54 protein-coding genes (2 of these 54 only partly in view) are annotated in these 55,380 nt (G+C 65.0%); 29 read left to right on the top strand and 25 right to left on the bottom strand.

All coding sequences use genetic code 11. From position 1 onward, the window contains the following. On the top strand, positions 1–382 hold the 3' end of the coding sequence (locus ACFDR6_RS14580; protein ID WP_375858708.1) for an MFS transporter. Its footprint begins 839 nt before the window's first position; 382 of the gene's 1,221 nt are visible here — the last part of the coding sequence; its start codon lies off the left edge, out of view; the stop codon is at positions 380–382. Positions 383–714: 332 nt separating this feature from the next. Here ACFDR6_RS14580 and ACFDR6_RS14575 read toward each other — a convergent pair whose 3' ends face one another. Further along, positions 715–927 (bottom strand): hypothetical protein, encoded by a 213-nt coding sequence (locus ACFDR6_RS14575; RefSeq protein WP_375858707.1) that lies wholly within the window; start codon positions 925–927, stop codon positions 715–717. Between the two features lie 184 nt (positions 928–1,111). On the opposite strand from ACFDR6_RS14575, the gene ACFDR6_RS14570 reads away from it, so the two are divergent. Then, positions 1,112–2,266, top strand: a complete 1,155-nt coding sequence (locus ACFDR6_RS14570) for an acyl-CoA dehydrogenase family protein (protein ID WP_375858706.1) — start codon at positions 1,112–1,114, stop codon at positions 2,264–2,266. A 222-nt stretch (positions 2,267–2,488) separates the two neighbouring features. On the opposite strand, the gene ACFDR6_RS14565 is transcribed toward ACFDR6_RS14570, so the two are convergent. Continuing rightward, positions 2,489–4,651, bottom strand: a complete 2,163-nt coding sequence (locus tag ACFDR6_RS14565; protein ID WP_375858705.1) for a putative bifunctional diguanylate cyclase/phosphodiesterase — start codon at positions 4,649–4,651, stop codon at positions 2,489–2,491. Between the two features lie 458 nt (positions 4,652–5,109). On the opposite strand from ACFDR6_RS14565, the gene mepA reads away from it, so the two are divergent. From mepA to modC, 4 genes are all read left to right on the top strand, one after another. After that, positions 5,110–6,054, top strand: coding sequence for a penicillin-insensitive murein endopeptidase (mepA, locus tag ACFDR6_RS14560; protein WP_375858704.1), 945 nt, complete (start codon positions 5,110–5,112; stop codon positions 6,052–6,054). Positions 6,055–6,389: 335 nt separating this feature from the next. Beyond that, complete coding sequence (modA, locus tag ACFDR6_RS14555; protein WP_375858703.1) at positions 6,390–7,175, top strand: molybdate ABC transporter substrate-binding protein; 786 nt, start codon at positions 6,390–6,392, stop codon at positions 7,173–7,175. 13 nt (positions 7,176–7,188) lie between these two features. Further along, on the top strand, positions 7,189–7,884 hold the full coding sequence (gene modB, locus ACFDR6_RS14550; RefSeq protein ID WP_375858702.1) for a molybdate ABC transporter permease subunit: 696 nt from the start codon (positions 7,189–7,191) through the stop codon (positions 7,882–7,884). A 2-nt stretch (positions 7,885–7,886) separates the two neighbouring features. Next, positions 7,887–8,549, top strand: a complete 663-nt coding sequence (gene modC, locus ACFDR6_RS14545) for a molybdenum ABC transporter ATP-binding protein (protein ID WP_375858701.1) — start codon at positions 7,887–7,889, stop codon at positions 8,547–8,549. A 73-nt stretch (positions 8,550–8,622) separates the two neighbouring features. On the opposite strand, the gene ACFDR6_RS14540 is transcribed toward modC, so the two are convergent. Continuing rightward, a complete protein-coding gene (locus ACFDR6_RS14540) occupies positions 8,623–10,416 on the bottom strand; it encodes a potassium/proton antiporter (protein WP_375858700.1) in 1,794 nt (597 codons plus the stop codon). 208 nt (positions 10,417–10,624) lie between these two features. Between ACFDR6_RS14540 and ACFDR6_RS14535 the strand changes: the two genes are divergently transcribed. The 3 genes from ACFDR6_RS14535 (at position 10,625) to radC (ending at position 13,740) form a co-directional block, all read left to right on the top strand. Then, complete coding sequence (locus ACFDR6_RS14535; protein ID WP_212079654.1) at positions 10,625–11,941, top strand: mechanosensitive ion channel family protein; 1,317 nt, start codon at positions 10,625–10,627, stop codon at positions 11,939–11,941. A gap of 176 nt (positions 11,942–12,117) precedes the next feature. After that, positions 12,118–12,936, top strand: coding sequence for a type I methionyl aminopeptidase (gene map, locus ACFDR6_RS14530; protein ID WP_212079653.1), 819 nt, complete (start codon positions 12,118–12,120; stop codon positions 12,934–12,936). Positions 12,937–13,026: 90 nt separating this feature from the next. Further along, positions 13,027–13,740, top strand: coding sequence for a RadC family protein (gene radC / locus ACFDR6_RS14525; RefSeq protein ID WP_375858699.1), 714 nt, complete (start codon positions 13,027–13,029; stop codon positions 13,738–13,740). A gap of 6 nt (positions 13,741–13,746) precedes the next feature. Here the strand turns inward: radC and ACFDR6_RS14520 are convergent, their stop codons facing one another. From ACFDR6_RS14520 to ACFDR6_RS14490, 7 genes are all read right to left on the bottom strand, one after another. After that, positions 13,747–14,556, bottom strand: coding sequence for a tetratricopeptide repeat protein (locus ACFDR6_RS14520; RefSeq protein ID WP_375858698.1), 810 nt, complete (start codon positions 14,554–14,556; stop codon positions 13,747–13,749). 75 nt (positions 14,557–14,631) lie between these two features. Next, positions 14,632–15,006: a hypothetical protein gene (locus ACFDR6_RS14515; protein ID WP_212079650.1), complete on the bottom strand. Its 375-nt coding sequence runs from the start codon at positions 15,004–15,006 to the stop codon at positions 14,632–14,634. Between the two features lie 101 nt (positions 15,007–15,107). Next, entirely contained in the window at positions 15,108–15,800 is a 693-nt protein-coding gene (locus ACFDR6_RS14510; protein ID WP_212079649.1) for an AprI/Inh family metalloprotease inhibitor, read from the bottom strand. Next, entirely contained in the window at positions 15,800–16,789 is a 990-nt protein-coding gene (locus ACFDR6_RS14505; protein WP_375858697.1) for a 2-hydroxyacid dehydrogenase, read from the bottom strand. Before ACFDR6_RS14505 ends, ACFDR6_RS14510 begins: the two co-directional genes overlap by 1 nt. Further along, positions 16,789–17,607 (bottom strand): ABC transporter permease, encoded by an 819-nt coding sequence (locus ACFDR6_RS14500; RefSeq protein WP_375858696.1) that lies wholly within the window; start codon positions 17,605–17,607, stop codon positions 16,789–16,791. Before ACFDR6_RS14500 ends, ACFDR6_RS14505 begins: the two co-directional genes overlap by 1 nt. Continuing rightward, positions 17,604–18,419, bottom strand: coding sequence for an ABC transporter ATP-binding protein (locus ACFDR6_RS14495; protein WP_375859118.1), 816 nt, complete (start codon positions 18,417–18,419; stop codon positions 17,604–17,606). Before ACFDR6_RS14495 ends, ACFDR6_RS14500 begins: the two co-directional genes overlap by 4 nt. A 98-nt stretch (positions 18,420–18,517) precedes the next feature. Then, entirely contained in the window at positions 18,518–19,540 is a 1,023-nt protein-coding gene (locus tag ACFDR6_RS14490; protein WP_375858695.1) for an ABC transporter substrate-binding protein, read from the bottom strand. 154 nt (positions 19,541–19,694) lie between these two features. Between ACFDR6_RS14490 and ACFDR6_RS14485 the strand changes: the two genes are divergently transcribed. The 3 genes from ACFDR6_RS14485 to ACFDR6_RS14475 all read left to right on the top strand — a co-directional run bounded on the left by ACFDR6_RS14485 (position 19,695) and on the right by ACFDR6_RS14475 (position 23,282). Next, positions 19,695–20,501 carry a creatininase family protein gene (locus ACFDR6_RS14485; RefSeq protein WP_212079645.1) on the top strand — a complete coding sequence of 269 codons (807 nt, stop codon included), beginning with the start codon at positions 19,695–19,697 and terminating at the stop codon, positions 20,499–20,501. Between the two features lie 140 nt (positions 20,502–20,641). After that, entirely contained in the window at positions 20,642–20,905 is a 264-nt protein-coding gene (locus tag ACFDR6_RS14480) for a hypothetical protein (RefSeq protein WP_212079644.1), read from the top strand. A 370-nt stretch (positions 20,906–21,275) separates the two neighbouring features. Beyond that, on the top strand, positions 21,276–23,282 hold the full coding sequence (locus tag ACFDR6_RS14475) for a carbohydrate porin (RefSeq protein ID WP_375858694.1): 2,007 nt from the start codon (positions 21,276–21,278) through the stop codon (positions 23,280–23,282). A 30-nt stretch (positions 23,283–23,312) separates the two neighbouring features. Here the strand turns inward: ACFDR6_RS14475 and ACFDR6_RS14470 are convergent, their stop codons facing one another. After that, positions 23,313–25,388 (bottom strand): methyl-accepting chemotaxis protein, encoded by a 2,076-nt coding sequence (locus ACFDR6_RS14470; protein WP_375858693.1) that lies wholly within the window; start codon positions 25,386–25,388, stop codon positions 23,313–23,315. Between the two features lie 238 nt (positions 25,389–25,626). Between ACFDR6_RS14470 and ACFDR6_RS14465 the strand changes: the two genes are divergently transcribed. Further along, positions 25,627–26,922 carry a hemolysin family protein gene (locus ACFDR6_RS14465; RefSeq protein ID WP_375858692.1) on the top strand — a complete coding sequence of 432 codons (1,296 nt, stop codon included), beginning with the start codon at positions 25,627–25,629 and terminating at the stop codon, positions 26,920–26,922. Between the two features lie 115 nt (positions 26,923–27,037). On the opposite strand, the gene ACFDR6_RS14460 is transcribed toward ACFDR6_RS14465, so the two are convergent. The 3 genes from ACFDR6_RS14460 to ACFDR6_RS14450 all read right to left on the bottom strand — a co-directional run bounded on the left by ACFDR6_RS14460 (position 27,038) and on the right by ACFDR6_RS14450 (position 30,279). Beyond that, positions 27,038–27,277: a PilZ domain-containing protein gene (locus ACFDR6_RS14460; protein WP_212079640.1), complete on the bottom strand. Its 240-nt coding sequence runs from the start codon at positions 27,275–27,277 to the stop codon at positions 27,038–27,040. An 83-nt stretch (positions 27,278–27,360) separates the two neighbouring features. Next, positions 27,361–29,064 (bottom strand): FMN-binding glutamate synthase family protein, encoded by a 1,704-nt coding sequence (locus ACFDR6_RS14455; protein ID WP_375858691.1) that lies wholly within the window; start codon positions 29,062–29,064, stop codon positions 27,361–27,363. 441 nt (positions 29,065–29,505) lie between these two features. After that, positions 29,506–30,279, bottom strand: a complete 774-nt coding sequence (locus ACFDR6_RS14450; RefSeq protein WP_375858690.1) for a ferredoxin--NADP reductase — start codon at positions 30,277–30,279, stop codon at positions 29,506–29,508. Between the two features lie 372 nt (positions 30,280–30,651). On the opposite strand from ACFDR6_RS14450, the gene ACFDR6_RS14445 reads away from it, so the two are divergent. The 6 genes from ACFDR6_RS14445 to ACFDR6_RS14420 all read left to right on the top strand — a co-directional run bounded on the left by ACFDR6_RS14445 (position 30,652) and on the right by ACFDR6_RS14420 (position 36,898). Beyond that, the gene (locus ACFDR6_RS14445; RefSeq protein ID WP_375858689.1) at positions 30,652–31,455 is read left to right on the top strand and encodes an ATP-grasp domain-containing protein; all 804 of its coding nucleotides are present in this window, start codon (positions 30,652–30,654) and stop codon (positions 31,453–31,455) included. A gap of 185 nt (positions 31,456–31,640) precedes the next feature. Further along, the gene (locus tag ACFDR6_RS14440) at positions 31,641–32,642 is read left to right on the top strand and encodes an NADP-dependent oxidoreductase (protein ID WP_212079636.1); all 1,002 of its coding nucleotides are present in this window, start codon (positions 31,641–31,643) and stop codon (positions 32,640–32,642) included. Between the two features lie 145 nt (positions 32,643–32,787). Then, positions 32,788–33,612, top strand: a complete 825-nt coding sequence (locus tag ACFDR6_RS14435) for a cysteine rich repeat-containing protein (RefSeq protein WP_375858688.1) — start codon at positions 32,788–32,790, stop codon at positions 33,610–33,612. Between the two features lie 129 nt (positions 33,613–33,741). After that, a complete protein-coding gene (locus ACFDR6_RS14430; RefSeq protein ID WP_212079634.1) occupies positions 33,742–33,957 on the top strand; it encodes a hypothetical protein in 216 nt (71 codons plus the stop codon). 191 nt (positions 33,958–34,148) lie between these two features. Further along, positions 34,149–35,288: an FAD-dependent monooxygenase gene (locus ACFDR6_RS14425; protein ID WP_317242090.1), complete on the top strand. Its 1,140-nt coding sequence runs from the start codon at positions 34,149–34,151 to the stop codon at positions 35,286–35,288. Then, the gene (locus tag ACFDR6_RS14420; RefSeq protein ID WP_375858687.1) at positions 35,285–36,898 is read left to right on the top strand and encodes a benzoate-CoA ligase family protein; all 1,614 of its coding nucleotides are present in this window, start codon (positions 35,285–35,287) and stop codon (positions 36,896–36,898) included. Before ACFDR6_RS14425 ends, ACFDR6_RS14420 begins: the two co-directional genes overlap by 4 nt. Positions 36,899–37,090: 192 nt before the next feature. Here the strand turns inward: ACFDR6_RS14420 and ACFDR6_RS14415 are convergent, their stop codons facing one another. Together ACFDR6_RS14415 and maiA are read right to left on the bottom strand one after the other, a co-directional pair. Next, positions 37,091–37,603: a MarR family winged helix-turn-helix transcriptional regulator gene (locus ACFDR6_RS14415; RefSeq protein WP_212079631.1), complete on the bottom strand. Its 513-nt coding sequence runs from the start codon at positions 37,601–37,603 to the stop codon at positions 37,091–37,093. Beyond that, positions 37,593–38,225: a maleylacetoacetate isomerase gene (gene maiA, locus ACFDR6_RS14410; protein WP_212080757.1), complete on the bottom strand. Its 633-nt coding sequence runs from the start codon at positions 38,223–38,225 to the stop codon at positions 37,593–37,595. Before maiA ends, ACFDR6_RS14415 begins: the two co-directional genes overlap by 11 nt. Positions 38,226–38,367: 142 nt before the next feature. On the opposite strand from maiA, the gene gtdA reads away from it, so the two are divergent. Continuing rightward, entirely contained in the window at positions 38,368–39,408 is a 1,041-nt protein-coding gene (gtdA, locus tag ACFDR6_RS14405; protein WP_375858686.1) for a gentisate 1,2-dioxygenase, read from the top strand. Positions 39,409–39,518: 110 nt separating this feature from the next. Here the strand turns inward: gtdA and ACFDR6_RS14400 are convergent, their stop codons facing one another. The 4 genes from ACFDR6_RS14400 to ACFDR6_RS14385 form a co-directional block, all read right to left on the bottom strand. Next, entirely contained in the window at positions 39,519–40,337 is an 819-nt protein-coding gene (locus ACFDR6_RS14400; RefSeq protein WP_212079629.1) for an ABC transporter permease, read from the bottom strand. Continuing rightward, a complete protein-coding gene (locus tag ACFDR6_RS14395) occupies positions 40,330–41,103 on the bottom strand; it encodes an ABC transporter ATP-binding protein (protein ID WP_375858685.1) in 774 nt (257 codons plus the stop codon). The genes ACFDR6_RS14400 and ACFDR6_RS14395 overlap by 8 nt, the downstream gene beginning before the upstream one ends. A gap of 187 nt (positions 41,104–41,290) precedes the next feature. Next, positions 41,291–42,295, bottom strand: coding sequence for an ABC transporter substrate-binding protein (locus tag ACFDR6_RS14390; RefSeq protein ID WP_212079627.1), 1,005 nt, complete (start codon positions 42,293–42,295; stop codon positions 41,291–41,293). Between the two features lie 35 nt (positions 42,296–42,330). After that, positions 42,331–43,695 (bottom strand): FAD-dependent oxidoreductase, encoded by a 1,365-nt coding sequence (locus ACFDR6_RS14385; protein WP_375858684.1) that lies wholly within the window; start codon positions 43,693–43,695, stop codon positions 42,331–42,333. A gap of 111 nt (positions 43,696–43,806) precedes the next feature. On the opposite strand from ACFDR6_RS14385, the gene ACFDR6_RS14380 reads away from it, so the two are divergent. Together ACFDR6_RS14380 and ACFDR6_RS14375 are read left to right on the top strand one after the other, a co-directional pair. Continuing rightward, positions 43,807–44,691: a LysR family transcriptional regulator gene (locus ACFDR6_RS14380; protein WP_212079625.1), complete on the top strand. Its 885-nt coding sequence runs from the start codon at positions 43,807–43,809 to the stop codon at positions 44,689–44,691. Between the two features lie 78 nt (positions 44,692–44,769). Beyond that, entirely contained in the window at positions 44,770–45,027 is a 258-nt protein-coding gene (locus ACFDR6_RS14375) for a hypothetical protein (protein ID WP_249152857.1), read from the top strand. 15 nt (positions 45,028–45,042) lie between these two features. Here the strand turns inward: ACFDR6_RS14375 and ACFDR6_RS14370 are convergent, their stop codons facing one another. Next, positions 45,043–45,840: an enoyl-CoA hydratase-related protein gene (locus ACFDR6_RS14370; protein ID WP_375858683.1), complete on the bottom strand. Its 798-nt coding sequence runs from the start codon at positions 45,838–45,840 to the stop codon at positions 45,043–45,045. Between the two features lie 153 nt (positions 45,841–45,993). Here ACFDR6_RS14370 and ACFDR6_RS14365 point away from each other — a divergent pair, with 153 nt between their 5' ends. Then, positions 45,994–46,968 carry a ketopantoate reductase family protein gene (locus ACFDR6_RS14365; protein WP_375858682.1) on the top strand — a complete coding sequence of 325 codons (975 nt, stop codon included), beginning with the start codon at positions 45,994–45,996 and terminating at the stop codon, positions 46,966–46,968. 3 nt (positions 46,969–46,971) lie between these two features. Here the strand turns inward: ACFDR6_RS14365 and ACFDR6_RS14360 are convergent, their stop codons facing one another. From ACFDR6_RS14360 to ACFDR6_RS14350, 3 genes are all read right to left on the bottom strand, one after another. Beyond that, on the bottom strand, positions 46,972–47,589 hold the full coding sequence (locus tag ACFDR6_RS14360; RefSeq protein ID WP_375859117.1) for an alpha/beta hydrolase family protein: 618 nt from the start codon (positions 47,587–47,589) through the stop codon (positions 46,972–46,974). A 171-nt stretch (positions 47,590–47,760) separates the two neighbouring features. Then, positions 47,761–49,317, bottom strand: coding sequence for an acyl-CoA synthetase (locus ACFDR6_RS14355; RefSeq protein WP_375858681.1), 1,557 nt, complete (start codon positions 49,315–49,317; stop codon positions 47,761–47,763). After that, a complete protein-coding gene (locus ACFDR6_RS14350) occupies positions 49,314–50,054 on the bottom strand; it encodes a TetR/AcrR family transcriptional regulator (protein WP_375858680.1) in 741 nt (246 codons plus the stop codon). The genes ACFDR6_RS14355 and ACFDR6_RS14350 overlap by 4 nt, the downstream gene beginning before the upstream one ends. A gap of 88 nt (positions 50,055–50,142) precedes the next feature. Here ACFDR6_RS14350 and ACFDR6_RS14345 point away from each other — a divergent pair, with 88 nt between their 5' ends. The 5 genes from ACFDR6_RS14345 to ACFDR6_RS14325 are packed head-to-tail and all read left to right on the top strand — an operon-like array spanning position 50,143 to position 54,206. Then, positions 50,143–51,324, top strand: a complete 1,182-nt coding sequence (locus ACFDR6_RS14345) for a lipid-transfer protein (RefSeq protein WP_375858679.1) — start codon at positions 50,143–50,145, stop codon at positions 51,322–51,324. An 8-nt stretch (positions 51,325–51,332) separates the two neighbouring features. Beyond that, on the top strand, positions 51,333–51,791 hold the full coding sequence (locus ACFDR6_RS14340; protein ID WP_375858678.1) for a MaoC family dehydratase N-terminal domain-containing protein: 459 nt from the start codon (positions 51,333–51,335) through the stop codon (positions 51,789–51,791). Next, positions 51,788–52,198 (top strand): MaoC family dehydratase, encoded by a 411-nt coding sequence (locus tag ACFDR6_RS14335; RefSeq protein ID WP_375858677.1) that lies wholly within the window; start codon positions 51,788–51,790, stop codon positions 52,196–52,198. Before ACFDR6_RS14340 ends, ACFDR6_RS14335 begins: the two co-directional genes overlap by 4 nt. A 21-nt stretch (positions 52,199–52,219) precedes the next feature. After that, entirely contained in the window at positions 52,220–53,047 is an 828-nt protein-coding gene (locus ACFDR6_RS14330; RefSeq protein ID WP_317242075.1) for an SDR family NAD(P)-dependent oxidoreductase, read from the top strand. Positions 53,048–53,060: 13 nt separating this feature from the next. Then, complete coding sequence (locus tag ACFDR6_RS14325; RefSeq protein ID WP_317242074.1) at positions 53,061–54,206, top strand: acyl-CoA dehydrogenase family protein; 1,146 nt, start codon at positions 53,061–53,063, stop codon at positions 54,204–54,206. A 1-nt stretch (position 54,207) separates the two neighbouring features. On the opposite strand, the gene ACFDR6_RS14320 is transcribed toward ACFDR6_RS14325, so the two are convergent. Continuing rightward, positions 54,208–55,188 (bottom strand): helix-turn-helix domain-containing protein, encoded by a 981-nt coding sequence (locus ACFDR6_RS14320; RefSeq protein WP_375858676.1) that lies wholly within the window; start codon positions 55,186–55,188, stop codon positions 54,208–54,210. Positions 55,189–55,308: 120 nt separating this feature from the next. On the opposite strand from ACFDR6_RS14320, the gene ACFDR6_RS14315 reads away from it, so the two are divergent. Continuing rightward, positions 55,309–55,380: the start of an alpha/beta hydrolase gene (locus ACFDR6_RS14315; protein ID WP_375858675.1), read on the top strand. It continues 654 nt past the right edge of the window; the window shows 72 of its 726 coding nt (coding positions 1–72); the start codon lies at positions 55,309–55,311; its stop codon lies beyond the right edge, outside the window.

The following is a 55,380-nucleotide window of genomic DNA, read 5'->3' as shown; positions in this document are numbered from 1 at the left end:
AAAGCCCGTCCTCGTCGGCGGGCTGTTCGTGCAGGCGATGTGCATCGCGACTTATCTCGCGGTGGCGCAGCTCGGCGAATTCTACGCGCTCTCGGTGGTGTTCGGCCTCGCCTATGGCGGGGTGATGCCGCTCTATGCGGTGCTGGTCCGCGAATTCTTCGGCGCGCGCATCATGGGCACCGTGTTCGGCGCAGTCTCGGCCTTCGCCAGCCTCGGCATGGCGCTCGGGCCGTGGGCCGGCGGGCTCGTGTTCGACAGTTTCCAGCAATACACCTGGCTGCACGCCGGCTCCTTCGCGATCGGGCTCGCCGCCGTCGCGGTGGCGCTGAGCTTTCCGACCAGACGCAGGCAGGAGCTCGACCTCGGCCGCGCTGCCGCTTGAAGAGCCCAAAGCCTAGCTCCGTGCGATCCCCTTCCTTGATCGAGAGTTCATTTCGAAAAGGCCAATACGAGCGTCCGGTGAATTCTGATGTGCCCATTGTAATAGGGTGCCTGATGTCCCAAGCAAGCAAACGATACCCGTTTCTTGTCGCCGTCTTGAATGTAGCTATAGAAAATTCCGATCGAGAACAGAAAATTGAACAGACTTTCTATCGTGTAGTGCTTCTTCAATTCCTTATCCAAGGTCGTGTGTAACGGCTTCAGCTTGTCCATAAATTTTGCCGCCGCCATCCCGATAGTACTTGAAAAGATCCTCGTTCTCGAATTTGCGATTTACGGCTTCAGCAGAGTATCGTTGCGCTTCTTTATCAACTGCTCTGGATTCACTCGAACACTGCCGATGCGGCTCTTGAGATTTACATCGACGTTGGCCGAACTCACGATGTCGCCGATCTCATCGCAAACTTTCCGCACAATGTCCGCCGGCGTAGAATTTCTTATACGGCCGATCAGAGAAACTCCCTCTTTACCGAAAGTCTCCTTCAAACTCTCTTCTTCGGCTCTACGTGCAATGCACAAAGAGGGTCGGCGCATTTGATTGCCAATTTGCTCCCCGATACGGATTGAGAAGGCATCGCTCCGTCAGGATCGATGTGACCTTGATCCACTCCGCCAAATAGATCACCATCTTCGCCTCACCGCTCACGACAGAAGGGGCGAGGACACGCGAATGTCGGAACTGGCCGGATCTGGTCTCGTCGCACGTGCCCGCGCCGTCGCGCCACTGATCGCGCGCGAAGCCGACGAGATCGAGCGGACGCGGCGGCTGACGCCTGTTGTCGTCGCCGCACTGATCGAGAACGGGCTCTATCGCGCGCTGCTGCCGCAGAGCCTCGACGGCACTGAAGCGTCCGTCGAAGCGTTCATGCAGGTGCTGGAAGAGATCGCGAAGGCGGACGCCTCGACCGCCTGGTGCCTCGGCCAGTGCGCGGTCTGCGCGACGATCGCGGCCTCGCTCGACCACGATACCGCCCGGGAGATCTTCAACACGCCGCCGGGCATTCTCGCCTGGGGCGCCATCGCGCATGAGGCGCGCAGCGTCGAGGGCGGCTATCGCGTCACCGCGCGCTGGGATTTCGCTTCGGGGTCGCGGCAGGCGAGCTGGCTGGGCGCGCATGTGCGCATCGTCAATGGCGACGGCACGCCGCGGACAAACGCCGACGGCTCGCCGGAGGTGCGCACCATCCTGTTTCCCGCCGCGAGTGCGACGTTGCACGACGTCTGGCAGGCGATCGGGCTCGCCGGCACCGGCACGGACTCCTATGAAGTGAACGACCTCTTCATCCCCGAGCGTTTTACAGCGTTCCGTGACGCGCCATCGACGTTGCAGGAGAAAGGCCCGCTTTACAGGATCGGCACCGGCTCGACCTTCAGCCTCGGCTTTGCGGCGGTCTCGCTCGGCGTGGCGCGGGCAACGCTCGATGCCGCCGTCGCGCTGGCGCGTGGAAAGCGCCCATCGCTCGCCGCCAGCGCGATGCGCGACAACCCATCGGTCCAGGGCGTGATCGGCCGCACCGAGGGGGATTTGCGTGCGGCGCGCGCCTATCTCTACGCGACCGCGCATGCGATGTGGCGCGACCTCTGCGTAACAGGCGAATTCAGCGCGGCGCATCGCAGTGCAGTCCGCCTGGCCTCAACATGGACCATCCATCAATCAACAGGCGTGGTCGATACCGCCTATCACATGGCCGGCGCGACGGCAGTGTTCCGCAGCAATCCGTTCGAGCGCCGGTTTCGCGACATGCACGCGATCGCCCAGCAGATCCAGGCGCGGGATAGCCATTACGAGGATGTGGGGAAAGCGATTCTGGCGAGAGAGCGCTAATCGCTTCCACGCTGACGGTGCGCTCCCTCCCCGCTTGCGGGGGAAGGTTGGGGAGAGCGTCTCTCCGCAACGGGACAATCCCTCAGAGGAAAGACCCCTCACCCGCGCCTTCGGCGCGACCTCTCCCGCAAGCGGGAGAGGCGACCGGAGAGAGCGGCGAGCCCCTTACGTTGGGGAGACACTTGCGAAACAGGAAGATATGGCTGCGAAGGAGCGCGATGCTCACGCCACCAGTGCCGCGTCCTCTCCGTCAATTCCCCGCTGTGCCGCGAGCAGGCCGATGATCTCCGCATTCGGCCGGGCCTTGCTGAACAGGAAGCCCTGGCCCTCGTCGCACCCCTCGGCGCGGAGGCCGCTGAGCTCCGCTTCGGTCTCGACGCCTTCGGCGGTGATGGTGACGCCCAGGCCTTTGCCGAGGCTGACGATGGAGCGGATGATCGCTTGCGCTTCGCGGTTGGCGCCGAGGTCGCGCACGAAAGACTGGTCGATCTTGATCTTGTCGAAGGGGAAGCTGCGCAAATAGCTGAGGCTGGAATAGCCGGTGCCGAAATCGTCCATGCAGATGCGTATCCCGAGCGCGCGCAGCGCATGCAGCGTCGCCAGGACCTGGGCGCTCTTTTCCAAGAGCAGTGTCTCGGTGATCTCGAGCTCGAGCCGCCGCGGCGGCAGGCCGGAATGCTTCAAGGCGTCGGTGACGATCGAGAGCAGATTGCCGCTGCGGAACTGGAGCGGCGACAGGTTGACGGCGATTCGGACATCGTCCGGCCAGGCCGCGGCATCCAGGCAGGCCCGGCGCAGCATCAGCCTGCCGAGCGGGTTGATGAGGCCGGTTTCCTCGGCGACCGGAATGAACTCGGCCGGCGAGATCATGCCGCGCTCCGCATGCGGCCAGCGCACCAGCGCTTCGAAGCCGGTGATGCGGCCGCTCTGGAGGTCGATCAGCGGCTGATAATACGGGCGGAGCACGTCGTTCTGGATCGCGTCGCGCAGCTCGACCTCGATCTTGCGGCGGCTCTGCGCTTTTGCATCCAGCGCGGCCTCGAAGAAGGCGAAGCTGCCGCGCGCGTCCAGCTTGGCGCGTGACAGCGCCATTCCGGCGCTCTTGAGCAGCTTCTCGGACTCATCGCCGTCGCCGGGCGCCATGGCAATTCCAATGGAGGCGCCGATCACCACGGAATGGCCATCGAGCAAATGGGGATCGGCGATGGCTTCCAGGAGCCGCTTGGCCAGCATCACCGCGTCCTCGGGACGCGCCAGTCCGCTCTGCAGAACCGCGAACTCGTCCGAATTCAGCCGCGCCAGCGCGTCTTCCTCACGCAAGGTGGAGCGCAGCCGCTTGGCGACACCGCGCAGCAGCTTGTCGCCGACGGCGTGTCCCAGCGTGTCGTTGACCGACTTGAAACTGTCGAGCCCGAGGATGAGCAGCGCCGCCTTGTCGGAGCTGCGCCGCGCATGCAGCAGCATCTCGTCCATCTGCTGGCGCAAGAGATTGCGGTTGGGCAGGCCGGTCAGCCCGTCATGCTGGGCCATGAAGGCGAGCCGCGCCTCGGCGCGCTTGCGCTCGGTGATGTCCATGAGGGCGAGCAGCACCGCGGGCCGCTCGGCATAGGTCAGTTCGCGCGAATAGATCGCAAGATCGATCAGCGCGCCGTCGGCCTTGACGTGCTTCCAGGTGCGCCCGGCCTGCTCCTCGCTCGAGCGATCGGCGGTCCAGGGCGGCTCGCTGTCGAAAGCCTGCAAGGCGCGGATCTTCAGCTGCTCGAACTCGGCGCGGCTGTAGCCGTAATGCGCGACCGCGGCGTCGTTGACGCCGAGGATGCGCTCGTCGTCCAGCGCGCAGACGATCATGGGCACGGGATTGCCGTCGAATAGCAGGCGAAACGAGGCCTCGCGCTGCTTCAATTCGGTGATGTCGACGCGCAGGCCGACGACTCCGCCGTCATCGGTCAGCCGCTCGTCGATCAGGATGACGCGGCCGTCCGACAGCTTCTGCTCGTGGCGGGCGGCGGGTTGATAGAGCTTTTGCAGCCGCTCGGCGATCCACTCGTCTTCGTGGCCGATGGCCTCGGGATAGTCACCGCGCGCGACACCGACGCGCAGCGTGTCTTCGAGACGCGCGCCTTCCGCGAACAGATCGGCGGTCTTGCGGTAGATCTCGGCGTATTTCTTGTTCCAGAGCACGTAGCGGCCGTCGGCATCGAGAAACACGATGCCCTGCGGCAGGATGTCGATGGCCTGGCGCAGGCGCTCATGGGATTTGCGCGCTTCCGCGATCGCGGCTTCCGCCTCGGCGCGGCTGCGCAGGACCTCGTCGCGGTCCGAACTGGCTTGCGACGCGCGCGCCTGGCGCGGCTTGCGTGGCGATTCGCCGGCCCGGGCAAGCACACGTCCGTTTCGTTTTCTTGGTTTTCGAGACCCCAAACCCAACTTCCACTCGTCCGCTCGCGCCCGCCGGACGCAAGTTTTGGGGCAAGTGTCTGAAAAAAAGGTAATCTTGGGTCGGCGCGCCCACCAGGGCAGCGTCTTGCGAACACCGAGAGCCTCTCTCACCTGCCTGTTTGCGAGGCCAAGCGGGCGTAGTGGCGCGACAGACCTGCGGCCTCGTCACAATCGGGGAGAGAGCGTGGCGCAAAAACGTGCCCTTCCCATGAATCAATTCCGCCGGCGCGTCGGATTGCATACGGGATCGATCCGAACCTCGTTCCGCGCTCGAATTTTGGTCAATGCAGGACACGGTTATCGGGCCGTTAAAAATCGGGCTGGCCGAAGACGCCGCGAGTTGGCGGCTCGGCGAAAGCCCCATTCTTAACCCCGGCGCGGTGTTGGGTTATAAGAGAATCAGTATGAGCCCCCGCCACATCGCCCCTCTCCTGCTCGTCATGACGTTCCTGGCCGCCGGCGGCGCGCTGGCCCAGGACAAGGGCAGCGTCAATCCGAAGCCGCTGCCGCCGCTCGCCAATCCCAACGACCCCGATATCGCCGCCAAGGAGCTGTTCGCGCGCAAGCTGGTGCCGTCGAAGGGACCGGCCCGCGTCATCGGCTCCTACACCAAGGGCTGCATCGGCGGGGCGGATCAGATGCCGGTCAACGGCGGCCATTGGCAGGTGATGCGACTGTCGCGCAATCGCAGCTATGGCCACCCCGACATGATCGCGCTGATCAAGCGCCTCGCGGCCAGGGCGCACAAGGATGCCGGCTGGCCGGGCATACTGGTCGGCGACATCGCCCAGCCGCGCGGCGGCCCGGCGCTATCAGGCCATGCCAGCCATCAGATCGGCCTCGACGCCGACATCTGGCTGACGCCGATGCCGGACCGCCGCCTCTCGCGCGAGGAGCGCGAAGACATGTCGGCGGTGATGATGGTACGGCCCGACCGACTCGACGTCGATCCAAGAGTGTTCACGCCTGGCCATGTGCTGGTGCTGCGCGATGCGGCGCGGGAGCCGGCGGTGCAGCGCATTTTCGTCAACGCCGCGATCAAGAAGGCGCTGTGCCGTGAGGCCAAGGGCGACCGCGCGTGGCTGTCGAAGATCCGTCCCTGGTGGGGCCACGACTACCACTTCCACATCCGCATGCATTGCCCGGCGGGTGCCGGCGAATGCGAGGGCCAGCCGTCGCAGGCCGAGGACGAAGGCTGCAAACCCGCCGATCTCGCCTATTGGTTCTCGGACGCCGTACTGCACCCCAAGCCGCCGCCGGAGCCGCCAAAACCGAAGCCGCCGATGACGCTGGCGCAGATGCCGGCGGCCTGCAAGGCGGTGCTCAATGCAGTGGATGTCAAGCCCTAGGGTGTTCATGGAGGGCAAGCTGTCGCTTCACTCGCCCCTGTCGTCCAGGGGCCCGAAGCGAACCCGGACCCACAGGGAGTGGTTGTGACGCGAAACTGGTGACTTCGAGTCTTCGCCAAATTGATGGCTGTGGCCATGGATCCCGGGCTCGCGCTGCGCGCGCCCCGGGATGACGGACCAGGTTTGACCTCGCGGCCCGGCCTGCTATCTTCGCCGGCAGCGATATCCCTGCCGGCCGTAAGCCGCAGCCGGGCCCCGTGGAACAGCGCTTCCGCCCGTCGCGACCTGACCCGCCAACGCCAGATCTGCGCGTGAGCTCGCACGGAGCGCTCCTCATGATTCGTATTGCCGGACTTGTCGCTGCCTTCGTCGTCCTCGCAGGCGCGAACCTTTCGCCTGCCGCTGCGCAGGACAGGAGCATCACCGTGTTCGCCGCGGCGTCGATGAAGAACGCGCTCGACGAGATCAACGCGGCCTACACCGCCAGAACCGGCGTCAAATTCTCGGTCAGCTATGCCGCAAGCTCGGTGCTGGCGAGGCAGATCGAGCAGGGCGCACCAGCCGACGTGTTCGTTTCTGCCGACACCGACTGGATGGACTACGCGATCGCCAAGAAGACCATCAATGCGCCGTCCCGAGTCAATCTGCTCGGCAACAGCATCGTGCTGATCGCGCCGAAGGCGTCGGGGATCGACAATGTGACGATTACGCAAGGCTTCGACCTTGCAAAGCTCGCCGGCGACGGCAGGATCGCGACCGGCGACGTCAAGTCGGTGCCGGTGGGCAAATATGCCAAGGCGGCGCTCGAGAAGTTGGGGGCCTGGCAGGCGACTGAAGCGAAATTCGCGATGGCCGAGAGCGTGCGCGCGGCGCTGACACTGGTGGCGCGCGGCGAGGCCAATCTCGGCATCGTCTATGCCACCGACGCCAAGGTCGAGCCCGGTGTCAAGATCGTCGGCACCTTCCCGGCGGATTCGCATCCGCCGATCGTCTATCCCGTCGCCGCGACCACGACCGCGAAGGACGGGACCTCCGACTATCTCGCCTTCCTGCGCTCCTCGGCCGCCAAAACCATCCTGGAAAAAAACGGCTTCAGGTTCCTGATCAGCCCCGCGACGTGATATCTCCGCATTGATGTCCGAGATTTCTCCCACCGAATGGACCGCGATCCTGCTCTCGCTCAGGGTCGCGATCATCGCAACGCTGGTGGCGACGCCATTCGGCATCGCGCTGGCGTGGCTGCTGGCGCGGCGCGATTTCTGGGGCAAGTCGCTGCTCGATGCGATCGTGCATCTGCCGCTGGTGCTGCCGCCTGTCGTCACCGGCTATCTGCTGCTGTTGACGTTCGGCCGCCGCGGCCTGGTCGGCGGCTTCCTCGCCGACCATCTCGGCATCGTGTTCTCGTTCCGCTGGACCGGCGCGGCGCTGGCCTGCGGGGTGATGGCGTTTCCGCTCCTGGTGCGCCCGATGCGGCTGTCGATCGAGGCAATCGACCGCCGGCTCGAGCAGGCCGCCGAGACGTTAGGGGCCGCGCCCTGGAAAGTATTCTTCACGGTGACACTGCCGCTGGCGCTGCCCGGCGTGCTCGCCGGCATGGTGCTCGGCTTTGCCAAGGCGATCGGCGAGTTCGGCGCGACCATCACCTTCGTCTCCAACATTCCCGGCGAGACCCAGACGATTTCCTCCGCGATCTACTCGCTGATCCAGACGCCGGACGGGGACGCCGCCGCGGGCCGGCTCGTGATCGTCTCGATCGTGCTGGCATTGGGCGCGCTGATCGCGGCCGAATGGTTCGCACGCCGCGCCACCGCGCGATTGCACGGGAACTGATCATGCTGCGGGTCGACATCGAAAAGCAGCTCGGCGAGTTCTCGCTGTCCGCGACCTTCACCAGCGAAGGCCGCGTCATCGGCCTGTTCGGCGCCTCCGGCGCCGGCAAGACCTCGCTGGTGAACATGATCGCAGGGCTGCTGCGGCCCGACCGCGGCAGCATCGTCATCGACGGCGAGACCGTCGACGACACCGCTTCCGGCATCCATGTCCCGACCTGGCGCCGCCGCATCGGCTATGTCTTTCAGGACGCGCGGCTGTTCCCGCATCTCACCGTCGCGCAGAATCTCGATTACGGCCGGCGCATGAACGGCCTCGCGCCCGATCCTGCTCAGCACACGCGCGTCATCGACCTGCTCGATATCGGCGCTCTGCAGGGTCGCCGCCCCGGAAAGCTCTCCGGCGGCGAGCGGCAGCGCGTCGCGCTTGGCCGCGCGCTGCTATCGAAGCCGCGACTCCTGCTGCTCGACGAGCCGCTCGGCGCGCTCGACGAGGGCCGCAAGCTCGAGATCCTGCCCTATCTGGTGCGACTGCGCGACGAGGCCAATGTGCCGATGGTCTATGTCAGCCACGACGCCGCCGAGCTGCGCCAGCTCGCGACGCAGATCGTGATGCTGAAGCAGGGCCGCGTGACGAGCCTTGGCGGGGTGAAGGTGCTGGCGTGAGGGGCATGCGGGCCCGTTTGGCCTGCTTTCGCTTCACCACCAATGTCATGCCCGGCTAAGGCGATGGTGAGTGCTATACTCCCGCAACCGACGCCCACACATCGGCAAGCTTCTTCCGCAGCGCCTTCGCCCGCGTCAGCGGCGGCGGGGTCTCGTCCTCTTCCGGCAGGCGCAGGCCGACGACGCTGACGCGGCCACCGGAGATCGAGCGCGCGACCAGCACGATCTCGTCGAGCGCGAGCTCGGCGCCCTCCTTCGGCGCATGGTCGAGATGGATGTCGAAATAGTCGGCGAGCGTGAGCTTGCTCTCGTCCTCGCTCACCTTCACGCCGTAGATCTCGGCGAGCTCGGCGAGCGTGTGCTCGCCGGAGACCATGAAGTCGCCGAGCAAATGCGGATCCGGCGCCGAGCTCGACTGCATGTCGACGAAGAAGCGGTCCAGCGACTCGGCCTTTTCCGGCGGCGCCAGCAGGTAGATGTAGTCACCGGGCGCGATCGGATCGGCTTCCGTCGGCGTCAGGATGTGCTCGTTGCGGATGACCAGTGTCGGCTTGGACCATGACGGGATCAGGCCGCGGCGAAAATACAGGCTCTTGGGCCGCACCGGATAGCCGACCAACTGCTGTTCGAGCTGGCCGGGCAGATCCAGCTCGACACGCCGCGGGCCGCGCTCGGCGCGCGGCAGCGCCACGTGCAGCTTGCGCGCGGCCGGCGCCAGGGTCCAGCCCTGCAGGAGCAGCGAGATGATCACGACGACGAAGGCGACGTCGAAATAGAGATAGGCCTTGGACAGGCCGACCAGCATCGGGATCGAGGCCAGGAAGATCGCCACGGCGCCGCGCAGGCCGGTCCAGGCGATGAAGATCTTTTCGCGCCAGTTGAAGCGGAACGGCGCCAGGCACACGAAGACCGCGATCGGCCGCGCCACCAGCATCAGCACCAGCGCGACGGCGACCGCCGGCAGCACGCTGGTGCCGAGCCGGCTCGGCGAGACCAGCAGGCCGAGCAGCACGAACATCACGATCTGCGCCAGCCAGGTCGCGGCATCGAGGAAGGCCACGACGGAGTTATGTGCGCGCGTCGGCCGGTTGCCGATGATGATGCCGGCGAGATAGACCGCGAGGAAGCCGGAGGCATGCATCATCTGCGAGCCGCCGAAGATCACCAGCGCGCCCGTGGTCACGAACGGTGCATGCAGGCCCTGCGGCAGCGCCACCTTGTTGAGCGCGATGACGACGAGGCGACCGCCGATGACGCCGACGATGGCGCCCAGCACAGCCTCCTGGATGAACTCCATCAGCACATGGCCGGGCGAGCTCGAGCCGACCGAGATGTACTCGACCAGCATCAAGGTGAGAAAGATCGCGAAGGGGTCGTTGGTGCCGGATTCCACCTCCAGCGTCGCGCCGACACGCGGGCGCAGCCGCAGGCCCTGCGTGTGCACCAGTAGGAACACGGCCGCCGCGTCGGTCGAGGCCACCACGGCACCGACCAGCAGCGACTCCGTCCAGTTGAGATCGAGCGCGAATTTGGCGAACGGCGCCGTGATCAGCGCGGTCAGGAGCACGCCGATCGTCGCAAGCACCATGGACGGCGCCAGCACGGTGCGGATGCTGGCAAAGCGCGTCCTGAGGCCGCCGTCGAACAGGATCAGGGCAAGCGCCACCGAGCCGACCAGATAGGTGGTGCGGACGTCGTCGAACTGGAGCTGGCCGGGACCGGAATCCCCGGCGAGCATGCCGACCGCAAGGAAGACCAGCAGCAGGGGCGCGCCGAAGCGGAGTGCCAGAAGGCTCGACAGGATGCCGGCCATGACGAGCACGGCACCGAGCAATATGGCGAGGCTGACGGAGTCGAGAGAGGCCATCCACCTTCCGGGTCAAAACAGCTGGAATGGCATCCTTATCGTCGGGGGACTCGCGCGCCAACCCATTTTCGTTCCTCGCGGCAATCTGCCCGCACTTTACGGCCTTAACGTACATCACATGCCGGTGTATCGATGGCCCGGCCGCGCCCTTTGTGGGATTCTGCGGCTCCCTCGAATCAATTCCTTCCGCAGCTTGCCGACGAGACCGATGGACATGGACCTCAAGGACTTCATGGAGTTCGTGCAGACCACCGCGCGCAGCGTCGGGGCGGAAATCTCCTCGCCCTGGTTCTACCTGCAATTCGGCCTCATTCTGGCCGCGGCCGGCATCGCCTATGCCGCCGAGACCGCCGTCCGCAGCCGGATCGACATGACCTCGCTGGCGATGCGCTGGCCGCTGCCGCTCCGGCACTTCGCCAGGGTGATGGTCTCCAGCGCCTCGACGGCGGTGTTCACCCTGCTCGTGATCATCTCCCGCGTGGTGATGTACCACGCGACCTGGCCGAGCCGCTCCTATCTCCTGATGGTCGCCGCCAAGCTCGGACTGGCCTGGCTCGCGATCCGGCTCGTGACCTCGGTGCTGCGCAATGCCTTCATCGTCAAGCTGGTGTCGATCACGGCTTGGTTTCTCGCAGCGCTCTCGATCCTCGGCCAGCTCGATACGACGGTCGACCTGCTCGATTCCTACGCGATCGTGCTCGGCGGCCTCAGGCTGACCCCGCTGCTGGCGCTCAAGGCCGGCGCGCTCCTCCTCATCGCGCTCTGGGCCACCAACATCGCGAGCAATTTCGCCGAGAGCCGGATCAACGCGACCACCGATCTGACGCCATCGGTGCAGGTGCTGCTGGTCAAGATCATCCGGATCGGGCTGCTTGCGGTCGCGATCGTGATCGCGCTCGGCGCGGTCGGCATCGATCTTTCGGCGCTCGCGGTGTTCTCCGGCGCGGTCGGCGTCGGCATCGGTATCGGCCTGCAGAAGATCGTGGCCAACTTCATCTCGGGCATCATCCTGCTTGCCGACAAGTCGGTGAAGCCCGGCGACCTCGTCACCATCGGCGACAATACCGGCCGCATCAGCGCGATGAAGACGCGTTATATTTCGGTCGCCGCCGGAGACGGCCGCGAGTTCCTGGTGCCGAACGAGGATCTGGTGACGCAAAAGGTCGTCAACTGGACCTATACCGACAAGAACACGCTGGTGAAGATCGCCTTCGGCACCAATTACGACGCCGATCCCCGTCTGGTCTGCACGCTCGCCGCGGAGACCGCCGCCGCCCATCCGCGCGCGCAGAAGGGCAAGCCGCCGACCTGCATCCTGACCGAGTTCGCGGAAGCCGGGATGAAATTCTCGCTGACCTTCTGGATCGCCGATCCCGACGGCATGGACAAGGTCAAGAGCGACGTGATGCTGGGGCTGTGGGACGCCTTCAAGCACGAGGGCATCCGGGTTCCCTACCCCGTCCGCGAAATCCGCATCCGCAGCGGCGCGCTGCCGGTGGAAAGCACCGTGGAAGTCCCGAATTAGGCCCGCTTTCGGGTGCAAAGAGCCGGTAAGGTTCTCGTTTTCTTCACGCGAGCCGGCGGCCACTTCGCTCGAAAACGCTCTGCCTTCGCTTGCATGAAGGCCCGCAATCATTAAATTGGGGCCTGAAATCAAGCCTTTCCGCCGATATCTGGACAGCCCCGGAAGACCGCACAAGCATGAGCTACGTCGAAGCCACCGATACCTCCCTGCGCAAGACCGGACAGATCAAGCTGCATGGACCGAGCGCCTTTGCCGGCATGCGCAAGGCGGGCGCGCTGGTGGCCAAGTGCCTGGACGAGCTCACCGACATCGTCGGGCCCGGCGTGCCGACCGAGCGCATCGACCAGTTCGTCCGCGACTTCGCCTTCAGCAACAATGCCTATCCGGCGACGCTGATGTATCGCGGCTACCGCTATTCGACCTGCACCTCGCTCAACCACGTGGTCTGCCACGGCATGCCCGGCGACCGTCCGCTGAAGGAAGGCGACATCGTCAACATCGACGTCACCTTCATCGTCGACGGCTGGTACGGCGATTCCAGCCGGATGTATGCGATCGGCCCGATCGCGCGCAAGGCGGAGCGGCTGATCGAGGTGACCTATGAAGCGATGATGCGCGGCATCGCCGCGGTGAAGCCCGGCGCCACCACCGGCGATATCGGTCACGCCATCCAGAGCTTCGTCGAGCCGCAGGGCATGAGCGTGGTGCGCGATTTCTGCGGCCATGGCTTGGGCCGCATGTTCCACGACGAGCCGAACATCATCCATATCGGCCGCCCCGGCGAAGGCGTGCAGCTCAAGCCCGGCATGTTCTTCACCATCGAGCCGATGATCAATCTCGGCAAGCCGCATGTGAAGATCCTCTCCGACGGCTGGACCGCGGTGACCCGCGACCGCTCGCTGTCGGCGCAGTTCGAGCACTCGGTCGGCGTGACGGCCACGGGCGTCGAGATCTTCACGCTGTCGGAGCGGCACGGCGAGAAGCAGATCGGGTGAGTCTCTCAGGGACATCGGCTTCGCCTGAAGCCGATTGCCGCCGCAATTGACGGTTGCAAAAGCGCCGGTCCCCGGCAATGCTGGCTCCCGATGCCCGCCAAGACCAACCACGACAAGAGCAAGACTGAGGACGCGCCGCACTATCACGGCCATCGCGAGCGGCTGCGCGAGCGCTTCTACAGCGCGGGGGCGGATGCACTGAGCGACTACGAGCTGCTGGAGATGGCGCTGTTTCCGGCGCTGCCGCGGCGCGACACCAAGCCGCTCGCCAAGCTGCTGATCAAGACCTTCGGCTCCTTCGCCGAGGCCGTGCATGCGCCGGTGGCGCGCTTGCGCGAGGTCGACGGCATCGGCGAGTCCGCGGTCAACCAGCTCAAGCTGATTGCCGCCGCGGCGCACCGCGTTGCCAAGGGCGAGGTCAACAGCCGCAACGCGCTGTCGTCCTGGAACGAGGTGATCGCCTATTGCCGTACCAGCATGGCATTCGCCGACAAGGAGCAGTTTCGCCTGCTCTTCCTCGACAAGCGCAACCAGCTCATTGCCGACGAGGTGCAGCAGACCGGCACCGTCGACCACACTCCGGTCTATCCGCGCGAGGTGATCAAGCGCGCGCTGGAATTATCCGCGACCGCGCTGATCCTCGTGCATAACCACCCCTCCGGCGACCCCTCGCCGTCGCAGGCCGACATCCAGATGACGAAAGCGATCATCGACATCGCAAAGCCGCTGGGAATTGCCGTGCACGATCACATCATCGTCGGCAAAGGCGGGCACGCCAGCCTGCGCGGGATGCGGTTGATCTAGATGAGATCAGAACACCTGCTTGGCGACTTTCAAATGCTCTTCAGCGGCCCTGAATCCGCTGAATGCCTTGAGCGTCAAGGCGGTCGGTTGCGGCTTCCATTCGGCAACGAGTTTCTCGGCCTTCTCAAGCTCCGGCTTGGCCAACGTGGAAGCCATCTCGTTCACGTTCTTGGGCGGCGCCACCTTCGAGAGCTTGAAATAGGCGTACGACAGGGACAGATCCCTCGGCGCTCCCTTTCCCGCTGAATAGGCACGGGCCAGGCTGAAGAGGGCTTCGGGAAGCCCCTGATCGCCAGCCATCTTCCACCATTTCAGCGCTTCTTCTGAATTGCCTTGTCGGTCATAGATGAGCGCGACGTCGTGCTGGGCCCGGGCATAGCCGGCCTTGGCGGAGACGAGCTTGTATTTCAGCGCTTGATCCGAGTCGGTTGCGACGACGCCCGCGCCCTGGCCGTCATAGTAGCAACCGAGCTTGTAGGCGCCGAGCGGGTGGTCGGCCGCGGCCGATTTCTGAAACCATTCGAAGGCCTGGCTGCGGTCCTGCGGCGTGCCGATGCCGTTATTGTGCATCATGCCGACATGATATTGCGCCTCGGCATCTCCGCGATTGGCCAAGGCCACCATCGCATTGAAGGTGCGGGTGTCGTTCGCGTTGGCGGGCATCGCGAAAACGAGAAGGCAGGCGAACGCAAGGGCGACGAATCTCATATCAAGAGCCCGATCCGGTCTGACCATTGTATCTTGGTCACCAGTGCGTAAGAAAAGTTCAAATCTGGCAGAACTCGAGACAATCGGCGAATTCGGCGGCGGGGCCACAAGCCGGGCGCATCAACGGTTGATTGCGCCGACAAATTGGCACACGCAGTGTCGCGACAAGCGAGTGCCGTCAGCTCAAGGCTTGACCCAGCGCAGCACCGCCTCGGAGGTGTCGGCCGGCGTGGTGTTGAAGCATATCGCGGCCTCGGGTGCCAGGCGGTGGACGAGGTTGAGCACCTTCTCGAACAGCAGCAATCGCTCCTTCGGCTCGCGCAGGCCCGCACCGATCACGATGCAGTCGAATCGCTCATCGCGCAGCGCCGCCGTCACGGCGGCCTCGGCGGCCGCATCGAGATCGATCAGGCAGCTCGTGACCTCGAAGCCGAGGCCGCGCAAGCGCAACAGCTGCGCCTCGATGTAGCTGCGGACATGTTCGGGCGTGAGTTGCGGGAATGCGGAATAATCCGCATTGCCGGGTTCGATGCCGATGGCGAGGATGCGCTTGGCCATGCCGGATCTCCCAACGGAACCACCTCTTCCGTCAACGAGATGCCCGGGCTGCGGGTTCCGTTTCGCGTAGCATCATGCGGCGGCGCGGAATGCTGGACCGCCTATTGCCGCAGCAAGATCAGGGAATCGGCGGTGTCGGGGACGCGCCGCCACTGCGCGTTGTCGTCGGCCTCGAACTGCCAGGCGTCGCCTGATTTCGACATCAGGATGATCTGGCCGCGCTCGAGCCGCCATTGCGTCGGATTGAACTGCGCGATGGCCGCGTCGCATCTCGGCTTGAGGAAGACCTGGAAATTGTCCGGCCCCGCCTCGGTGTTGGTCAGCGTCAGCCCGCACAGTGGTTGGCCGTTGCCGCGCACCATCGACCAATCACCGATCATCTGGTCCATCGACTTGGCCATGGCACGCGCGGCGGCGAGGTCTTGCAGGATGTAAACGCCCTCGCCCTGGCGCAAGCCTTCGAAGATGCCGGCCTCGACCTCGGTGAAGTCGATCACGGCCTCACCGGTGGCGTCCTGCAAGCGGACGATGTCGAGCCCCCTGACGTTCCAGGAGGCGATGTCCTTGGTGAAGGGCAGCGCGGTCTTGCAGGCCGGTTCGAGCTCCAGCTTGAAGCCCTGTCCCGCGGCATCGCCCTTGAGGGTGACGACGCAGGTCTTGCTGCGCTCGGTGGTCGAGAGCTCCCATTGCCCAGGCATCGATTTCTTCAGGGCCGCCGCATCCTGCGCATGCACATGGCCGATCGCGGCCAAGCAGGCCGCGACGGCGAATGCAACGACCCGAAGAGCTGTCATCAGCGCCCCTTGAATGGCGTTTCGGCAACCGGCGTCAACGGCGCCTTGCCTGAGAACCATGACTTGAGGTTGTCGACCACGAGCTGGTCCATGGCGTTGCGCGTCACCACCGAGGCCGAGCCGATATGCGGCAGCAGCACGACGTTCTGCATGGTCTTGAGCTCGTCCGGCACGTTCGGCTCGGCCGCGAACACGTCGAGGCCGGCGGCCAGGATGGTGCCCGATTTCAGCGCCTGGACCAGCGCCGGCTCGTCGACCACCGAACCGCGCGCGACGTTGATCAGCACGCCGCGCGGGCCGAGCGCCTTCAGCACCTCGGCGTTGATCATCTTGTTGGTAGCCGCGCCGCCGGGCACGATCACCATCAGCGTATCCACCGCCTTCGCCATCTCGATCAGATCAGGATAGTGCTTGTAGGAGACGTCCTTGGATGGGTTGCGCGAGTGATAGACCACCGGCACCAGCGAGGCATCTAACCGGCGCGCGATGGCCTGGCCGATGCGGCCCATGCCGACGATGCCGACCTTGCGATCGCGCAGCGAACCGACGCTGAGCGGATAGTTCTGCGTCTGCCACAGCCCGGAGCGGACGTAGCGGTCGGCCTTGATGAACTCGCGCAACGTGGAGATCAGAAGGCCCATCGCGACGTCGGCGACCTCCTCGGTCAGCACGTCGGGCGTGTTGGTGACGATGATGTTGTGCTCGGCCGCATATTTGGCGTCGACGTGGTCGTAACCGACGCCGAAGCTCGCCACCATCTCGATCTTGGGCAGCTGCGACAGCGACTCCTTGTCGGCGCGCACGGTGTGATAGGTCACTGCGACGCCGCGGATTTTTTCGCGGATCGCCGGCGTCAGCCGCTCGAGGTCACCGCGCGTCTCGGCCTTGTGCACGACGAAATGGTCGGAAAACCCGTTCTCGAGGATCGGCCGCACCGGCCCATAGATCAGGAGGTCGATCTTTTCGGACGAAATCGAACCGGCAGCCATCAGTTTTCCTTTCCAAGCGCGCTCTCATGCCAGCGCCGTAAAACGAGGTGCGAAACTAGCGCCAGCACCCCATAGATGACAATCCCGGCCAGCGACAACAGCAGCAGCGCTGCGAACATGCGGGGTATGTTCAATCGATAGCCCGATTCAGCGATCCGGTAGGCGAGCCCGGACCCGGCGCCTGCCGTTCCCGCCGCGATCTCCGCCACGACCGCACCGATCAGCGACAGGCCGCCGGCAATGCGCAAGCCGCCGAGAATGTGGGGCAGTGCCGCGGGGAGCTTGAGGAAACGCAGCGTTTGCCGTGGCGAGGCGCCATAGAGCTGGAACAGGCCGGCGAGGTTGCGATCGACCGAATTGAGCCCGAGCGTGGTGTTGGACAGCACCGGGAAGAAGGCGACGATGAAGGCACAGACCACGACCGCGGTCTGCTGTTCCAGGTAGATCAGGAGCAGCGGCGCGATCGCGATCACCGGCGTCACCTGCAGGACGACTGCATAGGGAAATAGCGAATACTCGACCCATTTCGACTGGTTGAACAGCAGCGCCAGCGCGATGCCACCGATGCTGGCGGCCGCAAACCCTTCGAGCGTGGTCAAAAGCGTGGTCGCGAGCGATTGTGACAGCACCGCCGAGTCCTTGATCAGCGTCAGGATGATGATTGAGGGCGCCGGCAGCACGTAGGGCGGGATCTCTCTGATGCGGACCAGCAGTTCCCAGGCGAGGAGGCCGGCGGCGAACACGATGACGGGAAGCACGAACCGCAGCGCGCGTCGCGCAGCTCGCGGTTTCGCGGTGACGGTCGCTTGCGCGTTCATAGCGTCGACTGCTCCGCATAGGACGGCGCAAGCGCGGCCGACACTTTCCGGCAATAATCGGAATAGGCGGCTGAGGTGCGAAACGCCTCGCCGCGCGGCTCGACCGTTTCAATGCGGATATCGGCCTGGATGCGGCCTGGCCGCGCCGTCATCACCACCACACGCTGCGACAGATAGACGGATTCGAACACCGAATGGGTGACGAAGATGACGGTCTTGCCAAGGCCGCGCCACAGCGCGAGCAGATCGTTGTTGAGACGGAAGCGCGTGATCTCGTCGAGCGCGGCGAACGGCTCGTCCATCAGGAGGATATCAGGGTCGGTGACGAGTGCGCGCGCCAGCGACACCCGCATCTTCATGCCGCCGGAGAGCTCGCGCGGAAAGGCATCGGCGAAATCGGCGAGCCCGACGCTGGCGAGCGCCGCGTCGGCACGCGCGCACGCCTCCGCCTTCGGAACGCGCCCAAGCCGCAACGGCAGCCGCACGTTCTCGCGCACGCTGGTCCAGGGCATCAGTGTCGGCTCCTGAAACACGAAGCCGATGCCATGACCCGGCTGCGGGACGCCCTCGCGGCGCGCCACCCGCACGATTCCGGAAGACGGCGTGCTGAGCTCTGCGATGATGCGGAGCACCGTCGACTTGCCGCAACCGGACGGCCCCAGCAGCGAGATGAACTCGCCCTTGCGCACAGCGAGGTCGAACGGGCCGAGCGCCATGACGCCATTGTCATAGGTCTTCGTCACGCCGCGCAGGCTGACGGCGAGCGCCGTCAGGCTGGCCTCGACGGCGGACGACGTCGAGCGCTCTACCATTGATCGCAAGCTGCCGTTCGGCGCCGCGGGTCGACCACCTCGCCCCAATGGGGAGAGGTGAGCGATGCCGCCCCACCCTGGTCCGGTCTCAGCATCGGCTACGGCTTGCTCGGGCGCAGCTCGACGCCGACGCCCTTGTTGACGAAGCGCAGTGTGTAGGATTTGCGAAAGTCGAGATCCGCCTTCACGACGCCGGCCTTGACCATCTTGTTGAAGAAGGACGTGTAGCGCTCGTCGCTCATCGCGCCGATGCCGTTCTTCAAGCTGTCACCGGAATCGACGATGCCGTGTTCCTTCATCTTGGTGACGGAATAGGCGAGCAGATCGTCGGTCATCTCCGGATTGAGCTTCTTGATCAGGGCGTTGCCGGCGGAATTGTCGCGGTAGATGTAGTTGTACCAGCCGATCATGGAGGCATCGACGAAACGCTGGACCAGATCGGGCTTCTTCTCGACGATGTCGCGGCGGGTCTCGACTAGGGTCGAATAGGTGTTGAAGCCGTAATCGGCGAGCAGCAGCACGTTCGGCTTGAAGCCGGCGGCCTTCTCCACCGCGAAGGGCTCGGAGGTGACGTAGCCTTGCATGGCGCTCTTGGGATTGGCGATGAACGGCTGCGGATTGAAATTATAGGGACGGACGTTCTTCTCGCTGAAGCCATATTCGGATTTCAGCCATTGGAAGTAGCTGGTCATGCCTTCCTTGGAGACGAACAGCGTCAGCGGCTTGAGGTCCTCGATCTTGCCGACCTTGACGTCGGGCTGCGTCAGCATCACCTGCGGGTCCTTCTGGAAGATCGCGGCGATGGTGATGACGGGGACGTTGTTGGCGACCGCGTCGAACGACATCAGCGTGTTCGCGGCCATGAAGAAATCGATCTTGCCGGCGATCAGGAGCATCCGGTTGTTCTCGTTGGGACCGCCCGGGATGATGGTGACGTCGAGCCCGTATTTCTTGTAGGTGCCGTCGGCGACCGCCTGGAAGAAGCCGCCATGCTCGGCCTCGGCGACCCAGTTGGTGCCGAAGGTGACCTTGTCCAGCATCTCGGCACGCGCCGGGACGCCGCAGACGAAAGCGGCCATCAGGCCCGCCGTGAGCACTCGCCGCAGATGAAAGGGGGTCATAATGGCACTCCGTCGACCGCTTCCGGCCAATCGCGTCTGGCTCATGAGAACACAACGCGATAAAACCGCATGACATTCACGGGGACGCGAACCCAGCGGGTCCGCATCCCCTCATAACCCAAATTACGTTACAAATTCGGGCAAAGAAACCTTGATGACGCCATCCCGCGACTGGACCGACATTCGCTGGGCCGATGCGCCCCCTGCGGAGATGTCCCGCTGGATCGCGGTGCTGCCGCTGGCGGCGACCGAGCAGCACGGCCCGCATCTGCCTGTCACAACCGACGTGCTGATCGCGGATGCGTATCTGGCGCGGGTGCGTGAGCTGTTGCCCGAGAGCATTCCAGCGACGTTCCTTCCCGTTGAGCCGGTCGGGATTTCCACCGAGCATATCGATTATCCCGGCACGCAGACGTTGCCGACCGACGTCGCGCTGAAGCGATGGACTGATATCGGCGAGGATGTCGCGCGACGCGGCGTGAAGAAGCTCGTCATCATCACCAGCCATGGCGGCAACAGCGCGGCAATGATGTTGATCGCGCAGGATTTGCGCGCGCATCAAAAACTGTTCGTCGTGACGACGTCCTGGTCGCGGCTGTCGGGCGCCGACAAATTGTTCCCGGCCGACGAAGTGCGGCACGGCATTCATGGCGGCGCCATCGAGACCTCGATCATGCTGGCGCGCTATCCCGATCAGGTGCGCAAAGATGCCATCGCGGATTTTCCCGCGAGCAGCATCGCGATGGAAAGGCAGTATCGCTGGCTGTCGACGCAGCGGCCTGCACCGTTCGCCTGGCAGGCGCAGGATCTGAACGCCAGCGGCGCGATCGGCAACGCGACGCTTGCCGTCGCGGAAAAGGGCGAGCGGTTGATCGATCAGGGTGCGAGCGCCTTCTGCGAGCTCCTCACCGAAGTCGATAACTTCGACGTGAACAGGCTCGTCAAGGGCCCGCTCGGCTAACTCATATCCGCCTGGAATTGCTCGGGAAAGTTCTTCTTTCCGGGAGCGGATTTGCCGCGTTCGAACCGGACGCGAGCAGCCTCCGTCAAACTGGTCACGCGGGCCACAACGGACCGCCTCAACCCCGGATGGAGTTTCACATGTCGATCAAGACCAAGATTGCCGCTATCGCTCTCGCTGCCCTCGCCGTGACCGGCAGCATCGCGTCCACCACGTCCTCGGCCGAAGCCAAGCAGCCCGGTTGGGTCTTTGGTGTCGGTGCCGGCATCGCCACCGCCGCCGTCGTCGGCTCCGCGATCGCCGCCACGAACGACCCCTATTATCACGGTTATCACCGCTGCGGCTGGGTCGCCCAGTACAACGCCTTCGGCCAGTACGTCGGCCGCGTTCGTACCTGCTACTGATTTGGGTAGCTGAGGCCGATCTTACGTGGATCCTGCGTCCGACACGGGCGCCTCATCCACCCCGTGTCGTGCCCCCGACCCCGCCCGGCTGTCCCCCCGGGCGGGGTCATCCATTTGAGCCCCCTGCGCATTTGTTGCAGCCGTGTCACACAGCGGTGCCAACCATCTTCCACGGCAACTCGCGCCAATTGCAATTGCGACTTAGTCGCAATAAGCTTCGCAGCAGGCACAGGACTTGGAAGATGTCGCGCCGGACCGAGAGATCTCGTCTGGCCGCGTGAGCAACCGGAACCTGATGACAGGGTCGTCGCGAATCGGCAGTGATGCCGGTTGTGCGGGTGGACATATTGGTGTTTTGGGGGCGTGCGTTTTGACGTTGAGAGGTCACAGACAGCGGTGCTTGCTGACCGTCGCGGCGATTGCCACTGGCGTACTGGCTTTGCCCGCCACAGGCACCGCGGCCGATCTTCCGTTGAAGGCCCCGGCGCTGAGAGCGGTCTACGACTGGACCGGGTTCTATGTCGGCGGTCATTTCGGCTATGGCGACGCAAGCTTCGGACCCGGCACCCATTCACTGCCGCTGCAAGGCGTGGTCCTGCCGCCCAGTGCCACCGGGTTCAGCGGCGGCTATCAACTCGGCTACAATCGCCAGCTCGCGAACCGTGTCGTGCTCGGCATCGAGGCGGACTCCACGTTCACCGGCGCGCGCGATGTCGTCGCGCACGAGCGCTCGCCGGCTCCGTTCAACACCACGCTCGACTATGTCGGCACCGTACGCGGCCGCATCGGCTATGCGTTCGACCGCTTCATGCCTTTCGTTACCGGCGGCTTCGCCTGGGGCCATACCCATATCAACGTCAACGACGCCGACGGCGTCTCCGAGCTGTTTCCGGTTGGAAAGTATCAGATCGGCTGGACAGCGGGACTCGGCCTGGAATTCGCCGTCAGCGGCAACTGGACCGCCAAGGCCGAGTACGACTACGTCGCGCTGTCCCGGCGAACCTACGATCTCGGCGAATTCGGTCTCGCCAACGTCAATGTCGCGCCGCGCGTTCACCTCTTCAAGCTCGGCCTCAACTACCAGTTCGGCGACACGCCCTGGATGGCGCCGGTCAACGGCAGGACGAAACTGCCGGAGTCCGGCGACTGGAACGTCCATGCCCAGACGACCGTGCTGCCGCAAGGCTACGGGCCGATCCGCTCACCCTATGCAAGCCCGCAGAGCCTCCCCGGAGGCGGTCAGTTTCAGGCGACATGGACGACAACGGCCTTCCTGGGCGCACGGCTGTGGGACGGCGGCGAGTTCTACTTCAATCCCGAATTGGCGCAGGGTTTTGGCATCAACGGCACGCTCGGCCTTGCCGGCTTCTCCAACGGCGAGGCGCAGAAGGCCGGCGCGCCTTTCCCGAAAATCCGTGCGCAGCGCTACTATTTCAGGCAGACATTTGGTCTCGGCGGCGAGCAGGAGGAAGTGCCCGATGCTCCGAACCAGCTCGCCGGCAAGCGTGACATCGACCGCGTCACCTTGATCGTCGGCCGATTCGCCGTCGGCGACTTCTTCGACGGAAATTCCTACGCCAAGGATCCGCGCGCCGACTTCATGAACTGGGCGATGTGGGCGTCGGCCGCCTACGACTTCCCCGCCGATCTGCCCGGCTACACCCGCGGCGCGGTGGTCGAGCTCAATCGCAAGGACTGGGCAGTGCGCGCCGGCCTGTTCCAGGTCCCCGATGCGCCCAACAGCGATACACTGGTTTACAAGACCGGCGGCGCCGTCATCGAGTTCGAGGAGCGCCATTCGATCTTCGAGCAGCCCGGCAAATTGCGCGTCGGTACGTTCTACAACAGCGGCAATACCGCCAATTACCGCCAGGTGGTTGCGATCGCGGCTGCCAATCCTGCGCTCGACATCAACGACATCACGATCGCCAACCAGCGCGACCGTTCGAAATACGGCTTCTACGTCAACCTCGAGCAGCAGATCTACCAGGACGTCGGGCTGTTCGCGCGCGCAAGCTGGAACGACGGGCAGAACCAGATCCTGTCCTTCACCGACATCGACCGCAGTGTATCGGGCGGCCTGTCGATCAAGGGGAGCCATTGGGGGCGGCCGGACGATACGATCGGCATCGGCGGGGCCGTCAACGGTCTCTCCGACGCGCACCGCGATTTCCTTGCTGCCGGCGGCACCGGCCTGCTCATCGGCGACGGGCGGCTCAACTACAGCCCGGAACGCATCCTCGAAGCCTACTATGCATGGAAGCTCAATACCTGGACGACCATGACGTTCGACTACCAGTTCATCACGAACCCGGCCTATAACGCCGACCGCGGACCGGTCTCGATCTTCTCGGGCCGCCTGCACGCCGAGTTCTAGCCCCAGGGACGGGCCGCATGCGTCTGTCGATTAGGCCGCCCGGATCGCGTCCAGGAATTTTCCGACCTCGACCTTGAGACGGCTGCTCTCGCCGGACAGTGATCTCGCCGACGCGAGCACGTTGGAGGAGGCCGATCCGGTCTGGCTTGCGCCACGCTGCACGTCGACGATGCTGGCGGAGACCTGCTGGGTGCCGCGTGCCGCCTGCTGCACGTTGCGGGAAATCTCCCGCGTCGCGGCGCCCTGCTCCTCGACCGCCGCGGCGATTGCGGATGCGATCTCGGACATGCGGGAGATGGTGTCGCCGATCGACTTGATGGCGCCGACGGACTCTTCCGTCGCGGCCTGGATTCCCGAGACCTGCTGGCTGATCTCGCCGGTCGCCTTGGCGGTCTGCTCGGCGAGCGCCTTGACCTCGGAAGCGACGACCGCAAAGCCGCGTCCAGCCTCGCCGGCGCGCGCCGCCTCGATGGTGGCGTTGAGGGCAAGAAGATTGGTCTGGCCCGCGATCTGGCTGATCAGCTCGACGACGTCGCTGATCCGGCCCGCGGCCCGGGCGAGCTCGCCGACATGGTCGTTGGTCCGCCCTGCCTGCTGCACGGCTTCGCCGGCGATGCGCGCGGAGTCCTGCACCTGCCGGCTGATCTCGTCGACCGACGAGCCCATTTCCTCGGCCGCCGCGGCGACGGTCTGCACGTTGGTGGAAGCCTGTTCGGATGCGGCCGCGACGGTGGCGGTGACTTTCTCCGATTGATCGGCCGTGCTCGTCAGCGTTCCCGCGGACGATTCCAGCTCGGACGATGCCGACGACACCGTGTTGATCACGTCGCCGATCATGGCTTCGAACTCGCGCGCAATCTGGTCCATGCGCTGGCTGCGCCGGAGCTTCGCGTCGGCCTCGACGGCGGCAGCTTCGTCGGCTTCCTTCTTGGCAAGCAGTGAATCCTTGAAGTGCCGAAGCGAGCCCGTGACCTGGCCGATCTCGTCGTTGCGGCCCGTTGCGGGGATTTCGACCTCGTGCTGACCGGCGGCGAGCGTTCCGATCACGTCGGCCAGCTTCGCCAGCGGCGTCACCACGCGGCTGCGCAGCATCATGGTCACGCCGGCGAGAGTGCCGAGCAGCGCCAACACGGCGACGCCGGCGAGCGCGAGCATCGCCAGCGCACCATCGCGCGCAGCCGAGGCGCGCTCGGCCGCTTCCGCGAGCGCGGCATCGCGCACGCCGTAGAACATCTGGATCGCGGGCACGATGATCTTCGCGAGGTTGTCGGCGTCGGAGCTATACTTGCCGTCACTCCGCGCTGCGGGGATTTCCTTGTCCACGGCGATCGCGGCATTTCCAAAATAGGATTCCGTTGCCGCCTTCATCGCGGCCGCTATGCGGACCGGATTTCCGATTTGGTCGATGCCGGCCTCGATACGCTCGCGGTCGGCCTCCACGCGACCCTGCATGCGATCCATCAACGACAATTCGGCCGCCGTGAGCGGGCGGCGTGCGGACAGCGCCGGGGACAGCGTGGCAGCACGGCTGCCGGCGGACACCCGCAGATCCTGCGCGGTCCGCGCCAGGCTCAACAGTGCCGCAAGCGAGGAATCCGCATTGATGACCTTCGCTTCGAGCCGGTTCATGACAGGTTCTATATTGGCGAGGACCTCGGCAACACCGGGCAGGAAGCCCTTGATCGCGGCGCTGTCGCGTGCCGCCAGAGCAAGGCCCATTGCACGATCTGCCGACGCGGTGATCTCCTTCAGCCGCCGCGCGGCGCGGTCGAGATTTTCACTGATTGCTGCGCCGTCATCCAGCACCATGATGGCGCGCTTTGCGGCCTCGAAGCCGCCTTCGGCAGCTTTCGCGGCCTTTGCGGCGGCCTCGAGCTGAGCCTGGGTCGCAGCCGCTTCCTGGAAGATCGGGCCGATATAGGGAGCGCGAAGACTGGCGACGTGCTGGCTGGCCATCAGCGTCGCACCGAAAGCATCGACCGTCTTGATCGCGTCGGAGCGGTTCGTGAAGATGCGGGCCTGGGGTATCAGCACCTCGGCGCCGAGGATGACCGCAAAAACCGTCACCGTCAGCATCGACAGCGCAAAAAGCTTCCCAATCCGCATAAGGTCCCCCGAGTCCGTTTTCTGCAATGTCGAAAACCTAAACGCCGCCCGCTAAGACCCCGTTAAACACGGAGTCCCGTAGTTCCACGGGCGCCCGCGTGAGCTTGTTGGATCACCCCTTCCGTCACGCGGTTCCGGCAGGCTCCAATGCGACGAAACCGACGGCATTTCCGCGCCCAATACCTATATCGAGGCATGTGCCACCCATCTGGCCATACTCCCTTACCTCGGAACGCCAATGCTATCGGTCGAACTCGCCATCGTCGTCGTCCTGATCGTCATCAATGGCCTCTTGTCCATGTCCGAGCTGGCCGTGGTCTCGTCCCGCCCGGCCCGGCTGTCGCTGCTCGCCGCCAAGGGCATTCGCGGCGCGGAGCGGGCGCTGATTCTGGCGGCCGATCCCGGCAAATTCCTCTCGACGGTGCAGATCGGCATTACGCTGGTCGGTGTGCTCTCCGGCGCATTCTCGGGCGCGACGCTCGGACAACGGCTGACGCAGTGGCTGCTCGAGCTTGGCTTGTCCCCCGGCATTGCCGACATCGTCGGCGTCGGCATGGTCGTCACGCTCATCACCTACGCCACCCTGATCGTCGGCGAGCTGGTGCCGAAACAGGTGGCGCTGCGCGACCCCGAGAGCATCGCGGTGAGGGTTGCGCCGGCCATGCACGTGCTTGCGAAGGTCTCGCTGCCACTGGTGTTCCTGCTCGACGTCTCCGGCAGGCTGATCCTCACTTTGCTCGGCCGGGGCGGCAAGTCGGAAGAGAAGGTCTCGGAGGACGAGATCCATCACCTCGTCCGCGAGGCCGAGAGCGCAGGCGTGCTCGAGCCCGGTGAAAAGGAGATGATCGCCGGCGTGATGCGGCTCGGCGACCGGCCGGTCGGCGCGGTCATGACGCCGCGCACGGAGGTCGACGAGATCGACCTGAACGACGATTTGGCCGCCATCCAGGCGATCATCGCCAAGAGCCCGCACTCGCGCTTTCCCGTCTCCGATGGCGACCGCGACAAGCCGATCGGCGTGCTCCAGGCCAGGGACCTGCTGGTCGCTTATATGAACGAACGTAACCCGGACCTGCGCGCGCTCGTGCGTGAGGCGCCCGGCATCCCGGCCTCGGCCGACGCGCGCGACGTGCTGACCATCCTGAAGACTGCTCCGGTTCACATCGGCTTCGTCTACGACGAATACGGTGGCTTCGAAGGCATGGTGACGGCCGCCGACATCCTCGAGTCGATCGTCGGCGCCTTCCATTCGGAAGCGGGACCGCCGGAGCCGGCCTATGTCAGGCGCGCAGACGACTCGTTCCTGATCTCCGGCTGGATGCCGGTCGATGAATTCGGCGAGCTGCTCGGCATCGAATTGCCGCCACACCGGTACAACACGGTGGCGGGCCTGGTGCTGCAGCAGTTCAGCGCGCTGCCCGACGCCGGCGATGCCTTCGACTTCGGCGGCTGGCATATCGAGGTGATCGATCTCGATGGACGGCGCATCGACAAGATCCTGGCGAGCCGGTTGAGCGAGGTCGAGACGGGATGAGTGAGCGATAGCGCGAATGCCTACGCAGGTGTGACGGATGTTGCCGCGTCCATCTCCGCTTCGCTTGTCCGGGACGACAGTTGAGCTTGCAGCACGCGCTCGCGCCGAACAATCCTCACCCGAACCTCACCCCGATCCGCTTTTCCTTGCGCCAGGCCACGGTGCAGGACCGATGCGTTCCGTCGGCCTGGAGAAACAGGGTGAAATGATCGGGGATGCCGACCGGGCTGGTGACGTCGAGCGCGGCACCGGTGTCGGACAGGTTGCGGACGGTACAGTCGATCGCGCCGCCGCCGAACTCGATCGTTCCGGCCTTCAGCACGCGATGCCTCGCCTTGTCGCGCCGTTCGTCCATGGGCACAGCCTACACCCAAAGTTGAAGCAAACGTTAAACACAGCCCCGCTTGCGGAGAATTTCCCCGCCGGCCGGGGCGACGGTCACAGCGCCGGCTGGAACGTGTCTGCCTGTGCCATCCGCCAGGCGTCGCGGAAGCGCGGATCGTCCGTGCCTTCGAGCAGCTCGCCCGGGCGCAGCGCCGGATAGAGCTGCGCGAAGGACTGCACGTGGGTGGTCGACGTCCGTTGGCTGAAATGGATCGGGCGCAGTTGCTGCGGATGTTCGAGGCCGGCGGCGGCAATCAGCTCGGTGAGCGAATGCAGCGTCGCGTGGTGATAATTGTGCACGCGGTCGATCTTGAGCGGCACGTAGAGCGCGCGCGCGCGCGACGGGTCCTGGGTCGCGACCCCGGTCGGACAGCGGTCGGTGTGGCAGCTCAGCGACTGGATGCAGCCGAGCGAGAACATGAAGCCGCGCGCCGAGTTGCAATAGTCGGCGCCGATCGCCATCGCCCGCGCCATGTCGAAGGCGGTCGCGATCTTGCCGGAGGCGCCGACCTTGATGCGGTCGCGCGCATTGATGCCGATCAGCGCGTTGTGGACGAAATTGACGCCCTCGCGCATCGGCATGCCGAGATGGTCCATGAACTCCAGCGGCGCGGCGCCGGTGCCGCCCTCATTGCCGTCGACGACGATGAAATCGGGATAGATGCCGGTCTGAAGCATCGCCTTGCAGATCGCCAGGAATTCCCAGGTATGGCCGATGCACAGCTTGAAGCCGGCCGGCTTGCCGCCGGAAAGGCGGCGCATCTCGGCGATGAACTGCATCATGCCAACCGGCGTGGAGAAGGCGCGGTGCGAGGCGGGCGAGATGCAGTCCTCGCCCATCGCGACGCCGCGGATCTTGGAGATTTCCTCCGAGACTTTCGCGGCCGGCAGCACGCCGCCATGGCCGGGCTTGGCACCCTGGCTGACCTTCAGCTCGACCATCTTGATCTGGTCGTCGCCGGCCACGCGCGCGAACGCTTCCGGATCGAAGGTGCCGTCGAGATGGCGGCAGCCGAAATAGCCGGAGCCGATTTCCCAGATGATGTCGCCGCCCATCTCGCGATGATAGGGGCTGACGCCGCCCTCGCCGGTGTCGTGCGCGAAGCCGCCCTTCTTTGCGCCGGCATTGAGAGCACGCACGGCGTTGGCGCTGAGCGCGCCAAAGCTCATCGCGGAGATGTTGAGCACCGATGCCGAATAGGGCTTCTTGCAGTCGGGGCCGCCGATGCCGATGCGGAACTTCTCCTGTGCATGCGTCTTCGGCGAGGCCGAGTGATGCATCCACTCGTAGCCCTGGCGGTAGACGTCCTCCTGGGTGCCGAATGGACGCTTGTCGAGCTCCATCTTGGCGCGCTGATAGACCACCGCACGGGTGTCGCGCGAGAACGGCATGCCGTCCTTCTCGCTCTCGAAGAAATATTGCCGCATCTCGGGGCGGATCTCTTCGAGCAGGAAGCGGATATGCGCCGAAATCGGATAGTTGCGCAGCACCGCGTGGCTCTTCTGCAGGAGATCGCGAACGCCGAGCAGCGTCAGCGCGCCGAAGATCAGGATCGGGATCAGCAGGATGTCGAAGATCTTGCGGTCGGCGATGCCGATGCCGATCAACAGCGCGGTGACGACCGCGCAGATCGTCAGCACGATGAAGCGCGGAGAGAATGGCAGCAGCAGGGTTTCCATGATCCCCTCTTCCGCCAGCGGCAGGCGCTTGGGGGATGAGTGTTGGGAGGATACCTGCGTCTTGTCGTCGTCGGCCACGATTCCGATCCTCTCGCCAGCATGAGGCGGCACGATACGCCCGCGCCTGTCATACGGATATGACGCGGCCCTTGTTTCAGGCTAGCGAATTCGGCCGAGACAAATCAATCGGCAGGGGGGGCGGGTGCGGTGCAGCAAAGGGGTGGGACGGAAGAGACGGCCGGGCCACGGGCGCCTTAATGGGCTGCGCGAGGGCCACACTGCATCCCCAAGGGCTCAGCTATCGTCCCGGGCGAGCGTCAGCGCAGACCCGGGACCCAACGACAGGATTTTGTGATGAGAGAAAGCCGTCTCTCCGAGTCTTCGCCTAACCACGTCTCCGAGTCTTCGCCTAACCACGGCCTGTGGCTATGGGTCCCGGATCGGCGCGCGCTTGTCCGGGACGACGACTGAGGCGAAGGGCTAGCAGTCCAGTACGACGGAGAGCTTCGCGAACCGGGCTTACCGCTCGACGAAGGCCTTCTCGATCACGAAGTGGCCGGGCTTGTTGCCGCTGCCCTCGACGAAGTCGCGGCCTTCGAACATCAGCTTCAGCTCTTCCAGCATCGCCGGGCTGCCGCACATCATGACGCGGTCGGTGGCGATGTCGAGCGGGCCCTGGCCGATGTCGTTGAAGATCTGCTCGGAGCTGATGAGGTCGGTGATGCGGCCGCGATTCCTGAACGGCTCTCGGGTCACGGTCGGATAGTAGATGAGCTTGTCCGCGAGCAGCTCGCCGAACAGCTCGTCTTCGCGCAAGGACGCGACCAGCTTCTCGCCATAGGCGAGCTCCGAGACCTGGCGGCAGCCGTGCACCAGCACGATGGATTCGAACTGGTCATAGACCTCGGGGTCCTTGATCAGGCTCGCGAAGGGCGCAAGGCCCGTCCCCGTCGAGAGCAGCAACAGCCGCTTGCCGGGGATGAGATTGTCGGTGATCAGCGTGCCGGTCGCCTTGCGGCCGACGAGGATGGTGTCGCCTTCCTTGATCTTCTGCAGGCGCGAGGTCAGCGGGCCGTCCTGCACCTTGATCGAGAAGAACTCGAGCTCTTCCTCGTGGTTGGCGCTTGCCATGCTGTAGGCGCGCAGCAGCGGACGGCCGTCGACTTCGAGGCCGATCATCGCGAACTGGCCGTTCTGGAAGCGGAAGCCGGTATCGCGCGTGGCGCGGAAGCTGAACAGCGTGTCGGTCCAGTGCTGGACGGACAGAACCTTCTCTCGGTAAAACGCGCTCATGATTTTCGATATTCCGAATAATTGCGGTTTTTCGGGCAACAGCGTTGCCCGGCCCTGAAAACGGGGGCGGACACCATTGCCATGGCGGAGGATTTCGCGTGTGTGATCTACGCCATTGCGACCAATAATCAACCTCGTTTCGGATGCAATTGATGCCGATCAAACCGGCATTTGCGATGGAATTGACCGCGTCATTAACGAATCTGCTGCCTCCCACGCCCGGAGGGCAATTTCTTTTCCCTCCGGGGCGCGATTGCAGCACTTAATTTCCGTCGCGCTCGCGAGAATTTCATTAAGAATAGCTCTGATTTTCCCCCGCGTTCGGCGCCATTGCCCGCATTTTTGCGGCTTTCGGCGACAGGAACAACAGAGATGGCAAGCGGCGAGCGAATCTTCGTTCAGGCGATCAGGCGCTATTGTGCGGACCACGGCATCGCCGTCGATGTTCGCGCCGACGGCTGGCTGATCGCAATGCGCCGCGGCCGAACGCGCCATTTCGCCTTCGGCTACGACATCGGCCTCAACAGCGCCATCGCGCACCGCCTCGCCAGCGACAAGTCCGCGACATCAGAGGCATTGGCGCTGGCGGACGTGCCCTGCATTCCCCATCAGCTCTTTCTCAATCCGAAGCTCGGCAGGAATGTCGTTGGCGCCGGCTGGCGGGATGCAATGCTCCAACTGCTCCACGACCATCCGCAAGGCGTGGTGGTGAAGCCGAACGAGGGGACATCAGGACGCTCGGTGTTCAGGGTGACGACGGAGGCGGACCTCGACCACGCCGTTGCCGAGGTCTTCTCGATGAGCGCCGGGCTCGTGATCTCGCCCTATCTGCCGATCGAGGACGAGGTCCGTGTCGTGCTGCTCGAGGATGCGCCCCTCGTCGTCTACAGCAAGCAGCGTGGCATCGACTGGCGACACAATCTCGATGCCGGCGCAAAGCCGGTTCTGCTGGAGGACGGCAAGGATCGCGCGGCTTGCGTGAAGCTCGCTATCGATGCTGCGCGCGCCATCGGCATTGTCTTCGCCTCAATCGACCTTGTCCGTGTCGATGGCGAGTGGCGCGTGCTGGAAATCAACTCCGGCGTGATGATGGAGGCGCTGGGCAGGCTGTATCCGGAGCTGGTGCAAGCGACATACGATGCGGCGCTGGACCGGGTATTTGGACAGACAAGCTGAGGCACAGACTTCGACGGCGATCTCTGGCGATCGCCGGATCGGGCGGCGCGATCGCGTTGGCAGGATGTTCCCGTTGTGAAATGGAACGCTGCGATCTAGCCTTCGGACAGCGCACAACGAATGCGGCCTGCGACGTGAATCTGCGGCGGGCATCAACAATCAAGATAATCGAAGAAGGAAACGCCATGAGCGGCAACATCAATCGCCAGATTCTGCTGGTGGAAAAGCCCAGCGGCAAGCTCGGTCCCGAACATTTCAAGATGGTCGAGGGCGCGATGCCGGAGCCGAAAGACGGCGAGGCCCTGCTGCGCGTGCGCTACATCTCGCTCGACGCGGCCAACCGCGCCTGGATGCATGGCGCGACCTACCGCTCCGCAGTCGAGGCCAACAGCGTGATGGCCGGTGGCGCCATTGCCGAGGTCGTCAGCTCGAAGGCGCCGGATCTGGCCGCCGGCGACATCGTGTTCGGCGACACCGGCTGGCAGGAATTTGCCGCCGTGGCTGCAAAGCATCTCACCAAGATGCCGAAGCTCGAGCCAATGACGCACCTGCTCAGCGTGTTCGGCATCGCCGGCCTCACCGCATATTTCGGCCTGCTGGAGATCGGCAAGCCCAGGGAGGGCGAGACGGTCGTGGTCTCCGCGGCCGCAGGCTCGGTCGGCTCGATCGTCGGACAGATCGCCAAGATCAAGGGATGCCGCGTGGTCGGCATCGCCGGCGGCGCGGACAAATGCAACTGGCTGACCTCCACGCTCGGCTTCGATGCCGCCGTGGACTACAAGGACGGCGCGGTGTTCAAGGCGTTGCGCGCAGCGGCGCCGAAAGGCATCGACGTTTATTTCGACAATGTCGGCGGCGACATTCTGGAGGCCTGCCTGCCACAGATGAACAATTACGGCCGCATCGCCTGCTGCGGCGCGATATCGCAATATGACGGCGCGCCTGCCGCACATGGCCCGCGCGGCGTGCCCGGCCTGATCGTGGTGAAGCGGCTCGTCATGCAGGGCTTCATCGTGATGGACTACATGAAGGACAGCGAGCGCGCACTCGCCGATCTCCAGGCCTGGGTGAAATCCGGCAAGCTCAAGGTGCAGGAGGACATTCTCGACGGCCTCGAGAACACACCGAAAGCACTGATCGGATTGCTTGCTGGCGAGAACCGCGGCAAGCGCATGGTCAAGCTCTGACGGCGCAATTGCACCGGCATAATTGACTTGCGGGTGGCGCCAAAGCGGCGAATGATGCCGCATGCGAGGCGCCACTCGCGACAATTGCGATTGCACTGCATTTTAGAGAATCATCGGCGCTACCGATGGGGCGGGAAATCATCAGATGTTCAACACGTTGAAGCATGCATCGGCGCGCACGGCGTTGCTGGCGACGGCGCTTTTCGCAACTGCAACAGGAGCGCTCGCGCAGACCGAGGCGCAGAAGAGCGCCATCCGGTCCTCATGCCGCTCGGACTTCATGGCGCATTGCTCGAGCGTGACGCCCGGCGGCGTGGAGGCGGTTCAATGCCTCGCCAAGAACATGTCGAGCCTGTCGTCGGGGTGCCAGGCTGCGGTTCGCGCGGTCGAGCCGGCTGCCGCGCCGAAGACCGAAGCGGCGCCCGCCAAATCCGAGCCGGCCAAATCCGAGCCGGCCAAAACGGAAGCGGCGCCCGCCGCCGAGCCGGCGACCAAACCGGCTGCAGCGGCCGCGCCCAAGGCAGCAGCAGCAAAGCAGCCGAGCCCCGCGCAGGTTTCGGCGATCAAGAGCGCCTGCCGCGGGGACTATCCGAAGCTCTGCGCCAGCGTGCCGCCCGGCGGCGCGCCCGCGATCGAATGCCTGGAGAAGAACAAGGCGAAGGTGTCGGCCGGTTGCGCCAAGGCCGTGGATGCGGCTTTCGGTGGCGGAGCGGCGGCGACGGCGCCCGCTTCGGGTGCTGCACCGGCCGCCGCGGCGGCGCCTGCCGCGGCACCGGCCGCCATCGTGCTGCGGCCATTGCTCCCGCGCGAAGAGCTGTTCATCGCGCGGTCGGCTTGCGGCGCCGACATCCGCACCCTCTGCGCCGGCGTGGCGCCCGGCGGCGGCCGGATCATCCAATGCATTTCCAACCGGGCGGCATCGCTCTCGCCGGCCTGCAGGGACGTGCTTGCGCCGTTCGCGGCGAGGTAAGACGAAGCGGATGATGGACGTCCGCAGCACGGAGATGAATTGCGACGTGCGCGATCGGATGCTCGCACACTGACACGGATAATTTTCTTCAGGCGCAGTTTCGACCACGACAAGCCCAGGGAGAACAACATGCGTTCATTGCTGCTCGTTGCTTCTGCGTTCCTCGCCTTCGCAGCCACCATGACCTTCGAGGCCGCCGATGCCAACGCGGTGGTGTGCGCCCGCGGTGTCGTTCGCGCCGGCTGCGCCGGGCCGAACGCGGCCGTCGTGGTTCGCAAGCCGGTTCCGGTGGTCCGCTGCACCAGGGTGCTGGTGAACGGGGTCTATGTGAAGCGCTGCGTCTGATGCGCGAATAGCCAAGCCGACGCGGTTTGGCTATGATTCCGGCCTGACGGTTCGGATGCGCGCAAAACGTGTGTCCGAATGATGAGTTTCGGCGGGCCGGCGCCCGGCGGATAATTCCGCTGGCGCAGGACGCCGGAGCACATTAGTCTACCCCTAGATAGTAAGTATACTGTCAATTAGGGAGGCAGACGTTGCGGATCGCCGTGATTGGCGGGGGGCCCGGTGGGCTCTACTTTGCCTATCTCTGGAAGAAGCGTCACCCTGAGGATCAGGTCGACCTGTTCGAACAGAACCCGGCCGACGCGACCTGGGGCTTTGGCGTCGTGTTCTCCGACCAGGCCCTTGAATTCCTGCGCGCCGACGACCCCGAAACCGTCGATGCGATCGCGCCGCATATGGAGAGCTGGGAGAACATCACGCTGAACCTCGGCGGCGACAGCGTCGCCATCGACGGGGTCGGCTTCTCCTCGATCGGGCGGCTCGAGCTCCTGAGATTCCTGCAGCAGCGCGCGCTCGACGTCGGCGTCACGCCGCGCTTCGATACGCCGGTCCACGCCATCGACCAGCTCAACGGGCACGATCTGATCGTCGCCGCGGACGGGCTGAACTCGCTGGTGCGCCGCGCCTATGAGGGCGATTTCGGCACCTCGCTGTCCTACTCCTCCAACAAGTTCGTCTGGTACGGCACCTCGAAGCGGTTCGACACGCTGTCGCAGACCTTCGTGAAGACCGACCGCGGCGCCTTCAACGCCCATCATTACCGTTACTCGCCGGCCATGAGCACCTTCCTGGTCGAATGCGACCATGCAACATGGCAGGCCTACGGCTTCGCCTACAAGGACGTCGAGCAGTCCAAGGGCGTCTGCGAGGAGGTATTCGCCGATACGCTCGGCGGCCATTGCCTCGTCTCCAACAAATCGGTCTGGCGCAACTTTCCCTGGGTCTGGAACGAGCACTGGTCGTTCAAGAACATGGTGCTGCTCGGCGACGCCCTGCATTCCGCGCATTTCTCGATCGGTTCGGGCACGCGGCTTGCGATCGAGGACGCCATTGCGCTTGTCAAGGCGCTGGAATCGGATGCGCATCTTGCTACCGCCCTGCATCGCTACCAGGCCGCGCGAAAACCGGTTGTGCAGAAGCTCGTCAATGCCGCGCGCACCAGCGCGTTCTGGTACGAGCATTTCGCCCAGCACATGCAGCTCGACTTGATGGACTTCGCCTACAGCTACATTACCCGCTCCGGCCGGATCGACGATTCCCGGCTGCGCGCGATGTCGCCGGGCTTCATGGCCCGCTACGAGGCGGCCAGGAACGGCGGAGACGAGGCATGAGCAACGAGATTCGCGACCAGGTGCCCGCCGACAGCGAGGGGGCTCGCGAGATCGGCTTTGCCGTTCCGCAAACCTACAACGCCAGCCGCGTGCTGTTCGACAATCTCGCCAAGGGCCGCGGCGACAAGATCGCGCTGTTGGGTCCCGCGGGCACGCGGACCTATGCGCAGCTCTGCGCGGAGGCTTGCCGCTGGGGCAACGGCTTTGCATCACTCGGCCTCACGCGCGGCGACCGCGTGCTCCTGTTCCTGGACGACACCCCGGCCTATCCGGCCGCCTTCTTCGGTGCGGTGCGCGCCGGCTTCGTGCCGCTCCTGATCAACACGCTGACGCCGCCGGATCTGCTGCAATTCTATCTCGCCGATTCCGGCGCGAGCGTTGCCGTGGCGGATGCCGAGTTCTGCGCGCGCTTCGACCGGGAAGCCTGCAAGGACACCGGTCTGCGCACGCTGATCGTCGTCAATGGCGAGGTGCGCGATCATGCGGCACCGAAAGCGGTTGCGGCGGCAAACTGGCTCGCACAGTTCCCGGCCGAGTTGGCCGAAGCGCCCACGCACCGCGACGAGATGGCGTTCTGGATGTATTCCTCGGGGTCGACCGGACGGCCCAAGGGCATCGTGCATCTCCAGCACGACATGGCCTATAGCGAAGCCGCCTTTGCGCAGAGCGTGCTGAAGCTGACGCCTGACGACATCTGCTTCTCCGTGCCGAAAATCTTCTTCGCCTACGGCTTCGGCAATTCCGTTACCTTCCCGTTCTCTGCGGGCGCGGCGACACTGCTGCTTCCGGGCCAGCCGAAGCCCGCCTCGATCTTTGCCGCGATCGCGCAGTCCAGGCCGACGGTCTTCTTCGGCCTGCCGACGCTCTATACGTCGCTGACCAAGGCTGACGGCGCAGACAAGACCGACTTCTCGTCATTGCGCATGGCGCTCTCCGCGGCCGAGGTGCTATCAGCCGAGGTGTTCAACGGCTGGAAGACGCTCACCGGCCTCGAGATCGTCGAAGGCCTCGGCTCGACCGAGGTGCTGCACATCTATCTCTCGAACCGGCCCGAGCGGAAGAAGCTCGGCGCCGCAGGCCTGCGCGTCCCCGGCTACGAGGTCGCGCTCCGCGACAAGGACGGCCGCGACGTCGCCGACAACGAGGAAGGCATCTTGTGGGTGCGCGGCGATTCCAACACGCCGCTGTACTGGAACCGGCCGGACAAATCCGTCGAGACCATCCGCGAGGGAGGGTGGATCTACACTGGTGATCGTTTCGTCCGCGATGCCGATGGCTTCCACTTCTTCCGCGGCCGCGCCGATGATCTCATCAAGATCTCGGGCCAGTGGGTCTATCCTCTCGAGGTCGAGCTCTGCCTCGCCGACCACCCCGAGATCCGCGAATGCGCGGTGTTCGCCGCCGAGCTGCCGGACCGCCGGATGACGCTGAAGGCGGTCGTGGTGATGAACAACCGCACCGTTAACCCTGGTGACGCGACGCGGCGGCTGCAGGACTATGTGAAGGGCAAGCTGCTGCCCTACAAATATCCGCGCGAGGTGATCTTCACCGACGAGCTGCCGAAAACCGGCACGGGGAAGATTGATCGCCAGGCGTTGTTGAGGATGTGAGGGGACGGCGCCACCACAGTCTCGGTGTCGTCCCCGCGAACGCGGGGACCCATACGCCGCAGCGGTGGTTGTCGCGCGAGATGATCATTGCCTTTCTTCACCAACTATTGCTGCGGCGTATGGGTCCCGGATCTGCGCTTCGCTTGTCCGGGACGACAGTTGAGCTCTGCGCTGTTGTCGTGGCGCCGCCCCTCACCCCGCCTTGCCCAGATGCTCCAGCGCATCCTCCGCCCGCAACGGCACGCGTGAGGCCTCGTTGTTGAGGTCGACGAGCTGCACGAGCAGACCCATCAGCGTCTTGCGGTCTGCCGGCTTCAGCGGCTCCAGCATGCGCGCCTGAGCGCGCTCGACGGCGGGGATGATCTCGCGCAGGATCGCCGCGCCCGCCTTCGTCAGGTAGAGCAGCTTGATCCGCTTGTCTTCGGGCGCAGGCCTGCGCTCGACAAAATCCTTGGCTTGTAGCCGCTCGATCACGCTGCCGAGCGTCGAGCGGTCGAAGGCGATGACCGCCGACAGCCGCGTCGCGTCGATGCCGGGGTGGGTGTGGATCGCGATCAGCGCCGCATATTGCACCGGCGTCAGGTCGAACGCCTTGCACTCCTCCATGAAGATCGAGACCGCGATCTGCTGCATGCGCCGGAACAGATAGCCCGGCGCGGCATAGACTGCGTCGATCGTGATCGGAGGGGACGGCTTACTCGGCATCGGGCTGCTTCTCCGGTGCGGCTTCGATGAAGGCCGGCAGCGCCTTGGCGACAGCTTCCGCCTTCAGCAGGCGCGGATATGCGGAGACGTCGACACCGAAGCGACGCGCATTGGCGAGCTGCGGCACCAGGCAGAGATCGGCCAGCGTCGGCGCAGCGCCGAAGCAGAACGGTCCCGGCTCATCCTTGATCAACGTTTCGCAGGCCGACAGCCCCTCGCGGTTGACCCACGCCGCCCAGTCCTGGACCTTCTCCTCGGGCAAACCGAGTTCGCGCAGCCGCGCCAGCACCTTCAGGTTCTGCACCGGATGGGTGTCGCAGGCGATCGCCAGCGCAAACGCCCGCACCTTGGCGCGCTGCAGCGGATCCTTCGGCAGCAGCGGCGGATTGGGGTGCGTCTCGTCGAGCCATTCGATGATCGCCACCGATTGGGTCAGCACTGTCCCCGCATCGCTCTCCAACGCGGGCACCAGGCCTTGCGGGTTGATGGCGAGATAGGCGGGCGCGCATTGCTCGCCCTTGCGAAGATGATGCGGCAGATGCTCGGCGCCGAGACCTTTGAGATTCAGCGCGATCCGCACGCGATAAGCGGCGCTGGAGCGGAAATAGCCGTGCAGCTTCATCGAGACCTCCCTTGTTCCGTCCATTCCGGGGCTCGCGAAGCGGGAGCCCGGAATGACGAAGACCTTGTATGTCGTTCCCTACGTTGACGCTACCTAGATCGTCAGTATACTGTCAATCAACAAACGATCGGGAGCAGCAACCATGGAAGCCGTGACCAAGACGCCGGAACGCGAGGCGTTCTACAGGAAGATCGACGGCGAAAACCTCACCGCGCTATGGACGGTGATGAGCGACCTGATCACGCCGGAGCCGAAGAGCGCCTGCCGGCCTCATCTGTGGAAATTCGAAATCATCCGCGACTACATGATTGAAGCCGGCAAGCTCATCACCGCCAAGGAGGCCGAGCGGCGCGTGCTGGTGCTGGAGAACCCGGGCCTGCGTGGGCAATCCAAGATCACAACGTCGCTCTATGCCGGCGTGCAGATGGTGGTGCCGGGCGACGTCGCGCCGGCGCATCGCCACAGCCAGTCCGCCCTGCGCTTCGTGCTCGAAGGCAAGGGAGCACACACCGCCGTGGACGGCGAGCGTACTGCGATGGAGCCCGGTGATTTCATCATCACGCCGTCGATGACATGGCACGATCATTCCAACGAGACCGATCAGCCGATGTTCTGGCTCGACGGCCTCGACATTCCCCTGGTGCAGTTCTTCGACTGCTCCTTCGCGGAAGGATCGAAAGAGGACCAGCAGAAGATCACAAAACCCGCGGGCGACAGCTTTGCGCGCTACGGGCACAATCTGCTGCCGGTCGACGTGAAGCGTTCGTCGAAGACCTCGCCGATCTTCAGCTATCCCTATTCTTACACCCGTGAAGCGCTGGAGAAGGCGAGGACGAGCCAGGAATGGGACGCCTGCCACGGGCTGAAGCTGAAGTTCAGCAATCCCGAGACCGGCGATTTCGCGATGCCGACGATCGGCACCTTCATCCAGCTGCTGCCGAAGGGATTCAAGACCGTGCGTTATCGCGCGACCGACGCGACGGTGTTCTGCCCGATCGAGGGCCGCGGCCGCAGCCGCATCGGCGACACCGTCTTCGAATGGGGCCCGCGCGATTTGTTCGTGGTGCCGAGCTGGCACTGGGTCACACACGAGGCCGAGGACGACGCCGTGCTGTTCAGTTTCTCGGATCGGCCGGTCCAGCAGAAGCTGGATTTGTTTCGGGAGGACAGAGGCAACGCATGATGCTCTCGTAGGGTGGGCAAAGGCGCCCTTGCGCCGTGACCGCGTCTTCGCGACTCATGAGGCGGCGGGCAGGCTCGCGCTTTGCCCACCACGGCAGCGGTGAATTTTGGCTACCGCCAGTGCAACAGCCGCGTCTCCAGCCAGCCGATCACCTTGCCGATCGCGAGCCCGAACACCGACAGGATCACCACGCCCGCGAGCAGCTGATCGGTCTGCATCAGATTGCCGGCCTGGAGCACGAAGGCGCCGATGCCGTATTGGGCGCCGATCATCTCGGCACTGACGACGAGCAAGAGCGCGACCGATGCCGTGATGCGGAAGCCGGCGAGGATCGCGGGCAATGCGCCAGGCCAGATCACCTTGCGCACGATGGTCGCGAACGGCACGTTGAAGCTCTGCGCCATGCGGATCAGGTTGCGCGGCACCGCGTCGACGCCGCTATAGACCGAGATCGCGGTCGAGAAGAACACCCCGAGGGCAATGGTCGCGACCTTCGGCTCTTCGCCGATGCCGAGCCAGAGTATCAGAAGCGGCAGCAGCGCGATCTTCGGGATCGGGAACAGCGCCGAGATGAAAGTGATGCCGACGCTGCGCGCGAGCCGCGACAAGCCGATGGCGAAGCCGACGGCGACGCCCGCCGCGGTCCCCAGCAGCCAGCCGATGCCGATACGCAGCAACGACGCCGACAGGTGCTGCCAGAGCGCGCCCGAGATCGCGAGTTGGTAGATCGCGCGCGCGATCGCCGATGGCGCCGGCAGAAACAATGAATTGACGAGGCCGGCGCTGCCGGCCGCCTGCCAGATCGCGATGACGAGGGCGAGCGCGATCCAGCCGCCGAACCGGCTCGACGCCGGCACGAAGCCGGCGCCGCGAAAGCGGACGCGCCGCGTCGTCTCGTCCTTCGCAGGTGTCCCAGCACGGTCAAGCATGCTGGACCTCGCGCTCGGCATCGATGGCCTCGTTGCGGATCAGCGACCAGATCTGGTTCTGCAGCGCAAGCAGCTTCTCGCGCGCCGCAGCTTCGGCGCGCGCGGCCCGTGACATCGGCACGGCCACTACCTCGCGGATACGGCCCGGCCGCCGCGACAGCACCACGATACGGTCTGCAAGCCGCGCCGCCTCTTCGAGATTGTGGGTGACATACACCGCGCCCATGCCGCCATCGGCGAGCAGGCGGACGAAATCCTCCATCAAGAGTTCGCGGGTCTGCGAATCCAGCGCCGACAGCGGCTCATCCATCAAGAGGATGGCGGGCTTGACCGCGAGCGCGCGCGAAATGCCGACGCGCTGGCGCATGCCGCCGGAAAGCTGCTTGGGATAGGCTTTGCGGAAATCAGTCAGCGTCGTGCGGCGCAAGGCGTCCTCGACCAGCGCGCGGCGCTGCGCGGCCGAAAGCTGGGTATGCAGCAGCGGAAATTCGACGTTCTCCTCGACCGTAGCCCAGGGCAGCAGCGCAAAATCCTGGAACACGAAGGTCAGCGGATTGAGACTGTCCGCCGGCGGCGCGCCGCGCAGCTCGGGCGCGCCGGAGGTCGGCTGCAACAGTCCGCCGAGGATCGACAGCAGCGTGCTCTTGCCGCAGCCGGAAGGCCCCACGATCGCCACCACCTCGCCGGCGCTGACGGTAAAGGAGACGTCGTCGAGCACGGCGAGCTCGCCGAAGCGATGGGTGATGTGGTTGGCGATCAGGTCCATTCGGCATCTCCCGGTCTCACCCCGTCATCCTGAGGTGCGAGCGTTGCGATGCTCAGGCATCGCAACGGGAGCCTCGAAGGATGAGTGGCCCCGCTGCATCCGGGCCGTGCATCCTTCGAGGCGCGACTTGCGGAAGACCGCAAATCGCGCACCTCAGGATGACGGGGATGGTTGGGAGCCAGTGACATCAATCCGCCTTCACATAGTCCTTGGCGATGATCGCATCCGCGTCAAAGCCCTTGTCGGCGAAGCCCTGTTCCTGGAGCCATTTGATCTGGTTGTCGACGTTCTTCACGTCGAGTTTGCCATCGGGATCGATATAGGCGCAGTTGCCGACCACCTGCTCGACCGGCAGATTGGTGTACTTGGCGATGATTTCCAGCAGCGGCTTAGTCTTGTCGTTGATGGGCGCAACGCCGTCCTTCATCGCGGCGAGGATGACGTCGTGATATTCGCGGTCCGCCTTCGCGAGCGCGCCGAGCAGTTTCGTCACCAGCGCCTTGTTGGCCAGCGTCTTCGGCGAGGCGAACACCGCGCCCAATTGCCAGGGCGTCTCGTCGCCAACCCACCCCAGGAATTTCGCGCCGCCCTCGTCCATCAGTTTTCGCGCCGTGGAGATCGGCAGCAGTGCCGCATCGACGGTCTCGCCCTTCAGCGCAGCCGCCGCATTCGACAGCGATTGCAGCGGCACGATCTTCACCTCAGCGAGCTTGAAGCCGTATTTGTCGGCGAGCAGGCCGAGCGAATAGTGGAAGCTCGACCCGACCTGGGTCATCGCCACGCGCTTGCCGGCGAGATCCTTCGGCGTCTTCAACCCGGCCGCGTAGGCGTTGTTGCTGGCAAAATAGCCGATCAGGGGATAGCCGGCCTTCTCGCGGCTCATGCCGCCGATCACCTTCAGCGTGCCCTTGCCGGCGAGATTGTAGAGACCCGCGGTGAAGGCGGTGATGCCGAAATCGACGTCGCCCGAGGTCGTCGCGACCGCGATCGGCTGCGCCGCGTCGAAGAATTTCAGCTCGACCTCGAGGCCGGCCTCGCGGAAATAGCCCTTGTCCTGCGCAATGAAAACCGGCGCGGAGGAGGACAGGCGCAACACGCCGATCCTGGCCTTGAGCGCGTCTTCGGCCCGGGCCGTGCCCACCGCCATAATCGCCAAAAGACTGGCTACCGCAAGCCGCGCAATCCCGATCATCCCGTTCCTCCCTCGTCGTTTCTCTCAGCAGTCCGTTAGAGGCCCTCAGGGGCCGGTTGATCCCGGCCGATGAAGGCGCCCTGTTGTTTCAACGTTTCCTGCAATTTTTCAACGGGGATGTCACGCGGGATCCGATTTCCGGACAGCGCCAGCGCCGCGGCGGAACCGGCCGCCTCCCCCATCACGAAACAGGCACCGGATACCCGGGCCGCCGACTGGCCCTCATGGGTCATCGAGGCACAGCGGCCGGCGACTAGGAGATTGTCGACGCCTTCGGGCACCAGCATCCGGTACGGCAGCTCGTTATAGCCGCGCGAGTCCGGGATCGGCGGGAAGGTGAAGACGACGTCTCCGGGAACATGGGCCTCGATCGGCCAACCATTGACGCCGATGGAATCGGTGAAGGAGGCGCAGCCGAGCACGTCCTCGCCGCTGAGCTGGTAGCCGCCCTTGATGCGGCGGGTCTCGCGGATGCCGAGCTGCGGCGGCAAATCGACGATGTAGGATTTTTCGAAGCCCGGCACGGTGCGCAGGAATTCGAACGCGGCAAGCGCCTGCTTGCGGCCCTCGATCTCGCCGCGGGTGAGATCGTCGGGCTCGACGCCGTTGATGGCGTGGCCATCCGCGCGCGCGACCTGCGTGAAGTTCACCCGCCATTCGATGCCGGATTTCTGCGGTCGCACGATCGCGCTTTTCCGCGGAAATTGATGCGTGCCGGCCGCGATGGCTTTCTCCATCAAATGCGGGATGGTCCGCCACGCTTCGCCCGCCTTCTCAGGATCGATGCCGTTGAGGCGGAGCATCATCGAAGGGTACAGCGGATGGCCATGCTGGTCGCCGATTTCGAACGGCGCGCCGGCCCAGACCGCGAGATCGCCGTCGCCGGAGCAATCGATGAATATCTCCGATCGCACCGCTCGCCGGCCGGCCTTGGTCTCGACCATCAGCGCGTCGATGCGGCGTTCGTTCCCCATCACCACGCCAGCGCCGAGCGCATGGAAGAGAATGTGCACATTGTGACTGGCGAGCAGCTCGTCGGCCGCGATCTTGTAGGCCGCGGTGTCATAGGCCTGGGCAAAGACCTTGCCAAGGATCAGATGCGGCGTGTTGAGGCCGCCCAGCCGATCGATGCGCGCCAGGAACTCCGAGGCCATGCCTTGCACCAGCCGGCGATGCTCGCCGTAGACATTGCCATGCAGGCCACAGAAATTGGTGACACCGGCCGCGGTGCCCATACCCCCGAGGAAGCCGTAGCGCTCGATCAGCAGCGTCTTTCGCCCCGCGCGCGCGGCTGAAGCCGCCGCGACGATGCCGGCCGGGCCGCCGCCGAGCACGACCACTTCGTACTCGCCATAAAGCGGCACCTGGCGTGCCGGTTCTTCGATCGTCATGGCCCGCATGGCACGTCCCTTCCCGAACTCTCTTGCTTGGGTGCGACTATGAATTAACGCGAGGCGGGCTACAATCCACCAAAATACGCGATCAGCTTACGCGAATCGAGAAAGGTCGACATGGACATCCTGGTGAACCTGCAAGCCTTCCTCGCCACCGCGGATGCGGCCGGTTTCTCCGCCGCGGCGCGAAAACTCGATGTCTCGACCTCGGTCGTCGCCAAGCGCGTCACGCAACTGGAGGCGCGGATCGGCACGCCGCTGTTTCACCGCTCGACCCGGCAGTTGCGCCTGACCGAAGCCGGGCAGCGCTACGTGCATCGCGCGCGCGGTGTGGTGACCGACGCGACCGACCTGCTCTCGCGCATGGGCGAGAAAGGCCACGATCTCGTCGATCACTTGCGCATCAAGGCGCCGACCTCACTGACGGTGGCACGGCTCGCCGATGCCTTCAGTGCGTTCCAGACCCAGAACCCGAAGCTCAAGCTCGATATCGTGCTGATCGATCGCCCGGTCGATCCCGTGACCGAAGGCTTCGACATCGCCATCGGCGCTTTCCCGCATTCGTTCGGCGGCGTGGTCGACGAGCCGCTCTGCGCGCTGAAGCGGCTGCTCTGTGCCTCGCCCGCCTATCTGAAGAAACATGGCACGCCAAAGCATCCGCGCGACCTCGTCGAGCATCGTTGCCTCAGTTTTCTGCCGACGGGCCCGGAGTGGATTTTCGACGGGCCGCGCGGCCGTATCAGCATCCAGGTCAGCCCGCTACTCTCCTCGAACGAGGGGCACGTGCTGGCGCGCAGCGCCATCGCCGGCAACGGCATCGCGTTGATCTCGCATTATCTCGTGGCGGATGCCTTGCGGGACGGCAGGCTGAAGCCGGTGCTGCGCGACTTTCCGGTTCCGGAATTGTGGGTGAAGGCTGCGATCCCCGAGCGGCGGCGCAACGCAGCGGCCGTCCAGGCGCTGCTGACATTGCTGAAAACGTCACTGACGCCGTCGCTATAGGCGGCGGCGCTATCCCAGGATGGCGGTTGCTCTCCGACAATGGACCTGAGAGAAGGGGCCGCCATGGATTCGATTGTCATGAAACCTGCCCTGCCTGCCTTGATTGCTCTCGCGATCTCCGCCACCACCGCCGCAGCCGTGGAGCAGAACTGCCGCTTCATCCAGGTCAAGCCCGATCGCGAGGCCTGCTACAAGCGGCAGGAGGAAGAGCTCGCCGCAAAGCGCAAGCCGCCCGCACCCACGAACGATGGCACCACACTCGAAACGCTGCGCCAGATGCGGCAGGACGACGACGCCGTCTATCGCAGCATCAACAACATCTGCCGCGGCTGCTGAGCGGCCGGCTCGGCTCTAGCCGCCGGTCCACTTCGCCGCCCGCTTCTCCGCGAACGAGGCCAGCCCTTCCGCCGCTTCTGCGCTCTGGCGCTTGAGTGAATGCAGATGCACCAGCCGGGTGTACGCCGCATCGTCCACCGCCATACCGCCGAACGAGCTTTCGAGCGCGAGGCGCTTGGTCTCGGCCATCGCGTCGGGTCCGTTGGCGAGCAATTGCTCGACCACCTTGCGGCCTGCAGCTTCGAGTTCGGCGAGCGGCACGACCTCGTGAACGAGGCCGATGCGGCGGGCGTCCTCGGCACCAAAACGTTCGCCGGTCAGCGCGTAGCGGCGGACTTGCCGCACGCCGATGGCATCGCAAAGCTGCGGGATGATGATCGCAGCGGTGAGACCCCAACGCACCTCGGTGATGGAGAACAGGGCATTGTCGGCGGCAATCACTACGTCGCAGGCCGCGATCACGCCGGTGCCGCCGCCGAAACAGCCGCCCTGCACCAGGGCGACGGTCGGGATCGGCAGCGTGTTGAGCCGCTGCACCGCTTCGAAGGTGGCGCGCGACGCTGCCTCGTTGGCCTCCGCTGATTGCGGACGCACGCCGTTGATCCATTTCAGGTCGGCGCCGGCCTGGAAATGCCTGCCGTTGCCCCGGAGCACGACGACGCGCAAGGCCGGCTTCTTCGCCAACTCGTCCATGGCCGCGAGCACGCCTGCGATCAGCGCACCGTCATAGGCGTTGTTGACCTCCGGCCGGTTCAACGTGACGTTCGCAACCCCACGCTCATCAAGGGTCCACAGGACGGGGCTGGCAGTCATCGGCGATCCTCCGGTCAGTTGCTTGGCACGCACTATGGCCGAGGCCACGCGTCCCGATCCATATCTTTCCAGCGTAGGGCGGTCGCGCCCATCGCATGGCGGCTTGTGTCATGCTGCCGCCCTGACGGCACCAAGGGACAGGACGGAATCATCATGCGCATCTGCATTTTCGGCGCGGGGGCCGTCGGCAGCCACATCGCGGTCCGGCTGGCGCGCGCCGGCCACGAGGTCTCATGCGTGATGCGGGGCGCGCATCTCGAGGCCGCGCGTGCAGGCGGCCTCAAGCTGCGCGTCGGCGATTCCGAGGTCAGCGCCAAGGTGAACGCATCGGGCGATGCGGCCCAGCTCGGCCCGCAGGATGTGGTCATCAGCACGCTGAAGGCAACTGCGCTGCCGGGGCTGGTTTCCAGCATCAAGCCGCTGCTCCAGGACGACACCGCGATCATATTTGCGCAGAACGGCATCCCCTGGTGGTACGGCACCGGCCTGCCGCCGCGGCACCCGACCCCGCCCGACATATCCTTCCTCGACCCCGGCGGACGCCTGCGCGCCTGCATCCCGAAGGAACGGATCATCGGCGGCGTTGTCTTCTCCTCCAACGAGGTGATTGCGCCCGGCGTGGTGCACAACCTCACCCCGGACCGCAACCGCCTCTTGATCGGCGAATGCGATGACCGCCATTGCGAACGCATCACCAAGTTGCGCGGCGTCTTCAACGAGGCGCGGCTGGAATCGCCGCCGGTCGCCGAGATCCGCGAGGCGATCTGGTCAAAGCTGCTGACCAACATGTCGCTCTCGGTGCTGTGCCTGCTCACCGGCCAGACCGCCCGGGGCGTGCGCGACGACCCCGCCTTTGTGGAGGTGATTCCACGCATGCTGAGCGAGGCCAACGAGATCGCCCAGCACTTCATCCCCGAAGTCAAGCGCGTGACCCGCAGCGGCCCTGCCCCCAATCACAAGCCGTCGCTGCTCCAGGATTACGAGCTCGGCCGTGCCATGGAAATCGACGTGCTGGTGAGGGCGCCCCAAGCTTTCGCGCGCACCGCCGGCCTGTCGACGCCGACACTCGATCTGATCGCCGCGCTCGCGATCCAGAAGGCGCGCGACAAGGGGCTTTACTCCGCGTGAAGTTCAGGCGAGCAGGTCGATCCACGCCGCCAGCGTGTCGAGCACCTCTGACAGCGCCTCGTCGTTGCTACGGCCGGACTTTTTCAAGACCGCGAAGGAGTGATCGCCGCCTTCGATCTCATGTAGCGTCGCCTTCGGCCCGAGCGTGGCGATCACCGGCTTGAGGTGGCCGAGATCGGCAAGCCCGTCGCGCGTGCCTTGCAGGAACAGCATGGGAATGGCGATGCCGGTGAGGTGTTCTGCGCGCTCGGATGAGGGCTTCTTCGCGGCATGCAAGGGAAAGCCGAGGAAGGCGAGCCCTTTGACACCAGGCAGCTGTGCCTTCGACTGCGCCTGCGACGTCATGCGCCCGCCGAACGATTTTCCGCCGGCAACGAGCTTCAGTCCCGGGCACAGCCGCGTCGCCTCCTCCACCGCCGCGCGGATGGCGGCGTGCGCGACCGCCGGCTGGTCTGGACGCCCCAGCTTCTTCTCCATGTACGGAAAATTGAAGCGGAGCGTCGCGATGCCGCGCTCCGCCAGGCCTGCCGCGACCTTCTCCATGAAGGAGTGCCGCATGTCGGCGCCGGCACCGTGCGCCAGCACGTAGCAGGCGCGCGCATGGTCCGGCCGCGTCAGCATTGCCGAGACCGTGCCGATGCGCTCGATGTCGAGCTTGAGCTCGCGCGTCTCGACCAAGACTGAATGTTCCCGAATGGATTGCACCAATGGTACCTGCGCGACCGCGATCTGAAAACACGAAACTTCGCGCGCTCGTCGCGGGTGTGTGCACCTCGATGCGAGCGGAAGCCGTCAGCTGACCCGGCGTTCCCGCCCCTCCCAGAACGGCCGGCGCAGCTCGCGCTTCAGCACCTTGCCGGCGCCGGACAGCGGCAGCGGCGTCTCGGTGATCTCGATGCTGCGCGGGCACTTGTAGCCAGCAATCAACGTCTTCGTGAACTCGATCAGCTCGCCCGCCGAAACATCCACGCCGCTGCGTCTGACCACGACGGCATGCACCTGCTCCCCCCATTGTTCATTGGGAATTCCGATGACGGCGCATTGCAGCACCGACGGATGCTGCGCCAGCGCGTTCTCGACCTCGACCGAATACACATTCTCGCCGCCCGAGATGATCATATCCTTGACGCGGTCGACGACATAGATGAACCCGTCCTCGTCCATATAGCCGCCATCGCCCGTGTGCATCCAGCCGTCGACCACGGCGCGCGCGGTCTCCTCCGGCCGTTCCCAATAGCCCATCATCACGGTATGGCCGCGCACCACGATCTCGCCGACCGACCCTGCCGGCACGGGCCGGTCGTTCTCGTCGACGATGCGGACCTCGCAGCCGAGCGTGGCGCGGCCGGCACCGCGATGACGTCCCTTTCTGCGCCCCTCCCCGACATGCTCGCCGGCATGCAGCAGTGTCGCGATCGGCGACAATTCGGTCATGCCATAAGCTTGCGTGAAGCGCACATGCGGCAGCGCGCGAGCGGCACGGTCGAGCACCGCCTCGCTGATCGGCGAGGCCCCGTAGATGATGTGCTTGAGCGACGACAAGTCGTAGTTTCCGATCGCGGGGTGATCGACGAACATCTGGATCATCGTGGGCACCAGCAGAACGTCGGTGACGCGCTCGCTCTGCATCGCAGCCATCACGCCTTCGGGCGTGAAGCCCTGAACGATCACGTTTGAGCCGCCGGAGAGCAGCAGGGAATACATCGCCGCCCCGTTGGCGAGGTGAAACATCGGCGCGGCGTGCAGATAGGTCGCACTCCCCGGAAACAGTCCTTCGCCGAGAGCGTTGAGCGCATTCGCCATCAGGTTCTGGTGGCTGAGCATCACGCCCTTGGAACGCCCGGTGGTTCCGCCGGTGTAGAAGATGCCGGCGAGGTCGTCGCCCTTGCGCATGGCATCGGCAACCGCAGCGCTGCCGGCCACCAGATCCTCATAGCTCTCCATCCCGGCCGGCACCTCGCCGTCATCGGCATAGATCAGCTTCAACTCCGGAATGGCGCCGGCGAGCTGCGCGCCGACCTGGGCGAAGGCCTTGTCGACCAGCAGAACGGAGGCACGGCAGTCGCGCAGCGCATCCTCGTTTTCCAGCGCGCTCCAGCGGATGTTGAGCGGCACGATCACGCCGCCCGCCCAGCCGGTCGCGAGGTAAAGCTCGAGATAACGGTCCGAGTTGAAGGATAGCACGGCGACTCGATCGCCGTCCTTGATGCCGCGCGAGCGCAGGCCGCCGGCCAGCCTGGCAACGCGCTCGCCAAGTTCGCCCCAGTTGCGGCGCCGCTGGCCATAGACGGTGGCGAGCCCGTTCGGATTGATCTGCAGCGCGCGCCGTAGCCCATGCGTGATGTTCATCGCGGTCCTCCTGTACGCTTCTTCCCTGGTGTTGCGCGTCCTGAGTTGCGCCGTTGCGGCGCCCTCGGCGTCTTCTTTGTCGTTTGCTGCCTACCTGCGCTCGCCAGACCTTCCGTCAGGCGAACCGTGAACTCGTCGGCGATTTCGGTCGGCGACAGCTCGCCGTCGCGGCGATACCAGTGGCCTATCCAGTTGAGCGAGCCCGCGATCGCGAACGCCGCAAGCTTGGGGTCGCAAGGCCTGATCGAGCCGTCGTCGATGCCGCCGGAGATGTACTTGCGGAAGGTGGCGTCAATCCGCTTCTTGGCGGCGCGCGCGACACCGGCATTCCGCTCGGCCAGGTCGCGCAGGTCGAAACGCACGAGGCTCGCGCCGAAATCGGTCGCCATCAGCCCGGCATAGGCGTGCACCAGCTTGCGCAGCTTGGCGAGGCCCGAACCACCGCCGGCGTTGATCTCCGTGATCACGCTGTCGACAAGCTCGGCACCCATCGACCAGCATTCGAACAGGATTTCGTCCTTGCCGCGGAAGTAATTGTACAGCGCGGGCTTGGTGATGTTCAGCCGATCGGCGACCTCGTTCAGGGTCACGCGATGATAGCCCTGCTCCAGGAAAAGCTGCACGGCGGCACGCAGCACCGCCTCGCGCTTTTCGTCGCGGGCGCGGCGCCGGCTCTCGAACGGCAGCCAGGGAGAAGGCGCCGGCGAGGGCGGCGGAATGGACGGCGCTGAAGCCATGCTCGATCGGTTGACTCTGGTGGGCATCGGGCGATATGTTACCCATGGGTAAGAAAAAGTCCAATGGGTAATTTATTCGGAGGAAGCGATGTTTGACGTCATCGTCGCGGGGGTCGGCATGATCCCCTTCGCCAAGCCGGGCGCCAGCGCGCCCTATCACGAGATGGGGACGGAAGCGGCCAGGCTCGCACTCGCCGACGCAGGCCTCGGCTACGAGACGGTCCAGCAGGCCTATGTCGGATACGTCTACGGCGATTCCACCTGCGGGCAGCGCGCGCTCTACCATGTCGGAATGACCGGCATCCCCATCGTCAACGTCAACAACAACTGCTCGACCGGCTCGACCGCGCTGTTCCTGGCGCGGCAGATGATCGCGAGCGGCGCGCTCGATTGCGTGCTGGCGGTCGGCTTCGAGCAGATGAAACCGGGCGCCCTCGGCAGCGTCTATACCGATCGCCCGAGCGCCTTCGAAGAATTCGACGCGGCCGCCGACCAGCTGATCGACGCTCCCGGCATCCCGCTGGCGCTGCGCTATTTCGGCGGCGCCGGGCTCAGCCACATGAAGAAGTACGGCACCCCGCTCGACGCCTTCGCGAAGGTGCGCGCCAAGGCGAGCCGTCATGCCAAGAACAATCCGCTCGCCCTCTTCCGCAAGGAAATCACGGCGGACGACGTGATGAACGACCAGGTGATCTGGCCCGGCGTGATGACGCGCCTGATGGCGTGTCCGCCGACCTGCGGCGGCGCCGCCGCCGTACTGGTATCCGAGCGATTTGCGGACAAGCATGGCATCGGCAAGCAGGTGCGCATCGCGGCTCAGGCCATGACCACCGACACGCCCTCGACCTTCAAGGCCGGCGACATGATGCAACTGGTCGGCTACGACATGGCCAAGGAGGCGGCAGGCCAGGTTTATGAAAGCGCCGGCATCGGCCCTCGCGATCTCGACGTCGTCGAACTGCACGACTGCTTCGCACACAACGAGCTCATCACCTACGAGGCGCTCGGGCTCTGCGGCGAGGGAGAGGCCGGCAAGTTCATCGATGACGGCGACAACACCTATGGCGGCCGGATCGTGACCAATCCGTCCGGAGGCTTGCTGTCGAAGGGACATCCGCTCGGCGCCACCGGGCTTGCACAGTGCTACGAGCTGACGCGGCAATTGCGCGGCACCGCAGGCCCCACGCAGGTCGAGGGCGCGAAAATCGCGCTCCAGCACAATCTTGGCCTTGGCGGCGCCTGCGTCGTCACCCTCTATCAGCGGCACTGATTTCCGTCATGGTCGATCAGTCCGCCGTAGGGCACTGCTTCACGCCCGTCACCGCCCGCGTGGAGCCGGGCCGTCTTCGCTACTTCCTGAATACGCTGGGTGAGCAGAACAAGGTCTACCGCGACGCAGATGCGGCGCGGGCGGCCGGATTCACTGGCGTGCCGGTGCCGCCGACCTATTTGTTCTGCCTGGAGATGATGGACGTCGACGACCCCTTCGAAATGCTCACCGCGCTCGGCATCGACCTCGCCCGCGTGCTGCATGGCGAGCAGAGCTTCGTCTATCACGCGCCGGTTCTGGTCGGCGACACCCTGACGTTTCGGCCGAGCGTAACCAGCGTGACGAATAAGAAGGGCGGCGCGATGACGCTGATCGGCATCCAATGCGAGGTGACCAACCAGGACGGCGTGCATGTCGCTGATACCGGGCGGACCATCGTGGTCCGCAACGAGGTTGCGTCGTCATGACGGCATCCGCAGACATCAAGGCCGGCGACCGCATCGTCCATAAGGTCTTTCCGCCGATCACCCGCCACACGCTCGCGCTCTACTGCGGTGCATCGGGCGACCATAATCCGATCCACGTCGACATCGACTTCGCCAAGTCGGCCGGATTTCCCGACGTGTTCGCCCACGGCATGCTGGTGATGGCCTGTCTCGGGCAGGCGCTCACGGATGCGGTGCCGCCATCGAAGCTTCGCGGTTTCTCGACCCGGTTCGTCGCCATCACCCAGCTCGGCGCCGAGCTGACATGCGAGGGCACTGTAACGGAGCTCTTCGCCGAGGATGGCGAGCGCCGCGCGAGGCTGGCGCTCACCACCACGGACGATCGCGGCGAGGTCAAGCTCGAAGGCAGCGCCGTCATCGCGCTCTGACAGCAAGGAGGATTCATTCAAATGGCAAAACTGCAGGGAAAAGTCGCGCTCGTCACCGGCTCGGGCCGCGGCATCGGGCGCGCGATCGCACTCAAGCTCGCACGCGAGGGCGCCAGGGTCGTCGTCAATGACCTCGATGCCGAGCCTGGCGATGCCGTGGTCGCAGAGATCAAGGCGCTCGGCGCCGACGCCGTCGCCGTGAACGGCAGCGTCTCGGAAGCGGGTTTCGCCGACCGCTTTGTCGGCGCCGCACTGGACAAGTTCGGCGGGCTCGACATCATCGTCAACAATGCCGGCTACACCTGGGACTCCACCATCCAGAAGATGACGGACGAGCAGTTCCAGGCCATGCTCGACGTCCATCTCGTCGCCCCGTTCCGGCTTCTGCGCGCGGCGGCCGAGCCGATCCGGGTCTTCGCCAGGAAGGAAGCCGAGGAAGGCCGCGAGGTGTTCCGCAAGGTTGTGAACATCTCCTCGATCGCCGGCCTCTACGGCAATGCCGGACAGGCCAGCTATTCCTCGGCCAAGGCCTCGCTGATTGGGTTGACCCGGACCATGTGCAAGGAGTGGGGCCGCTACAAGGTCAACGTCAATTGCGTCGCCTTCGGGCTCATCAACACCCGTCTGACCCAGCCGATCGAGGCCCAGCAGAAGACCATCGACGTCGCCGGCCGCGACATCAAGGTGGGCGTGCAGCCCCACATGCTGGATGCCATGTCGCGCATGATCCCGCTCGGCCGCGGCGGCACGCCGGAAGAGGCGGCCGACGCGGTCTATCTGTTCTGCAGTCCGGAATCCAACTATATCAGCGGCCAGGTGGTCGTCGCCGGCGGCGGCCTGATTGTCTGAGAACGAGGCCCCGATGCATTATCGATCGTCATGGATGACCGAAGAGCTGGACACGTTTCGCGACCAGTTCCGGAAATATCTCGCCAAGGATCTCGCGCCGCATGCCGAAAAATGGCGCGAGCAGAAGATGGTCGACCGCTTCGCCTGGCGCGGGCTCGGCGAGATGGGCGCGCTGCTGGCCAGCGTGCCCGAGGAATATGGCGGCCTCGGCGCGACCTTCGCCTATGACGCCGCGGTGCTCGACGACCTCGAAAGCACAGTGCCGGAGCTGACGACCGGCGTCTCCGTGCACAGCGCCATCGTCGCCCACTACATCCTCAATTACGGCTCGGAGGAGCAGAAGAAGCGCTGGCTGCCAAAGATGGCCTCAGGCGAGATGGTCGGCGCCATCGCCATGACCGAACCCGGCACCGGCTCGGACCTGCAAGCCGTGAAAACCACGGCGAAGAAGCAGGGCAATTCCTATGTCATCAACGGCCAGAAGACCTTCATCACCAACGGCCAGGCCGCCGATCTCGTGATCGTGGTCGCGCGCACCGGCGATGCCGGGGCGAAAGGCATCTCGCTGATCGTGGTCGAGACTTCGGGCGCGGATGGCTACAAGCGCGGGCGCAACCTCGACAAGATCGGCCTGCACGCCTCAGACACGTCGGAGCTGTTCTTCGACAACGTCACGGTCCCGCCCGAGAACCTGCTCGGCAAGGAGGAGGGCCAGGGTTTTGTCCAGCTGATGCAGCAATTGCCGCAGGAACGCCTCGCGCTCGCGGTCGGTGCCGTCGCCGCGATGGAGCGCGCGGTCAAGCTCACCACCGAGTACACCAAGGAGCGGAAGGCGTTCGGCAAGCCGCTGATGGACTTCCAGAACACCGCCTTCAAGCTCGCCGAGCGCAAGACCGAGGCAATGATCGCGCGCGTCTTCGTGGACTGGTGCATCGAGCGGCTGGTCGCAGGCGACCTCGATACCGTCACGGCGTCGATGGCGAAATACTGGTGCTCGGAGAAGCAGGTCGAAACCGCCGACGAATGCCTTCAGCTGTTCGGCGGCTACGGCTACATGCAGGAATACCCGATCTCGCGCATCTTCATCGATTCCCGCATCCAGAAGATCTATGGCGGCACCAACGAGATCATGAAGCTGCTGATCGCGCGGTCGCTGTAGGTCATCGCGCACGCCAGTCGCGCGGCCGGCAGCCGAAGCGCTGCTTGAAGCGCCGGCTGAAGTGGGAGAGGTCCGAGAAGCCCCAGTCGAACGCGATGGCGCCGATCGCACGATCCGCCATCGCGGGATCGCCGAGATCCCTGGCGATGCCATCGAGCCGATGGTCGATGACGTAATCGGTGAAGCTAGAGCCCGATCGCGCGAGCAATTTGTGCACGTAGCGCTCGCTGATGCCGACGGCCTCGGCGACATCGGCAACCGCAAGTCCGGGCTCGCGGAGCCTGCGGTGGATGGCCCGCTTCAAAGCCAGCGTGCTGGCATCGGCAAGGCTCTCCATCTCCGCAGCGCCTGCCCGGCTGCGCCGCGACAGGCTCACGGCGACCAGCTCGATCAACGCCCGGAACAACCGCACGCCCTCATCCTCGGTCATGCGCAGCGCCCCGTCGCTGAGCGTGCGCGCGGTCTCCACAATGAGATGGCCGACAAAGGGATCGTCGGAGACACGGGCGGCAGCGACGTCGAACGAAGCCGGCAGCCGTTCGCGCAGGGCCTCTGCCGGCACCCAGAACGAGGCGACCTGCAATTGCGGACCCCGATCGTGCAGGAGCGCAAACCGCCGGTCGCTGTCGAAGATGCCGACCTGTCCGGGTGACAGGCTGATCTCGCGATCCTCCTGCTGAATAAGACAGCGGCCGGCCAGCTTCAGATTGAGGTAGAAGCAACTGCGGTTGGATGCCGCGATGTCGGCCGCGGAACGCCGCACCACATGTTCGGGAAAGCTGACGCGGTTGATCGCGGCATCACCGAGCCGGACGTGCTCGACACTGGCCGGAAAGCCGGCTGCGGCCGCCGGCTCCGGCGTCAGGTTCATGAAGGCCTGGCAGATCGCCTCGCGATAATAGGCGAACTGCTCGTCCGGCGGCACGCCCGCAGTATTCCAGGCCGATTGGCGTGACGGAACGGCGCGCTCGACCTGCTGCATAGGTTCACTCCGAGACCAATCCGGTTCACTTCCAGCCAAGCAAGAATTCCGCCGCCGGACCACACTGGCCGCACGGCGACACTGCGCCGATCTAACCACACCCTCGGGAGGAGCCACAACATGCCGACCTACGTCCTCGTGCACGGCGCCTGGCACACCGGTGCCGAATTCGAGCCCGTGGCCGCACCGATC

This window comes from Bradyrhizobium tunisiense (assembly GCF_042263385.1).
In the GTDB taxonomy this organism is placed as follows: Bacteria; Pseudomonadota; Alphaproteobacteria; order Rhizobiales; family Xanthobacteraceae; genus Bradyrhizobium; species Bradyrhizobium tunisiense.
This window is presented reverse-complemented; position numbering and strand designations above follow the sequence as displayed.

Bases quoted from the DNA above. Each gene is read 5' to 3' on its own strand.
- ACFDR6_RS14570 (WP_375858706.1), top strand. From the start codon at position 1,112: ATGTCGGAACTGGCCGGATCTGGTCTCGTCGCACGTGCCCGCGCCGTC.
- mepA (WP_375858704.1), top strand. From the start codon at position 5,110: ATGAGCCCCCGCCACATCGCCCCTCTCCTGCTCGTCATGACGTTCCTG.
- modA (WP_375858703.1), top strand. From the start codon at position 6,390: ATGATTCGTATTGCCGGACTTGTCGCTGCCTTCGTCGTCCTCGCAGGC.
- modB (WP_375858702.1), top strand. From the start codon at position 7,189: ATGTCCGAGATTTCTCCCACCGAATGGACCGCGATCCTGCTCTCGCTC.
- modC (WP_375858701.1), top strand. From the start codon at position 7,887: ATGCTGCGGGTCGACATCGAAAAGCAGCTCGGCGAGTTCTCGCTGTCC.
- ACFDR6_RS14540 (WP_375858700.1), bottom strand. From the start codon at position 10,416: ATGGCCTCTCTCGACTCCGTCAGCCTCGCCATATTGCTCGGTGCCGTG.
- ACFDR6_RS14535 (WP_212079654.1), top strand. From the start codon at position 10,625: ATGGACATGGACCTCAAGGACTTCATGGAGTTCGTGCAGACCACCGCG.
- map (WP_212079653.1), top strand. From the start codon at position 12,118: ATGAGCTACGTCGAAGCCACCGATACCTCCCTGCGCAAGACCGGACAG.
- radC (WP_375858699.1), top strand. From the start codon at position 13,027: ATGCCCGCCAAGACCAACCACGACAAGAGCAAGACTGAGGACGCGCCG.
- ACFDR6_RS14515 (WP_212079650.1), bottom strand. From the start codon at position 15,006: ATGGCCAAGCGCATCCTCGCCATCGGCATCGAACCCGGCAATGCGGAT.
- ACFDR6_RS14510 (WP_212079649.1), bottom strand. From the start codon at position 15,800: ATGACAGCTCTTCGGGTCGTTGCATTCGCCGTCGCGGCCTGCTTGGCC.
- ACFDR6_RS14505 (WP_375858697.1), bottom strand. From the start codon at position 16,789: ATGGCTGCCGGTTCGATTTCGTCCGAAAAGATCGACCTCCTGATCTAT.
- ACFDR6_RS14500 (WP_375858696.1), bottom strand. From the start codon at position 17,607: ATGAACGCGCAAGCGACCGTCACCGCGAAACCGCGAGCTGCGCGACGC.
- ACFDR6_RS14495 (WP_375859118.1), bottom strand. From the start codon at position 18,419: ATGGTAGAGCGCTCGACGTCGTCCGCCGTCGAGGCCAGCCTGACGGCG.
- ACFDR6_RS14490 (WP_375858695.1), bottom strand. From the start codon at position 19,540: ATGACCCCCTTTCATCTGCGGCGAGTGCTCACGGCGGGCCTGATGGCC.
- ACFDR6_RS14485 (WP_212079645.1), top strand. From the start codon at position 19,695: ATGACGCCATCCCGCGACTGGACCGACATTCGCTGGGCCGATGCGCCC.
- ACFDR6_RS14480 (WP_212079644.1), top strand. From the start codon at position 20,642: ATGTCGATCAAGACCAAGATTGCCGCTATCGCTCTCGCTGCCCTCGCC.
- ACFDR6_RS14470 (WP_375858693.1), bottom strand. From the start codon at position 25,388: ATGCGGATTGGGAAGCTTTTTGCGCTGTCGATGCTGACGGTGACGGTT.
- ACFDR6_RS14465 (WP_375858692.1), top strand. From the start codon at position 25,627: ATGCTATCGGTCGAACTCGCCATCGTCGTCGTCCTGATCGTCATCAAT.
- ACFDR6_RS14460 (WP_212079640.1), bottom strand. From the start codon at position 27,277: ATGGACGAACGGCGCGACAAGGCGAGGCATCGCGTGCTGAAGGCCGGA.
- ACFDR6_RS14450 (WP_375858690.1), bottom strand. From the start codon at position 30,279: ATGAGCGCGTTTTACCGAGAGAAGGTTCTGTCCGTCCAGCACTGGACC.
- ACFDR6_RS14445 (WP_375858689.1), top strand. From the start codon at position 30,652: ATGGCAAGCGGCGAGCGAATCTTCGTTCAGGCGATCAGGCGCTATTGT.
- ACFDR6_RS14440 (WP_212079636.1), top strand. From the start codon at position 31,641: ATGAGCGGCAACATCAATCGCCAGATTCTGCTGGTGGAAAAGCCCAGC.
- ACFDR6_RS14435 (WP_375858688.1), top strand. From the start codon at position 32,788: ATGTTCAACACGTTGAAGCATGCATCGGCGCGCACGGCGTTGCTGGCG.
- ACFDR6_RS14430 (WP_212079634.1), top strand. From the start codon at position 33,742: ATGCGTTCATTGCTGCTCGTTGCTTCTGCGTTCCTCGCCTTCGCAGCC.
- ACFDR6_RS14420 (WP_375858687.1), top strand. From the start codon at position 35,285: ATGAGCAACGAGATTCGCGACCAGGTGCCCGCCGACAGCGAGGGGGCT.
- ACFDR6_RS14415 (WP_212079631.1), bottom strand. From the start codon at position 37,603: ATGCCGAGTAAGCCGTCCCCTCCGATCACGATCGACGCAGTCTATGCC.
- maiA (WP_212080757.1), bottom strand. From the start codon at position 38,225: ATGAAGCTGCACGGCTATTTCCGCTCCAGCGCCGCTTATCGCGTGCGG.
- gtdA (WP_375858686.1), top strand. From the start codon at position 38,368: ATGGAAGCCGTGACCAAGACGCCGGAACGCGAGGCGTTCTACAGGAAG.
- ACFDR6_RS14400 (WP_212079629.1), bottom strand. From the start codon at position 40,337: ATGCTTGACCGTGCTGGGACACCTGCGAAGGACGAGACGACGCGGCGC.
- ACFDR6_RS14395 (WP_375858685.1), bottom strand. From the start codon at position 41,103: ATGGACCTGATCGCCAACCACATCACCCATCGCTTCGGCGAGCTCGCC.
- ACFDR6_RS14390 (WP_212079627.1), bottom strand. From the start codon at position 42,295: ATGATCGGGATTGCGCGGCTTGCGGTAGCCAGTCTTTTGGCGATTATG.
- ACFDR6_RS14385 (WP_375858684.1), bottom strand. From the start codon at position 43,695: ATGCGGGCCATGACGATCGAAGAACCGGCACGCCAGGTGCCGCTTTAT.
- ACFDR6_RS14380 (WP_212079625.1), top strand. From the start codon at position 43,807: ATGGACATCCTGGTGAACCTGCAAGCCTTCCTCGCCACCGCGGATGCG.
- ACFDR6_RS14375 (WP_249152857.1), top strand. From the start codon at position 44,770: ATGAAACCTGCCCTGCCTGCCTTGATTGCTCTCGCGATCTCCGCCACC.
- ACFDR6_RS14370 (WP_375858683.1), bottom strand. From the start codon at position 45,840: ATGACTGCCAGCCCCGTCCTGTGGACCCTTGATGAGCGTGGGGTTGCG.
- ACFDR6_RS14365 (WP_375858682.1), top strand. From the start codon at position 45,994: ATGCGCATCTGCATTTTCGGCGCGGGGGCCGTCGGCAGCCACATCGCG.
- ACFDR6_RS14360 (WP_375859117.1), bottom strand. From the start codon at position 47,589: ATGCTGACGCGGCCGGACCATGCGCGCGCCTGCTACGTGCTGGCGCAC.
- ACFDR6_RS14355 (WP_375858681.1), bottom strand. From the start codon at position 49,317: ATGAACATCACGCATGGGCTACGGCGCGCGCTGCAGATCAATCCGAAC.
- ACFDR6_RS14350 (WP_375858680.1), bottom strand. From the start codon at position 50,054: ATGGCTTCAGCGCCGTCCATTCCGCCGCCCTCGCCGGCGCCTTCTCCC.
- ACFDR6_RS14345 (WP_375858679.1), top strand. From the start codon at position 50,143: ATGTTTGACGTCATCGTCGCGGGGGTCGGCATGATCCCCTTCGCCAAG.
- ACFDR6_RS14340 (WP_375858678.1), top strand. From the start codon at position 51,333: ATGGTCGATCAGTCCGCCGTAGGGCACTGCTTCACGCCCGTCACCGCC.
- ACFDR6_RS14335 (WP_375858677.1), top strand. From the start codon at position 51,788: ATGACGGCATCCGCAGACATCAAGGCCGGCGACCGCATCGTCCATAAG.
- ACFDR6_RS14330 (WP_317242075.1), top strand. From the start codon at position 52,220: ATGGCAAAACTGCAGGGAAAAGTCGCGCTCGTCACCGGCTCGGGCCGC.
- ACFDR6_RS14325 (WP_317242074.1), top strand. From the start codon at position 53,061: ATGCATTATCGATCGTCATGGATGACCGAAGAGCTGGACACGTTTCGC.
- ACFDR6_RS14320 (WP_375858676.1), bottom strand. From the start codon at position 55,188: ATGCAGCAGGTCGAGCGCGCCGTTCCGTCACGCCAATCGGCCTGGAAT.